This is a genomic window from Rhodococcus sp. NPDC057014 (assembly GCF_042673295.1).
Lineage (GTDB): Bacteria > Actinomycetota > Actinomycetes > Mycobacteriales > Mycobacteriaceae > Rhodococcus_F.
The window spans coordinates 1-56,867 of record NZ_JBHUSF010000021.1 but is presented as its reverse complement, the minus strand read 5'-3'; the positions used below and the strand labels follow the sequence as shown (position 1 = coordinate 56,867).

51 protein-coding genes and 2 tRNA genes are annotated in these 56,867 nt (G+C 67.5%); 35 read left to right on the top strand and 18 right to left on the bottom strand.

All coding sequences use genetic code 11. The features are described from left to right. Together ACFTZB_RS07185 and ACFTZB_RS07180 are read right to left on the bottom strand one after the other, a co-directional pair. On the bottom strand, window positions 1-2,481 hold a 2,481-nt coding region (locus ACFTZB_RS07185), incomplete at its 3' end, for a molybdopterin oxidoreductase family protein (protein ID WP_378430752.1). Window positions 2,482-2,719: 238 nt separating this feature from the next. After that, window positions 2,720-4,171, bottom strand: a complete 1,452-nt coding sequence (locus ACFTZB_RS07180; protein WP_206008093.1) for a CCA tRNA nucleotidyltransferase — start codon at window positions 4,169-4,171, stop codon at window positions 2,720-2,722. A 149-nt stretch (window positions 4,172-4,320) separates the two neighbouring features. On the opposite strand from ACFTZB_RS07180, the gene ACFTZB_RS07175 reads away from it, so the two are divergent. The 5 genes from ACFTZB_RS07175 to ACFTZB_RS07155 all read left to right on the top strand — a co-directional run bounded on the left by ACFTZB_RS07175 (window position 4,321) and on the right by ACFTZB_RS07155 (window position 12,783). Next, complete coding sequence (locus tag ACFTZB_RS07175) at window positions 4,321-4,896, top strand: NUDIX hydrolase (protein WP_378430751.1); 576 nt, start codon at window positions 4,321-4,323, stop codon at window positions 4,894-4,896. A gap of 2 nt (window positions 4,897-4,898) precedes the next feature. Next, on the top strand, window positions 4,899-7,295 hold the full coding sequence (locus ACFTZB_RS07170) for a DUF6049 family protein (RefSeq protein WP_378430750.1): 2,397 nt from the start codon (window positions 4,899-4,901) through the stop codon (window positions 7,293-7,295). Window positions 7,296-7,408: 113 nt separating this feature from the next. Then, window positions 7,409-11,317, top strand: coding sequence for a murein biosynthesis integral membrane protein MurJ (gene murJ, locus ACFTZB_RS07165; protein WP_378430755.1), 3,909 nt, complete (start codon window positions 7,409-7,411; stop codon window positions 11,315-11,317). Window positions 11,318-11,364: 47 nt separating this feature from the next. Continuing rightward, window positions 11,365-11,946, top strand: coding sequence for an RNA polymerase sigma factor SigM (sigM, locus tag ACFTZB_RS07160; RefSeq protein ID WP_005263510.1), 582 nt, complete (start codon window positions 11,365-11,367; stop codon window positions 11,944-11,946). A gap of 90 nt (window positions 11,947-12,036) precedes the next feature. Next, window positions 12,037-12,783: a hypothetical protein gene (locus tag ACFTZB_RS07155; protein ID WP_378430749.1), complete on the top strand. Its 747-nt coding sequence runs from the start codon at window positions 12,037-12,039 to the stop codon at window positions 12,781-12,783. Between the two features lie 3 nt (window positions 12,784-12,786). Here the strand turns inward: ACFTZB_RS07155 and ACFTZB_RS07150 are convergent, their stop codons facing one another. After that, on the bottom strand, window positions 12,787-13,356 hold the full coding sequence (locus tag ACFTZB_RS07150) for a helix-turn-helix domain-containing protein (RefSeq protein WP_378430748.1): 570 nt from the start codon (window positions 13,354-13,356) through the stop codon (window positions 12,787-12,789). 89 nt (window positions 13,357-13,445) lie between these two features. Between ACFTZB_RS07150 and ACFTZB_RS07145 the strand changes: the two genes are divergently transcribed. The 5 genes from ACFTZB_RS07145 to ACFTZB_RS07125 all read left to right on the top strand — a co-directional run bounded on the left by ACFTZB_RS07145 (window position 13,446) and on the right by ACFTZB_RS07125 (window position 18,462). Beyond that, the gene (locus ACFTZB_RS07145) at window positions 13,446-14,417 is read left to right on the top strand and encodes an NAD-dependent epimerase/dehydratase family protein (RefSeq protein ID WP_378430747.1); all 972 of its coding nucleotides are present in this window, start codon (window positions 13,446-13,448) and stop codon (window positions 14,415-14,417) included. Window positions 14,418-14,448: 31 nt separating this feature from the next. Beyond that, window positions 14,449-15,636, top strand: a complete 1,188-nt coding sequence (gene nox / locus ACFTZB_RS07140) for a 4,4'-dithiodibutanoate disulfide reductase (protein WP_378430746.1) — start codon at window positions 14,449-14,451, stop codon at window positions 15,634-15,636. Window positions 15,637-15,748: 112 nt separating this feature from the next. After that, entirely contained in the window at window positions 15,749-16,732 is a 984-nt protein-coding gene (trxB, locus tag ACFTZB_RS07135) for a thioredoxin-disulfide reductase (RefSeq protein ID WP_378430745.1), read from the top strand. Between the two features lie 43 nt (window positions 16,733-16,775). Beyond that, window positions 16,776-17,099, top strand: a complete 324-nt coding sequence (gene trxA, locus ACFTZB_RS07130) for a thioredoxin (protein ID WP_005249122.1) — start codon at window positions 16,776-16,778, stop codon at window positions 17,097-17,099. 163 nt (window positions 17,100-17,262) lie between these two features. After that, the gene (locus ACFTZB_RS07125; protein ID WP_378430744.1) at window positions 17,263-18,462 is read left to right on the top strand and encodes an N-acetylmuramoyl-L-alanine amidase; all 1,200 of its coding nucleotides are present in this window, start codon (window positions 17,263-17,265) and stop codon (window positions 18,460-18,462) included. A 15-nt stretch (window positions 18,463-18,477) separates the two neighbouring features. Here the strand turns inward: ACFTZB_RS07125 and ACFTZB_RS07120 are convergent, their stop codons facing one another. From ACFTZB_RS07120 to rpmH, 10 genes are all read right to left on the bottom strand, one after another. Further along, window positions 18,478-19,176 carry a GNAT family N-acetyltransferase gene (locus ACFTZB_RS07120; RefSeq protein ID WP_378430743.1) on the bottom strand — a complete coding sequence of 233 codons (699 nt, stop codon included), beginning with the start codon at window positions 19,174-19,176 and terminating at the stop codon, window positions 18,478-18,480. A gap of 157 nt (window positions 19,177-19,333) precedes the next feature. Further along, the gene (locus tag ACFTZB_RS07115) at window positions 19,334-20,413 is read right to left on the bottom strand and encodes a ParB/RepB/Spo0J family partition protein (protein WP_378430742.1); all 1,080 of its coding nucleotides are present in this window, start codon (window positions 20,411-20,413) and stop codon (window positions 19,334-19,336) included. Beyond that, window positions 20,410-21,423 carry a ParA family protein gene (locus ACFTZB_RS07110; RefSeq protein WP_378430741.1) on the bottom strand — a complete coding sequence of 338 codons (1,014 nt, stop codon included), beginning with the start codon at window positions 21,421-21,423 and terminating at the stop codon, window positions 20,410-20,412. Before ACFTZB_RS07110 ends, ACFTZB_RS07115 begins: the two co-directional genes overlap by 4 nt. A 69-nt stretch (window positions 21,424-21,492) precedes the next feature. Further along, on the bottom strand, window positions 21,493-22,176 hold the full coding sequence (gene rsmG, locus ACFTZB_RS07105; RefSeq protein WP_378430740.1) for a 16S rRNA (guanine(527)-N(7))-methyltransferase RsmG: 684 nt from the start codon (window positions 22,174-22,176) through the stop codon (window positions 21,493-21,495). A 446-nt stretch (window positions 22,177-22,622) separates the two neighbouring features. Next, window positions 22,623-23,027 carry a nuclear transport factor 2 family protein gene (locus ACFTZB_RS07100; protein ID WP_378430754.1) on the bottom strand — a complete coding sequence of 135 codons (405 nt, stop codon included), beginning with the start codon at window positions 23,025-23,027 and terminating at the stop codon, window positions 22,623-22,625. A gap of 479 nt (window positions 23,028-23,506) precedes the next feature. Further along, a complete protein-coding gene (locus ACFTZB_RS07095) occupies window positions 23,507-24,061 on the bottom strand; it encodes a protein jag (protein ID WP_037234922.1) in 555 nt (184 codons plus the stop codon). Window positions 24,062-24,080: 19 nt separating this feature from the next. Then, window positions 24,081-25,163 (bottom strand): membrane protein insertase YidC, encoded by a 1,083-nt coding sequence (gene yidC / locus ACFTZB_RS07090; protein WP_378430739.1) that lies wholly within the window; start codon window positions 25,161-25,163, stop codon window positions 24,081-24,083. Window positions 25,164-25,167: 4 nt separating this feature from the next. Next, a complete protein-coding gene (gene yidD, locus ACFTZB_RS07085) occupies window positions 25,168-25,533 on the bottom strand; it encodes a membrane protein insertion efficiency factor YidD (protein WP_378430738.1) in 366 nt (121 codons plus the stop codon). After that, window positions 25,530-25,907: a ribonuclease P protein component gene (gene rnpA / locus ACFTZB_RS07080; protein ID WP_378430737.1), complete on the bottom strand. Its 378-nt coding sequence runs from the start codon at window positions 25,905-25,907 to the stop codon at window positions 25,530-25,532. The genes yidD and rnpA overlap by 4 nt, the downstream gene beginning before the upstream one ends. A gap of 27 nt (window positions 25,908-25,934) precedes the next feature. Continuing rightward, entirely contained in the window at window positions 25,935-26,078 is a 144-nt protein-coding gene (gene rpmH, locus ACFTZB_RS07075; protein ID WP_005263481.1) for a 50S ribosomal protein L34, read from the bottom strand. A gap of 739 nt (window positions 26,079-26,817) precedes the next feature. Here rpmH and dnaA point away from each other — a divergent pair. From dnaA to ACFTZB_RS06970, 21 genes are all read left to right on the top strand, one after another. Next, window positions 26,818-28,404, top strand: coding sequence for a chromosomal replication initiator protein DnaA (dnaA, locus tag ACFTZB_RS07070; protein ID WP_378430736.1), 1,587 nt, complete (start codon window positions 26,818-26,820; stop codon window positions 28,402-28,404). A gap of 661 nt (window positions 28,405-29,065) precedes the next feature. After that, on the top strand, window positions 29,066-30,250 hold the full coding sequence (dnaN, locus tag ACFTZB_RS07065; RefSeq protein ID WP_378430735.1) for a DNA polymerase III subunit beta: 1,185 nt from the start codon (window positions 29,066-29,068) through the stop codon (window positions 30,248-30,250). A 61-nt stretch (window positions 30,251-30,311) separates the two neighbouring features. Further along, entirely contained in the window at window positions 30,312-31,223 is a 912-nt protein-coding gene (gene gnd, locus ACFTZB_RS07060; protein ID WP_378430734.1) for a phosphogluconate dehydrogenase (NAD(+)-dependent, decarboxylating), read from the top strand. Beyond that, window positions 31,224-32,456, top strand: a complete 1,233-nt coding sequence (recF, locus tag ACFTZB_RS07055; RefSeq protein WP_378430733.1) for a DNA replication/repair protein RecF — start codon at window positions 31,224-31,226, stop codon at window positions 32,454-32,456. Continuing rightward, a complete protein-coding gene (locus tag ACFTZB_RS07050) occupies window positions 32,446-33,009 on the top strand; it encodes a DUF721 family protein (protein ID WP_378430732.1) in 564 nt (187 codons plus the stop codon). The genes recF and ACFTZB_RS07050 overlap by 11 nt, the downstream gene beginning before the upstream one ends. A gap of 125 nt (window positions 33,010-33,134) precedes the next feature. Next, a complete protein-coding gene (locus tag ACFTZB_RS07045; RefSeq protein ID WP_378430731.1) occupies window positions 33,135-34,043 on the top strand; it encodes a metal-dependent hydrolase in 909 nt (302 codons plus the stop codon). Continuing rightward, window positions 34,040-35,158 carry a PDR/VanB family oxidoreductase gene (locus ACFTZB_RS07040; protein WP_378430730.1) on the top strand — a complete coding sequence of 373 codons (1,119 nt, stop codon included), beginning with the start codon at window positions 34,040-34,042 and terminating at the stop codon, window positions 35,156-35,158. The genes ACFTZB_RS07045 and ACFTZB_RS07040 overlap by 4 nt, the downstream gene beginning before the upstream one ends. A gap of 40 nt (window positions 35,159-35,198) precedes the next feature. Then, a complete protein-coding gene (locus ACFTZB_RS07035; protein ID WP_378430729.1) occupies window positions 35,199-36,137 on the top strand; it encodes an alpha/beta fold hydrolase in 939 nt (312 codons plus the stop codon). A gap of 197 nt (window positions 36,138-36,334) precedes the next feature. Further along, window positions 36,335-38,377: a DNA topoisomerase (ATP-hydrolyzing) subunit B gene (gyrB, locus tag ACFTZB_RS07030; protein WP_378430728.1), complete on the top strand. Its 2,043-nt coding sequence runs from the start codon at window positions 36,335-36,337 to the stop codon at window positions 38,375-38,377. A gap of 425 nt (window positions 38,378-38,802) precedes the next feature. Next, window positions 38,803-41,649: an ATP-binding protein gene (locus ACFTZB_RS07025; protein WP_378430727.1), complete on the top strand. Its 2,847-nt coding sequence runs from the start codon at window positions 38,803-38,805 to the stop codon at window positions 41,647-41,649. Further along, a complete protein-coding gene (locus ACFTZB_RS07020) occupies window positions 41,646-42,062 on the top strand; it encodes a roadblock/LC7 domain-containing protein (RefSeq protein ID WP_005249096.1) in 417 nt (138 codons plus the stop codon). The genes ACFTZB_RS07025 and ACFTZB_RS07020 overlap by 4 nt, the downstream gene beginning before the upstream one ends. A 7-nt stretch (window positions 42,063-42,069) precedes the next feature. Beyond that, window positions 42,070-42,444 (top strand): DUF742 domain-containing protein, encoded by a 375-nt coding sequence (locus tag ACFTZB_RS07015; protein WP_005249095.1) that lies wholly within the window; start codon window positions 42,070-42,072, stop codon window positions 42,442-42,444. A 13-nt stretch (window positions 42,445-42,457) separates the two neighbouring features. Further along, window positions 42,458-43,009 (top strand): ATP/GTP-binding protein, encoded by a 552-nt coding sequence (locus ACFTZB_RS07010; RefSeq protein ID WP_005249094.1) that lies wholly within the window; start codon window positions 42,458-42,460, stop codon window positions 43,007-43,009. An 11-nt stretch (window positions 43,010-43,020) separates the two neighbouring features. Beyond that, window positions 43,021-43,863 (top strand): MHYT domain-containing protein, encoded by an 843-nt coding sequence (locus ACFTZB_RS07005; protein ID WP_378430726.1) that lies wholly within the window; start codon window positions 43,021-43,023, stop codon window positions 43,861-43,863. A gap of 151 nt (window positions 43,864-44,014) precedes the next feature. Then, the gene (gyrA, locus tag ACFTZB_RS07000) at window positions 44,015-46,537 is read left to right on the top strand and encodes a DNA gyrase subunit A (protein WP_378430725.1); all 2,523 of its coding nucleotides are present in this window, start codon (window positions 44,015-44,017) and stop codon (window positions 46,535-46,537) included. Next, window positions 46,537-47,934, top strand: a complete 1,398-nt coding sequence (locus ACFTZB_RS06995) for a DUF3566 domain-containing protein (protein WP_378430724.1) — start codon at window positions 46,537-46,539, stop codon at window positions 47,932-47,934. Before gyrA ends, ACFTZB_RS06995 begins: the two co-directional genes overlap by 1 nt. Window positions 47,935-48,065: 131 nt before the next feature. After that, a tRNA-Ile gene (locus ACFTZB_RS06990) sits at window positions 48,066-48,139 on the top strand. Window positions 48,140-48,259: 120 nt separating this feature from the next. Next, window positions 48,260-48,332 (top strand) — tRNA-Ala (locus ACFTZB_RS06985). A 94-nt stretch (window positions 48,333-48,426) separates the two neighbouring features. Continuing rightward, a complete protein-coding gene (locus tag ACFTZB_RS06980; protein ID WP_378430723.1) occupies window positions 48,427-49,260 on the top strand; it encodes a siderophore-interacting protein in 834 nt (277 codons plus the stop codon). Window positions 49,261-49,279: 19 nt separating this feature from the next. After that, window positions 49,280-49,870, top strand: a complete 591-nt coding sequence (locus ACFTZB_RS06975; RefSeq protein WP_378430722.1) for a chorismate mutase — start codon at window positions 49,280-49,282, stop codon at window positions 49,868-49,870. Between the two features lie 50 nt (window positions 49,871-49,920). Then, window positions 49,921-50,892, top strand: a complete 972-nt coding sequence (locus ACFTZB_RS06970) for a helix-turn-helix domain-containing protein (protein ID WP_378430721.1) — start codon at window positions 49,921-49,923, stop codon at window positions 50,890-50,892. On the opposite strand, the gene ACFTZB_RS06965 is transcribed toward ACFTZB_RS06970, so the two are convergent. Together ACFTZB_RS06965 and ACFTZB_RS06960 are read right to left on the bottom strand one after the other, a co-directional pair. Continuing rightward, entirely contained in the window at window positions 50,882-51,346 is a 465-nt protein-coding gene (locus ACFTZB_RS06965; RefSeq protein WP_378430720.1) for a hypothetical protein, read from the bottom strand. The two genes, ACFTZB_RS06970 and ACFTZB_RS06965, sit on opposite strands and share 11 nt — an antisense overlap. 138 nt (window positions 51,347-51,484) lie before the next feature. Next, complete coding sequence (locus ACFTZB_RS06960) at window positions 51,485-52,024, bottom strand: hypothetical protein (protein ID WP_378430719.1); 540 nt, start codon at window positions 52,022-52,024, stop codon at window positions 51,485-51,487. Between the two features lie 100 nt (window positions 52,025-52,124). On the opposite strand from ACFTZB_RS06960, the gene ACFTZB_RS06955 reads away from it, so the two are divergent. Continuing rightward, window positions 52,125-52,652: a peptidylprolyl isomerase gene (locus ACFTZB_RS06955; protein ID WP_029539740.1), complete on the top strand. Its 528-nt coding sequence runs from the start codon at window positions 52,125-52,127 to the stop codon at window positions 52,650-52,652. Window positions 52,653-52,665: 13 nt separating this feature from the next. Then, entirely contained in the window at window positions 52,666-53,583 is a 918-nt protein-coding gene (locus tag ACFTZB_RS06950) for a rhomboid family intramembrane serine protease (protein ID WP_378430718.1), read from the top strand. On the opposite strand, the gene ACFTZB_RS06945 is transcribed toward ACFTZB_RS06950, so the two are convergent. Continuing rightward, a complete protein-coding gene (locus ACFTZB_RS06945; protein WP_378430717.1) occupies window positions 53,577-54,035 on the bottom strand; it encodes a PH domain-containing protein in 459 nt (152 codons plus the stop codon). The genes ACFTZB_RS06950 and ACFTZB_RS06945 overlap by 7 nt on opposite strands. Before the next feature lie 67 nt (window positions 54,036-54,102). Next, window positions 54,103-54,366, bottom strand: a complete 264-nt coding sequence (gene crgA, locus ACFTZB_RS06940; protein WP_005249082.1) for a cell division protein CrgA — start codon at window positions 54,364-54,366, stop codon at window positions 54,103-54,105. Window positions 54,367-54,485: 119 nt separating this feature from the next. Here crgA and ACFTZB_RS06935 point away from each other — a divergent pair, with 119 nt between their 5' ends. Beyond that, window positions 54,486-55,187 (top strand): DUF881 domain-containing protein, encoded by a 702-nt coding sequence (locus ACFTZB_RS06935; protein WP_378430716.1) that lies wholly within the window; start codon window positions 54,486-54,488, stop codon window positions 55,185-55,187. Window positions 55,188-55,241: 54 nt separating this feature from the next. Continuing rightward, complete coding sequence (locus ACFTZB_RS06930; RefSeq protein ID WP_072942778.1) at window positions 55,242-55,895, top strand: aminodeoxychorismate/anthranilate synthase component II; 654 nt, start codon at window positions 55,242-55,244, stop codon at window positions 55,893-55,895. Between the two features lie 60 nt (window positions 55,896-55,955). Here ACFTZB_RS06930 and ACFTZB_RS06925 read toward each other — a convergent pair. Continuing rightward, the coding region (locus tag ACFTZB_RS06925; RefSeq protein WP_378430715.1) for a PASTA domain-containing protein at window positions 55,956-56,867 on the bottom strand (912 nt) is incomplete at its 5' end.

Here is a 56,867-nt window from a genome sequence, read left to right as displayed (position 1 = left end):
CGGCGCCGCGGTGCCGTCCGGCACCGCGGAACGGGAGAACAATCCCGCCATCAGGCCGTCCAGCCACACTCTCTTCGACCCGGAGATCGGCGCGGTGCGCGGAAGGACCGGAACGCCCTGCAGTTCGGTGGACTGCAGACCCGCGAGCAGTCCCGCCAGGTACGTGCGCTCGTGTTCGTCGAACGTGGGGGATGCCGAATCGTCCAGTCCGAGAATGCGGCTCATCTCGGCGGCGGGCGAGCCGCTCGCGAGGGTGATTGTCCCGGTCGATTCCGGAACCTCGGGCTCGGACACCGGAGCCACCCGGGTCAGGGACACGGCGCACGCCTTGAACTCCGGCTGGAAGGACGTGGGGTCGACGGCGTCGTTGGTGACGGCGTTGATGCTGAGGTATTCGCCGAACGAGTCGTTCCAGTGGAACGGGGCGAAGCAGCCTCCGGGCAGCACGCGGTCGCTGACGACGGCGGGAAGCACCGCGCGGCCACGCCGCGACGCGACCTCCACCTTGTCGCCCTCGGAAATCGACAGCTTCTGCGCATCGGCCGGGTTGATCTCGACGAATGGGCCGGAGTTCAATTTGTTGAGCTTGGCGACCTTGCCGGTCTTCGTCATGGTGTGCCACTGGTGCTGCAGGCGCCCCGTGTTGAGGACCAGGGGGTAGTCGTCGTCCGGCATCTCCGCGGGCAGCATGTGCGGGCGCGGGAAGAAGGCGGCCTTGCCGCTCGCGGTGGCGAACGCGAGGCGGGGGAGTGAACCGTCGGGAGCGGACAGCAGGTTCTGGCTGACGCCGTCGTTGACGTAGCGGATCGGGTTGCGGTCGGTGCGGTTGCCGGGCGGGCTCGGCCACTGCACCGGCGTCTCCCGCAGCCGGTCGTAGCTGACGCCACGAAGGTCGTAGCCGGTCTTGGGATTCCAGGTGCGCTTGATCTCCTCGAACACGTCCTCCGAGGATTCGTAGGTGAACGCGTCCGCATATCCCATCTCGCAGGCGACGCGGGCGATGATCTGCCAGTCGGGCAGCGCCTGGCCGACCGGGTCGACGGCCTGCTGCAGCAGGGTGAGGTTGCGCTCGGAGTTGATCATCACCGAATCCGACTCCGCCCACAGCGCACCGGGCAGCAGGATGTCGGCGTACCCGTTGGTCTCCGTGTCGAGGAAGACGTCCTGGGTGATCACGAGATCGGCGGCCTCGAGGCCCTCGATCACGGTTCGCCGGTTCGCCACGGTGGCAACGGGATTGGTGCAGATGATCCAGCAGGCCTTGATGTCGCCCGCCACCATGCGCTCGAACATGTCGACGGTGCCGGTGCCGACCTCGGTGCGGATGCTGCCCTCCGGCAGCTGCCACAGGTCCTCGATGAACGCCCGGTCGTCGGCGGCGAGCACCGACCGCTGGCCCGGCAGACCGGGACCCATGTACCCCATCTCGCGACCGCCCATGGCGTTCGGCTGACCGGTGAGGGAGAACGGACCGCTGCCCGGACGGCAGATCGCGCCGGTCGCCAGATGCAGGTTGCAGATCGCGTTCGTGTTCCACGTGCCGTGGGTGCTCTGGTTGAGGCCCATCGTCCAGCAGCTCATCCAGTTCTCGGCCTCACCGATCCACTGGGCGGCCTGCCGGATGTCGGCCTCGGGGATGCCGGTGATCTCCGCGACCTTCTCGGGGGTGTACTCCTCGAGGAACTCCGGCATCACCTCCCAGCCCTCGGTGAACTCGGCGATGAACTCGGGATCGGTGTGCCCGTTCTGCACGAGCAGGTGCAGCAGGCCGTTGAGCAGCGCGAGGTCGGTGCCCGGCGCGATCTGCAGGAACAGGCCGGCCTTGTCGGCGGTGGCGTTGCGGCGCGGGTCGACGACGATCAGTTTGGCGCCGGCCTTGATCCGGTCCATCATCCGCAGGAACAGGATGGGGTGACAGTCCGCCATATTGGCGCCGATCACGAAGAACACGTCGGCCTTGTCGAAATCCTGATACGAGCCTGGCGGGCCGTCGGCGCCGAGGGACTGCTTGTAGCCGGTGCCGGCACTGGCCATGCACAGCCGCGAGTTCGACTCGATCTGGTTGGTCCCGACGAAACCCTTCGCCAGTTTGGTGATCAGGTATTGCGCCTCGATGGACATCTGACCGGAGACATAGAAGGACAGGGCGTCGGGACCGTGCTCGTCGAGTTGTTCCTTCAGTCGGCGGGCGGTCTCGCTGATGGCGGCGTCGACGTCCACCGCGGTGGGCGCCTCCCCGCGCTCGTCCCGGACGTACCCGGTTTCCATGCGGCCACCGGCCACGAGCATCTCCGCGCTCGTCGCGCCCTTCGTGCAGAGCCGCCCGAAGTTGGTGGGATGGTCCTTGTCTCCGGACGCCTTGAGCACCCGGCGGGTATTCGTCTCGGGATCGATCCCGATCTCCAGCACCATGCCGCAGCCGACACCGCAGTACGAGCAGGCGGTCTTCACTGTGGAAGTCCCGGCTTTCTGCTGCTGCATCGACTCGCTCCTCACCTGCACGGTCGCCGCGTGTCCACCTGGCGCACGACCTGTATCAATGGTGCCGAGCGGCGTGTTTCGTCGGGATTAACCCCGGTGAGCGTTCGATGACGTCTCTCGCACCCGGCCGCGGGCGCGGTGGTGATGTCGGCATCGCGGCAACGACCAGGTCATGTGACCGGCGTCACTCGAATCGGGTGTGCAGGGTCGCTGAGCAGGGGAGGAACCGACGCAGCGGTCAGGCCTTCTGCTCGGCCCACCACGACAGCAGTTCGGCCTCCGCCTCGTCGCGGCTGAGAGGGCCGCGGTCGAGCCGGAGTTCCTTGAGGTACTTCCACGCCTTCCCGACCTCCGGCCCCGCGGGAATTCCGAGCAGTTCCATGATCGCGTTGCCGTCGAGGTCGGGGCGCACCCGGGCGAGGTCTTCCTGCTCGGCGATCCGCGCGATCCGCTCCTCGATGTCGTCGTACGTCGCCTGCAGCGCGGCCGCCCGCCGCTTGTTGCGGGTGGTGCAATCTGCGCGGACCAGCTTGTGCAGGCGCGGCAGCAGCGGACCGGCGTCCGTCACGTACCGGCGCACCGCGGAATCGGTCCACTGCCCCTTGCCGTAACCGTGGAACCGCAGGTGGAGGAACACGAGCTGCGAGACGTCGTCGACCATCTGCTTCGAGTACTTCAGGGCCCGCATCCGCTTGCGGACCATCTTCGCGCCGACCACCTCGTGGTGGTGGAAACTCACACCACCACCCGGCTCGTTGCGCTTCGTGTCCGGTTTGCCGATGTCGTGGAGCAGAGCCGCCCAGCGCAGCACCAGGTCGGGGTCGCCGTCCTCGAGGTCGACGGCCTGCTTCAGCACGGTCAGCGAGTGCCAGTACACGTCCTTGTGCTGGTGGTGCTCGTCGATCTCGAGCTTCATCTGCGGCACCTCGGGCAGCACGAAATCGGCCAGACCGGTCTCGCACATCACGTTCATGCCGTCGATGGGGAACTCGCCGAGGATCAGCTTGTCCAGTTCGGCCCGCACGCGTTCGGCGGTGATCCGCTCGATCTGCGGGGCCATGTCCGCGATCGCCCGATGCACACGCTCGTGCAGCGTGAACCCGAGCTGGGACACGAAGCGCGCGGCCCGCAGCATGCGCAGCGGGTCGTCGTTGAACGAGTTCTCCGGCGCCGACGGCGTGTCCATCACCCCGGCCAGCAGCGCGTCCATGCCGTTCAGCGGGTCGACGAAGTCCTGCGAGCCGTCCGCACCGATCCGGACGGCCATCGCGTTGACCGTGAAATCGCGCCGCACCAGGTCGTCCTCGAGCTTCGTCCCGAACTGGACGACGGGATTGCGCGACACCCGGTCGTAGGCGTCCGCCCGGTACGTCGTGATCTCGATCTGCTGACCCGCCTTCGCGGCGCTGATCGTCCCGAATTCGATGCCCGTGTCCCACTGGTTGTCGACCCAGCCGGACAGCAGTTTCTGCACCTGCTCCGGGCGGGCGTCGGTGGTGAAGTCGAGGTCGGTGCCGAGGCGACCCAGTATCGCGTCGCGGACACTGCCCCCCACCAGGTACAACTCGTGACCGGCGGAAGCGAACTTCTCACCGAGCGGCGTCAGGACTTCGGACAGCTCGCGCAGCGTCACCGCGGCGCCGGCAAGCAGTCGCGTACGGCGCTCGTCGTCGAGAGAAGGGGCAGTCACGTCCAGGAAGCTTACCGAGGTGCGCAAATAGCGGGATACGCATACACGCTGTCACCTCGCAGTTCGGTTCACCACAGGTGTGTCACGAAGCGTCTCGGTTCGGGTGCGGCGTTCCGGTGGAAACGGTTAAGCCAACTACTATCGATGGGGTGTCTGCTGCCGAACGTGCGAACAGGAGTCGCCGCAACTCGCGGCGGCGCGGCGCCGTCGGCAAACCCGCGAAACCCCACATGAGGACGGTGCGGGAAACGTCGGCGGGCGGGCTCGTCGTCAACGGACTCGGCGGACCGCGGGAGAATCTGTGCGCCGCGCTGATCGGGCGCACCGACCGTCGCGGGCGGCTCCTGTGGTCGCTGCCCAAGGGGCACATCGAGCAGGGTGAGACCGCCGAACAGACTGCGATGCGTGAGGTCCAGGAAGAGACCGGCATCCAGGGCACCGTCCTGGCGTCGCTCGGCAGCATCGACTACTGGTTCGTCACCGAGGGCCGCCGGGTCCACAAGACCGTCCACCATTATCTGCTGAGATTCCTCGGCGGGGAACTGTCGGACGAAGACGTGGAAGTCACCGAGGTAGCGTGGGTGCCGCTCGCCGAGCTGGGATCACGCCTGGCCTACGCAGACGAACGGAAACTCGCAGAAATCGCCGGTGACTTGATCTCCAAGATGACTACCACTCCGCCCGCACCCGACCTGAAGCTCCAGAAGGGGCCAGACGCCGGATGAGGATGGCTTTGCGTCGGGTCGGTGCCGTGACGTTGACCGCACTCGCGGTCGTTCTGGCTCCCACCAGCACCGTGGTGGCGTCGGCCCAGGAACCCGTGCCGCCGGAGAGCGCCGGGACCCAGCTCGTCGACGAGGACCCCGAGTTCCTCGAACTGCACATCGACAACGTCACCCCGTCCACGGTGACCACCACCAGCGACCCGATCGTCACCGTCACGGGCTCGGTGAAGAACATCGGCGACCGCACGGTCCGCGACGTCAGCGTGCGGCTGCAACGCGCGCCGGCCGTCGCGAGCAGTGAAGGTCTCCGCACGTCCCTCACCCTCGATCAGTCCCGCTACGACACGGTCGGCATGTTCGACACGGTCGCGGGCCGCCTCGACGAGGGCCAGAGCAAGCAGTTCACGCTTTCGCTGCCACTGCGTTCCGACACCGACCTCTCCCTCGACATCACCGAACCCGGCGTGTACCCGCTGATGGTGAACGTGAACGGCACCCCCGAGTACGGCGGGGCCGCGCGCCTCGACGACGCCCGGTTCCTGCTGCCCGTGTTCGGGGTCCCGGGCAGTCCGGCGGTACCCCCGGACATCTCCAGTCCCGTCGCCGTCACCATGATGTGGCCCCTCGCCGACCGCCCCCGACTCGCGGCGGGTGTCGCCGGCTCCGTCACCGAACCGGTGCGTCTCGTCGACGACGACCTCGCGACCTCACTGGACGACGGCGGCCGGCTCGACGAACTTCTGGGGGCGGCGGAGTTCGCCACCCGGGAGAGCGTCGACCGCGACCACACGCTGCGGGACAGTCTGTGCCTGGCGGTGGACCCGGACCTGCTGATCACCGTCGAGAACATGACGCGCGGCTATCTGGTGGTGGACGACCCGTCCGATCCCACCGGTTCCGCGCACGAGGGTGCGGGCAAGGATGCCGCGTCGGCGTGGCTCGAGCGCGCCCGAACGCTGGCCGCGACGATGTGCACCACGTCGGTGCCGTTCGCGCAGGCCGACCTGTCCGCGATCACCGAGGTCGGGAACGCCGACCTCACCGCGACCGCCGTCGACGCCCCCGCCGACATCGTCGACAACGTGCTCGGTGTCACGTCGCTGCGCAACTTCGTGTGGAGCGACGCCGGCGTGCTCGACGATGCGACGGCGCAGATGCTCCGCGGAGACGACGCGACCACCGCGCTCGTGGCCGCGAATTCCGTCGACACGACCACCCCCCGCGACAGCGCCCACGTCATCGAGGCGACACCACCGCCCGCAGCCCCCGTCCCGGCGAACGGCGAGACCACCACACCGGCGGCCTCCGAGACCCCCGCGGCCACGGGGAGCGTCGACGCGCTGCTGTTCGATCCGTCCGTCGGCACGGCGCTCGCCGCGATGGGGACGACTCCGCAGACTCCGTCCTACACACCCCAGCGCGCCCGGTACGACCTCTCGGACGATTCCCAGACCGCCCGGCTGCAGGACGCGCTCGGCGCGGTGTCGTGGTCGGCCCTCGAACCCGAGGCCGCACGGGCCGCCGGCGTTCCCCGGTCGCTGATGGTGGTGCCGCCGCAGCTGTGGACGGCAGGCGCCGACGACGCGAAGACACTGCTGTCGACGGTGTCGACTCTGATGCGCTCGGGCCTGGCAACACCCCGGCCGCTGCCCGCGATGCTGGGACGTCAGCCCGGGTCACCCGAGGTCGCGAGCCTGGACTACCCGGATCAGGCCGCCGAGGACGGCGTCCCCGCCCACATCCGCGACGCCGCCGCCACGCAGATGCCCCGGATCGAGGCGCTGAACGCGGCGCTGGTCGACGACCCGCAGGCCCCGCTCACCCCGGAGCGGTTCACGGCACCGCTCCGCGAGGACCTGGTGCGGTCGATGAGCCTCGCGCATCGCCGCGACGACGAACGCCCGTCCGCGGAAGACGCGTCCGACACGCGCGCCGACGAGGTCGCCGAAACCATGGACGACATGTTCGGGGCCGTCACCGTCGTGTCGCCGGGCGGTGTCTACACGCTGGCGTCGGAACAGAGCCCGCTGCTGCTGGTCGCCAGAAACGACCTCCCGGTCGGGATCACCGTCCGCCTGCAGGTCGATGCGCCGTCCGGGATGACGATCACCGACATCGGCCCCACCACGCTGCCTCCGCGGGGCAGTCGCACCCTCACCGTTCCCACCGAGGCCAACGACTCCCGCAAGCTCGTCGTCAAATTCTCTCTGACCACCGCCGATGGACAGCAACTGGGAGAGCCGACCAGCGTGACGGTACGGTCCAACGCGTACGGGCAGGCGTTGGCGATACTGACAGCATGCGCGGGTGCTCTGCTGCTGTTCCTCGCCGGCCGCCGGCTGTGGCATCGATTCCGCGGCCAGCCGGATCCAGCTGACGAAGGGTACGAACGTTCATGACCGGGAACTTGCCCAGTAGGGGCCAGAGGCTTCCCGATCGCTCCCATCCCCGGGTCGCGCCGTGGGAGCGGGACCACTGGGCGCGGGAGATCCGGCCGGACGAGGCGCCGACGGTGCAGTTCGCGGCCATCCGGGTCGACCCGCCGCCGCCCCCGGTCCGCGACTCCGGGCCGTCGACGGCGCCGCAGAAGCAGAGCAACTCCCGCCTGCTGGCGTCCACCGGGTCGATCGCGGTGGCGACGCTCGTCAGCCGCATCACCGGTTTCGCCAAGCAGCTTCTCGTCTTGACGCTGCTGGGCGGGTCGGTGGCCAGCTCGTTCACCGTCGCCAGCCAGATCCCGAACATGATCTCCGAGCTGGTGCTGGGCGCGGTGCTCACCGCGATCGTGGTGCCCGTCCTGGTGCGCGCCGAACGGGAGGACCCGGACCAGGGTGCCGCGTTCGTGCGCCGCCTGTTCACCGCCACGTGTGTGCTGCTGGGAACGGCGGCGCTGCTGGCGACCGCCGCGGCACCCGTGCTCACCACCCACGTCTTTCTGTCGGCCGACGGCAAGGTGAACACGTCCCTCACCACAGCTCTGTCGTATCTGCTGCTGCCCGCGATCCTGTTCTACGGGCTGTCGGCGCTGCTCACCGCGATTCTCAACACCCGGCAGGTGTTCAAACCCGGGGCCTGGGCTCCGGTGCTGAACAACGTCGTGATGCTCACCGTGCTGGTGATCTACTACGCCACCCCGGGGGAGATCACCCTCGACCCGGTCCGGATGAGCGACCCGAAACTGCTGGTCCTCGGCGTCGGCGTCACGCTCGGTGTCGTCGTGCAGGCGATGAGCCTGGTGCCGGCGATCCGTCGCGAGGGCATCTCGCTGAAACCGCTGTGGGGTCTCGACGACCGGCTCAAGCAGTTCGGCGGCATGGCCGTCGCCATCATCCTGTACGTGCTGATCAGCCAGGCCGGCATGATCGTCGCCACCCGCATCTCGTCCCACGCGGACGCGTCGGGCCCCGCGATCTACAACAACGCGTGGCTGCTGCTGCAGTTGCCGTACGGCGTGCTCGGCGTGACGGTGCTGACGGCGATCATGCCGCGGCTCAGCCGCAACGCCGCCGCCGACGACACCCCCGCCGTGGTCGACGACCTGTCCGTCGCCACCCGGCTGACGATGATCTCCCTGATCCCGATCATCACGTTCCTCACGTTCGCCGGACCGGAGATCGGTCAGGCGCTGTACGGATACGGCAACTTCGGGTCCGGCGACGCCGAACGTCTCGGCGAGGCCGTCAGCTGGTCCGCGTTCACCCTCATCCCGTATTCGCTCGTCCTGATCCAGCTCCGTGTGTTCTACGCGCGCGAACAGGCGTGGACTCCCACGTGGATCGTCCTCGGCATCACCGCGGTGAAGATCGCGCTGTCCGCGCTCACCCCGATGATCGCCTCGAGCGACGACCAGGTGGTGATCCTGCTCGGCGTGGCCAACGGCCTCGGCTACATCACCGGCGCCCTCGTCGGCGGGTACCTGCTGCACCGCAGTCTCGGCAATCTCCAGATGGCGAACGTCGGCAAGACCGTGTGGGTGGTGGTCCTCGCCTCCCTCGCGGGCGCCCTCGCCATGCTCGGCGCCGACCGGCTGCTGCAACTCGACCGGCTCACCGACCTGTTCGGCGGACCGGGTTCCATGGTCCGCGTCGCCATCAGCGGCATGCTGATGCTCGTCGTCACGTTCGTGATCCTCTGGTTCGCGAAGATCCCCGAAATCGTCTCGATCACCGTCGCCGTCACCCGCAAAGTCCGCGCACTGCGCGGTCGCGGCGCCGCACCGGAACCGGAGGTCGACCCGCTCGCAGACGCCGAAACAGAACTGATTCCCGTGGTCCGTGCCACACCGCGCGACGTCGGGGGACAGCCGCGTGGTATCGAACGACCCGGTGGACTCCCGTACCCTGGACACGAGCGGGTCGGATCGCCGCCCGGTACTGGTCGGAGTTGGGCATTCGAAAATGAAGGAGTGAGGGTGAGCGACGACGACGTGGCCGGCAGCAAGAGAGCCGGGGGTTCTACGGTGCAAGCGTCCGAACGCGATTCGGCCGCCGCACCCAACGGCGTCGATGCCCCGACCACCCGGATCTCGTCCGAGTCGGCCTCCACCGACTCCGCGAAGTCCGACAAGAAGGCCGGCGCCGACGCACCCCGGAAGAACGACGCGGACGCTTCGCAGCAGAAGGCCGCCGACGCGTCCGCGGCCTCTGCCGGCACTCCGAAACCGGCGCAGAGCAAGGAGACCGGGGCCGACACCGGCAAGAACGCTGCGCCGAAGACGCCCGCCGAAGACTCCGGCGAGCCGTCCGCCGACGAGCGTCGAGACACACGTCACATGGGATCCGCACCCGCACGGGATCTCAGCTACGACACCGGCGTGATCCCGATCACACCCGCACCGGGTCGTGACCCCGGAGCGGGTCCGCGTCGTACTCCCCGTGGCCCCAAGCTCATTCCCGGCGCCTCCGTCGCCGGTGGCCGCTACCGCCTGCTGACCCCGCACGGCGGTTCGCGGGGACTGCAGTTCTGGCAGGCGCTGGACGTCAAGCTCGACCGCGAGGTGGCGCTGACGTTCGTCGACGCCGAGCAGCGCTCCACCTCGGCCGGTCCCGAAGGCCCGCAAGCAATTCTGTCGCGCACCCTGCGACTGGGCCGGATCAATTCGCCCGGTCTCGCCCGTGTCCTCGACGTGGTCCGGGGAAGCTCCGGCGGCATCGTCGTCGCCGAGTGGACGCCGGGCCGGTCGTTGCGGGAGATGGCCGACACCAAGCCGTCTCCGATCGGCGCCGCCAGCGCCATCCGCGCGCTCGCCGCGGCCGCCGAGACCGCGCACCGGGCCGGTGGAGCACTGTCCATCGACCATCCCGACCGTGTCCGGATCAGCATCAACGGCGATGCCGTGCTGGCGTTCCCGGCCACGCTCGCCGACTCCGACTCGAGTTCCGACGTGCGCGGACTGGGCGCCATGCTCTACGCGCTCATCACCGCCCGCTGGCCGCTCGGCGACCCGTCCGCTCCCGCGGATGACCCGTCGGGTTCGCAGCGGCCCGGCAGCGTCGGCGGTATGCGACTGGCCGACCGCGACTCCAGCGGGCAGCCCATCGGACCGCGGGTGATCCGGCCGGAGGTCCCGTTCGAGATCTCCGCGGTGGCCCTGCGTTCGCTCGAGCCGAACGGTGGAATCCGCACGGCGGCCACCGTGCAGCACATCCTCGATCAGGCGTCCGTCGTCAACGACAAGACCGAGTTCATCCCCGCGCTGCGGCTCGGGCAGCGGGGCCCCGGCCCGTCCGGTCACGCTCTCGCCGACCCGGAGGCGCTGGAGGCGGAGAAGAAGAAGTCCAACCGGATGATCGCCGCGCTCGTCGGCCTTGCGGTCGTCACGATCATCGTGCTGGCGCTGCTGGGATTCTGGCTCGCCACGTTCCTCACGGGCAGCAGTTCCGACGCGCCGCTCACCGAACAGGAATTCGGACTCACCACCTCGGCGGAGGCCCCACCGAACCCGGAGTCGCCCGCCGCCGCGCCCGCCCCGGCGGCGAACGTCGCGCCGATCAGCCCCTCGGGGGCGACGGTGTTCTCGCCGCAGGGGACACCCGACTCCGCCGCCAACGCCCGGCTGGCGATCGACGGCAACACGTCCACCGTGTGGAGCACCGACTCGTACTTTCAGCCGTTCCCCGCGCTGAAGAACGGTGTGGGCCTGATGGTCACGCTGGACGAGCCGGCGACCCTGTCGAGTGTGTGGATCAACTCGCCGACCCCGGGCACCAACGTCGAGATCCGCAGCGCCCCGTCCGAGAACCCGACCCTCGACCAGACGCAGGTGCTCGGTTCGAAGGTCCTCGGCAACGGCGTCACCGAGATCCCGGTCAAGTCGGAGGGACCCACCAAGAACGTCCTGATGTGGATCACCGGCCTGAGCAATTCCCGCGGCACGAATCAATCGTCCATCGCGGACATCGGTTTCAACGCCTCCACGTAGTCGGCACCCGGTGCTCGCGGACCGGCGAACTGAGCTAACATCCGCCGGTGCGAATCTTCCGGGGGGATTCCGAGGGTGAGCCCTCGGACGTCGACCTGTTGGCTGCGCACGTCGCCGGCGATCGGCACGCCTTCGAGACGCTGCTCGGACGGCATTACGACCACCTGTGGCACGTCGCCAAGCGCACCAGCTACACCACCGAGGACGCGGCGGACGCCCTGCAGGAGGCGCTGCTGTCGGCGCATCGCAACGCGGGCTCGTTCCGCCGGGATGCCGCGGTCCGGAGTTGGCTGCACACGATCGTCGTCAACGCCTGCCTCGACCGGATCCGGCGCAACAAGGCCCGTCCGGCGGTGTCCCTGTCCGCCGACGAGGACGACGAACCGCGCGACACCCGCGATTACGTCTCCGAGGTGGAGCTCAGCTTGGTGGTCGAGCGCGCTCTGGCGCAGCTCCCGCCGGATCAGCGGACCGCGATCGTGGCCGTGGACCTCGAGGGCCGGTCGACCAGCGAGGCCGCGGCGCTTCTCGGCGTTCCGGAGGGCACCGTGAAGAGCCGCTGCGCCCGCGGCCGGAAGAAGCTGGCCGCCTCTCTCGAATATTTTCGGGTGGAGGGGAACCGATCATGACTCCGCAGCGTCAAAACGTAAGAGGAGCGGGGAAGTGTCCCGACGTCCCGGGCCATGTCCCGGGCCACGACGACTCGGTGAGGAGGTGCCATGGCCGACCGTGAATCCGGGCCGTCCGATGCCGCGCTGCCCGAACCTCCCTACTCCGAGGACCTACTCGCGGATCTGCATGCCGGGGTGCTGCCCGAGACGGTCAGCGATCGTCTGTGGCCGCTCGTTCGCAGCGACCCGCAGGCGATGGCCGTCATCGACGCCCTCGACCGGGTCACCGATCAGCTCGGTGCGCTCGGCCGCGATCATTCCGTCTCGACGCCGATTCCCGCCGGCATCGCCGACCGCATCAACCGCGCGCTCGCCGCGGAACGTGACACCCCGGCCGAGGCCGCCGTCGTGCCGCTCGCCCGGCGGCGGAAGTGGGCTGCCGCGGCCGCGGGAACGTTCGCTGCGGCGGCGGCGGTCGTGGTGGCCGTCGCGGTCGTCGTTCCGGACGGCCGGGAGTCGAGTCCGCCGGCTGCGCTGCCCGGTTCCGAGACCTCGCAGGCACCGGCGGTCCTCGATCTGGGCTCGGACCTCGATTCCGGGCTCCTCCTCACCGTGATCGGATCGCGGCAGCTCGGACCGCTCGAGAATCCTGATCGGCTGGCAGAATGCCTGCGCGCCAACGGCATCGATCCGGCCCGTGCGCTTCTCGGTTCCGGTGAGGTTCGCCTCGACGGCGTTCCCGGGGTTCTGCTGCTGGTGGCCGCGCCGCGTCCGCCGCAGATCACCGCCCTGGTGGTGGGCCGCGAATGCGGCGCGGGCGATCCGGCGACCATCGCGATCACCGACATCGGTTGATCCTCAGTTCTTTTCGGGTTCCGAACGGGCGACCGGCACGAGTAGCTCGAGGATCTTCGCCCGCAGTGCCGGAGTATCGTCCTCCACGGCGATCAGGCTCGTGAACAGGGCCGCGCCCGCGGCGAGCACCAGCACGGCCGTCGCGGTGTTCGACTCCTCGGAGTCCGCGCTCCCGAACAGTTGAGTACTCGGACCGCTGAATCCCCGCCAGAGCGCGGTCCGGAGATCGTCGTGGTCCCGTATCGCGGCCAGCAGGCCCGGCGTGGCCGCCCGCACCTCGGGCCGTGAGAACAGTTCGGCGCTGCCGGTCACCACCCAGCGGATCCAGCCTTCGCGATCGGTGCCCTCGAACGGTGTCAGGTCGGGTGTCGCACCGAGGATCGCGTCGAGAACCAGGTGCGCCTTCGACGGCCACCGCCTGGTGATGGATGCCCTGCTCACCCCGGACCGCGTCGCGATGGCTCGCATGCTCAGTTGTTCCCAGCCCGACTCCACGAGCATCGCGCGGGTGACCGCGAGGACGTCGGTGTCGATCCGCGGGTCGCGGGGGCGGCCGGTTCCGGTTGCATTCATTGGTTCGAATTGTGGGACAGAAGTGCCGTCCGCGCTATATCGTACCTATTACGAGTCCAGTGGTACCGTAATTCGAACGAGGCGGATACATGAAGATCGCGGTCACCGGCGGCACGGGCTACGTCGGCGCCCACACCACACTGGCGCTGCTCGCCGACGGGCACACGATTCGACTGCTGGTCCTCCCCACCGAAACTCCCGACGCCCTGCTCGCGGCGGCCGGGGCCGACTCCGCGCGGATCGAACCGGTGGTCGGCGACATCCGCGACGCCGAGACGGTGGCGCACCTCCTCGACGGCTGCGACGCCCTCCTCCACGCCGCCGGGGTGGTGGGCACCGACGACCGCCGCGAACAGTTGATGTGGGAGATCAACACGCAGGCCACCGCCGCGATCCTCACCCGCGCGGCCTTCCTCGGACTCGATCCGATCGTCCACGTCGCGAGTTTCAGCGCCCTGTTTCCGTCGCCCGACGCCGTCATCGGACCGGACAGTCCGACCGCGTCCGGGCGCAGCGCGTACGGCCGCACCAAGGCCGCCGCCGACCGCATCGCCCGCGCGCTCCAGGACGCGGGCGCCCCGGTCGTCATCACCTACCCGACCAGCGTCGTCGGCCCCGGCCTCGGAACCACGACGGGGGTCACCGAACAGGGCTGGGGCGCGATCGTCGGCGGCGGGGTGGCGCCGCGATTCGACGGCGGCATGCAGATGATCGACGTGCGGGACGTGGCCGCCGTCCACGCCGCCGCGATGCACCCCGGCCGTGGTCCACGCCGGTATGTCTGCGGCGGCGAACTCGTCCAGTTCAATCAGCTCATCGACGTCCTCGAACACTCCTCGGGTCGTCGAATCCGGCGCATCCCTGTGTCGGGCAGCGCCTTTCGCACGATCGGGCGGATCGCCGACGTCATCGGCCGACTCACGCCGCTCAGCCCCGGGCTCGGATACGAAGCCGCCTGGCTCCTCACCTCGGCCACCCCCACCGACGACTCGAGAACCCGCGACGAACTCGGGCTCACCTGGCGCCCGGCCCGCGCGGCGCTGGCCGCGACCTTCGCCTGAGCACCCATCACTTCCCCGAAGGCAGACCACCATGACCGTTCCACCACCGCGACCCGATATCTGGGAGCCGGCCCGCCTGGGCCCCCTGACGTTGCGCAACCGCATCCTGAAGGCAGCCACGTTCGAGGGCGTCATGCCACGCGGCCGCGTCACCGACGGGCTCGTCGACTTCCACACCGAGGTCGCTCGCGGCGGCGCCGCACTGACGACCGTCGCGTACTGCGCCGTCTCACCCGGCGGACGCGTCCACGCGAACACCCTGGTGCTCGACCGCGACCGCGTCCCCGATCTGCGCCGGCTCACCGACGCCGTCCACGCCGAAGGGGGATTGGCCGCGGCCCAGATCGGTCATGCCGGTCTGGTCGCGAACACGCTGTCCAACCGCACCAGGACGCTGGCACCGTCCGCTCGGCTCAGCCCGCCCGCGATGGGGCTCGTGCGAGGTGCCACCCGGGACGAACTCGACGAGGTCACCCGCGACTTCGAGAACACGGCACGCAACGCCGTGGACGCCGGATTCGACGCGATCGAGGTCCACCTCGGCCACAACTATCTGCTCAGCTCGTTCATGAGCCCCAATCTCAACCGGCGCACGGACGAGTACGGGGGCAGCCTGGAGCGACGGGCGGCGTTCCCACGCCGCGTGCTCGAGCGGGTGCGTCACGCCGTCGGCGACTCGGTGGCCGTCACCGCCAAATTCAACATGACGGACGGTGTCCCGAAAGGGCTGTGGCTCGACGACAGTCTCCGCATCGCCCAGCTCCTCGAAGCCGACGGGCACCTCGACGCGATGCAGCTCACCGGCGGCAGCTCGCTGCTCAACGGGATGTACTTCTTCCGCGGCGAAGTGCCGATGGCGGAATTCGTTGCCTCACAGCCGAAGCTGGTGGGCTGGGGGCTGAAGGTGTACGGGCCGAGGATCTTTCCGACCTACCCGTTCGAGGAGGCCTTCTTCCTGCCGATGGCCCGGCAGTTCCGCGACGCCCTGTCGATGCCGCTCGTCCTCCTCGGCGGAATCAACCGGCTCGACACCATCGAGAACGCGCTCGGGGAAGGATTCGAGTTCGTCGCGATGGCCCGCGCCCTGCTCCGCGACCCGGACCTCGTGAACAAGTTCCGCGACCGGCACGTCGCCGAGGGACTGTGCATCCACTGCAACAAGTGCATGCCGACGATCTACACGGGCACGCGCTGCGTCATCCGGGAGACGCTGCGCTGATCACGTGGCCTGCGAGGGGAGCGACCGGTATCACCTGCAGTCCGGGAACAACACCCTTTAGTCTTGTGTTGATCCATACGACTGAGCACCCCCTCACTACTGGAAGGCCCGCATGACCACTCCATCGACGGTTCATGAACTCATCATCGTTGGTTCGGGACCTGCCGGATACACCGCTGCCGTCTACGCGGCGCGCGCGGAACTCGAGCCGTTGCAGTTCGAGGGGACCCAGTTCGGTGGCGCCCTCATGACCACCACCGAGGTCGAGAACTTCCCCGGATTCCGCGAGGGAATCATGGGACCCGACCTGATGGACCAGATGCGCGAGCAGGCCAAGCGCTTCGGCACCGACATCCGCACCGAGGACGTCGAGGAACTCGACCTCACCGGCCCGATCAAGAAGGTCGTCGTGAACGGCGAGACCTACCAGGCGCACGCGGTCGTGCTGGCGATGGGTGCCGCAGCCCGCTACCTGGGGATTCCCGGTGAAGAGAAGCTGCTGGGCCGCGGCGTCAGCGCCTGCGCCACGTGCGACGGATTCTTCTTCAAAGATCAGGACATCGTGGTGGTCGGCGGCGGCGACTCCGCCATGGAGGAAGCCACCTTCCTCACCCGCTTCGCCCGCAGCGTCACCGTGGTGCACCGCCGCGAGGAGTTCCGCGCGTCCCGAATCATGCTCGAGCGCGCCAAGGCGAACGCGAAGATCCGGTTCGTGACCAACGCAGCGCCCGTCGAGGTGCTGGGGGAGAACAGCGTCACCGGCCTCGTGATCCGCGACACCGTCACCGGTGAGACGTCCACGCTGGACGTCACCGGCATGTTCGTCGCCATCGGCCACGATCCGCGCAGCGAACTGGTCAAGGGTCAGGTCGACCTCGACGAGGCCGGCTACGTGGTCGTCAAGAACCCGACCACCGCCACGTCCGTCGACGGAGTCTTCGCCGCAGGCGACCTCGTCGACCACATCTACCAGCAGGCGATCACCGCCGCCGGCACCGGATGTTCCGCGGCGATGGATGCCGAGCGCTGGCTGGCCGAGCGCGGCGACATCACGGCGAACACCGTCGCCGCCGCCGGCTCACCGGTCGACGCCTGAGCCGTCCACACACACCTACCCACCTCGAGTAAGGGAAATCCCCGTGTCGAATACCGTCACCATCACCGATGATTCGTTCCAGCAGGACGTCATTTCCAGCGACAAGCCCGTCCTCGTCGACTTCTGGGCCACCTGGTGCGGCCCCTGCAAGATGATCGCCCCCGTCCTGGAGGAGATCGCCGGTGAGCACAGCGACAAGCTGACCATCGCGAAGCTCGACATCGACGCCAACCCGGGCGCTGCCCGCGACTTCCAGGTCATGTCGATCCCGACGCTGATCCTGTTCAAGGACGGCAAGCCGATCAACACGATCGTCGGCACCAAGGGCAAGGCTGCGCTGCTGAAAGAGCTCGCCGACGTTCTCTGATCGACACCCGAACACCCAGCGCGATTCCCGATTTTGTGGGAATCTCTGAGACAATCGATCGATGTGCTCCAGTCGCATCAGCTAGACCGACCGGGCACATCGATCGTTTTGTTTGTACCGAGAATCGTATTTCTCGTTGATTCGGACTGAGAGGCCCTGAAACATGCACCGACTCCGTCACGGCGACCATGGTCCGGCCGTCGCTGAGATTCGGGGCACGCTGGCCGGTCTCGGTTTCCTGCACAACGGTGTCCCCGGCACTCGGCGTGACAACACCAACGGAACTCACTGGATCGCCCCCGACGCCGTCTTCGATCATCACCTCGACAGCGCCGTACGGGCCTTCCAGCAGCAGCGTGGGCTCCTCGTCGACGGAATCGTGGGTCCGGCCACCTACCGGTCCATGAAAGAGGCGTCGTACCGCCTGGGCGCGCGCACGCTGATCTATCAGCTGTCCGCACCGCTCTACGGCGACGACGTCGCCACCCTGCAGACCCGCCTGCAGGACCTCGGTTTCTACGTCGGCCGCGTCGACGGCTTCTTCGGCCCGCAGACCCACGACTCCCTGTCCTCGTTCCAGCGTGAGATCGGTATCGCCGCCGACGGCATCTGCGGTCCCGCCACCCTGCGGTCGCTCGAATTGCTCGGCACCCGCGTCACCGGTGGGTCCCCGCACGCGATGAGCGAAGAGGAAATGGTCCGCAGCTCCGGACCGCAGCTGAGCGGCAAGCGGATCGTCATCGATCCGGGCCTCGGCGGCAACACCTACGGGACCATCGTTCGTTCCCCGTACGGCACGATCTCGGAGTCCGACATCCTGTGGGACCTCGCCAGCCGCCTCGAAGGGCGCATGGCCGCCACGGGAATGGAGACGTTCCTGTCCCGCCCGCACCACGAGAACCCCACGGACATCGAACGCGCATCCACGTCGAACGCCTTCGATGCCGACCTGATGATCTCGCTGCGCTGCGACGGGAACACCAGCCCGTCCGCGAACGGTGTCGCGAGCTTCCACTTCGGCAACTCGCACGGTTCGACGTCGATGATCGGTCAGGTTCTCACCGGATTCATCCAGCGGGAGATCGTGGCACGCACGCCGCTGCAGGACTGCCGCACCCACGGCCGCACCTGGGATCTGCTGCGCCTGACGAACATGCCGACCGTGCAGATCGACCTCGGGTACCTCACCAACGACCTGGACGCCGCGGTGCTCTCCAACCCGCGGGCGCGCGACGCCATCGCCGAGGCGATCCTCATCTCCGTGAAGCGTCTGTACCTGCTCGGTCAGGACGATCAGCCGACCGGAACGTTCACGTTCGCGGAATTGCTCGCCGAAGAGTTGTCTTCCTCCGAACGTTCCTGACCTTCCGACGAGCGCTCAGTGCGCTCCGACGGGCGTGCGCTCTCCGATATCGACCATGCTCACCGATGCGGTGTGGATGAGACGCTCCAGCGCGGCCTCCACGTCTTCCTTCCACCCGTGATCCCGGTTCAGTTCGAGCCGCAGTCGCGGGAACCGGTGGTGGGGCGCGACGATCTCGAAACCGTTGTCCTCGAGGAAGGTCGCCGGAATCATGCACTCCTCGGGGGAGCACTCGCGAGCCGCGGTGGCCGAGGCCAGTCCCATCGTGTCGATCGGCCCGGTGCCCTCCGTGTCGCGGATGCCGAAAGCCTCGAGGGCGCGAACACCGCGGCGCACCAGATCGGCCACGACCGCTTGGATCAACGTGGTTCCGAGGTTCTGTTCCTCGCCGGCCGGCTCGAGCCGGAGACTCGTGAGGAGGACGGCATCGGCACCGACCGGAGCGGTCGGGAGTAACTGCGCGCGGGGCACGGTCCGTGGGGGAGCGTAGAGAGCGCTGCCGACCGGCTTCCCGTCCATGACGGCAACCTGCCCGCACGATCCCCATTCGAGCATGACCATCGACAGCCAGGCTTCCTTTTCGAATTCCTGGTCGCAGAATCCGCGTGAACTGTGGATCGCTGCCGGATCCATCTCCCAGAAGACACAGCGACGGGCATGGGCGGAGAGTTTGTCCAAGCCGTCGAGAGTGAGCGATGTGACGTGAGTCGACACTGGCTAGCTCAGCCTCCAAATGTCACTACCGCAGATCATTCGACATCCTCTGGTATTCAATGTGTTTCGCCCCCGATAGTTCTGCTGGAATCGGTCCGCCGGCGGCCGCTGTCACAGTGACGGATCATCCGCGGGTACTTCTACCTCTCTCAGGCGCTCACGAATCGGCCTTCTGTGCCTCCATCATTCCAACGATCCTCTGAAGATCGTCCACCGAACCGAACTCGACCACAATCTTTCCCTTGCGCTTGCCGAGGCTGACCGTGACCCTCGTGTCGAACGAATCGGACAACCGCTCGGCGACGTCCTGCAAGCCCGGCATCTGGATCGGCTTGCGTCGCTGGACGGGCTGCGCCTGGTCGTCGCTGCGGTTGGCGAGCGTCACCGCTTCTTCCGTCGCGCGAACCGACATGCCCTCGGCGACGATGCGGGCCGCCATCACTTCCTGCGCGTCGGCACCCGCCTCCAGCGACAGCAGCGCCCGAGCGTGACCTGCGGACAGCACACCCGCCGCGACGCGTCGTTGCACGGGAATCGGCAACTTCAGCAGTCGGATCATGTTCGTCACCACGGGACGCGAGCGGCCGATCTTCGCCGCCAGTTCCTCGTGGGTCACCTCGAACTCTTCGAGCAACTGCTGGTACGCCGCAGCCTCTTCGAGAGGGTTCAACTGGACACGGTGGATGTTCTCCAGCAGCGCGTCGCGGAGCATGGCGTCGTCGCCGGTCTCACGAACGATGGCCGGGATCGTCTCCAGCTCCGCTTCCTGGCTGGCCCGCCACCGGCGCTCGCCCATGACGAGTTGGAACTTGCCGTCGTCGAGAGGGCGCACCACGATTGGCTGCATCAGACCGAACTCGCGGATCGAGTGGACGAGTTCCGCGAGAGCGTCGTCGTCGAACACCTGACGCGGCTGCTTCGGGTTCCGCTCGATCAGGTCGGGAGCGATTTCCCGGTACACCGCACCGGTGGGGGAGGGGAGGGGTTGGGCACCATTTCCAGCGGTACCGTCGGCGCCGCCTCTCTCTCCATTGTTTCCCGTGGACGCGGGAGCGGCCTCCTTGTCGGTCGCAGAATCCGACGAGTTCGGTGCGGGCGCGGTCAGCACGTTGCGCCGGTCAGTTCCGATCACGACGTCGGCGGCGGCGTTACCCAACCCCGGTCCGGTCGTGGTCGGCCCGGTAGGAATGAGCGCAGCCAGTCCACGGCCAAGTCCACCCTTACGCGTCTGACTCATCGCTGCTCCTGCTTCGTGACGTGCGCGGTGCGTGCTGCGAGTTCACGTCCCGCATCGAGGTAACTCATAGCGCCCCGAGAACCGGGGTCGTAATCGAGCACGGTCATCCCGTACCCGGGGGCTTCGGACACCTTGACGCTGCGCGGAATGACAGCGCGGAGGACCGCGTCCCCGAAGTGGGTGCGAACCTCCTCGGCCACCTGGTCCGCCAACTTCGTGCGGCCGTCGTACATCGTGAGAAGGACCGTCGACACGTGAAGGTCGGGGTTGAGATGCGCCTGCACCAGTTCGATATTCCGCAGCAGCTGTCCCACGCCCTCGAGTGCGTAGTACTCGCACTGGATCGGGATCAGCACCTCCTTGGCGGCGACCATCGCGTTCACCGTGAGCAGTCCGAGCGACGGCGGGCAGTCGATGAGGATGAAGTCGGCATCCACCTCGCCGAGCGCCTTCTCGGACAGCGCACCCTTCAGCCGTCCCTCGCGGGCCACCATGGAGACGAGTTCGATCTCCGCGCCGGCGAGGTCGATCGTCGCCGGGATGCAGAACAACCGGTCGTTGTGCGGACTCTTCTGGATCGCCTCCGCGGCCGTCACCTCACCGAGCAGAAGCTCGTAACTGGACGGCACACCGGAGTGGTGGGCGACGCCCAACGCGGTGCTCGCGTTGCCCTGCGGGTCGAGATCGATCACCAGAACGGTCAGCCCCTGAACCGCGAGAGCGGAGGCGAGGTTGACGGCACTCGTCGTCTTGCCGACGCCGCCCTTCTGGTTGGCGATGGTGAGGATCCGCCGTTCGGGTGGTTTCGGCAGGCCCACCGAGTGTGGGTGCAGCACCTGGCTCGCGCGGTGCGCGGCCGCACCGATCGGAGTCTCCTCGACGGAGATTCCGTTGTAGGGGGCCGTGAATCCGTCGTCTCCGTTCCCGGAGTTCGTCGCCTGGTCGGATTGATGGTCGGTTTCACGTGAAACTGTTTCACGTGAAACGGCGGATTCAGGCCCACCCGACATTGACTACTCCTTCGATTGGGAATCGCTCGTTACTCGACATACTCACTCCCTGGTCCACCGTGCTCATCGTCATCGACGCTGACGGCGTTTCGGCAAACGTTCTGCCCGAACGACAACGGTGGGGACAGGAAGCAGGCCCACTCCGCATTCCACGATATCCAGCTTGCCAGCACCCAACCGAGTCAGGGAAGCGCGATCACGGGAAATCTCTTCGGCGGCGCTCGAACCTTTCAATGCGAGCATTCTCCCATGCTCGTGGATCAGCGGCAGCGACCACTTGGCCAACTTCTCCAGCGGTGCCACCGCACGGGAAGTGACGACGTCCGCGCCGCCAGCTTCCTTCACCACGCCGGACTCCTCGGCACGCCCTCGGACGACGAGCACGTCCAGACCGTTCGACTCGACGAACTCCGCGAGATACACCGACCGCCGCAGCAACGGCTCCACCAACGTGATGCGGAGATCCGGCCGGGCGATCGCGAGGGGGATGCCGGGCAACCCAGCGCCGCTTCCGACATCGACGACCGACTCGCCCTCCGCGATCAACTCACCGATGACGGCACAGTTGAGTAGGTGACGCTCCCAGAGTCGCGGAACTTCCCTCGGTCCGATCAACCCCCGCTCGACACCGTCGGTCGCCAACGACTTGTAGTAGCGCTCCGCAATATCGAATCGTTCACCGAACACCTGGCGTGCCGCCGCTTGTTCGTCCCATTCGGCCGGCTCTCCAGCATTCGGTTCCACGTGAAACATCCTCCCGCGAATAACGCGAAATCAACAAACACAGCCTCTCCATTATCCGCCCTCGGCCACGACTATGTCCCTCAACTCGAACGCGCAACGCCGGACAGTGTCGAGCAGCACCCCCTTCCGGTGGGGGAGGGGAGGGATGCTGCGCCGCCTTCGGCTGTTGATGAACGACACCGCGTCGGGGTCGCCCACGGATGTTTCACGTGGAACATCGGTGCGGTGTTTCACGTGGGACACACTCTGGGGGGACCGGGGCGCCCGCGTCTCACGAAGGTCAGTCGAGCCTGGTGCACCCTTCATCGAACTTTCGATTTCGCACCCATGACTCCGATTTCGTAATCATCACAGTGACGAAACTCCTGGGTGTGGTTGGGTGGGTGAAACTACAACCTAAATTCGGTCAGAAAGGGCCCAAACAACGACTGTCGCCGACCCATATCGATCGTCCGTCAGACACTAGTATCCGGAAAAGAATGATGCTCGTGAGCGACGAGCCAACGACCGTCTTCCTTCCGCAATCCGACGGTGAGCCGAAGACGGTTCTCCGGATTGTCGGCGAGCTCCGCTTCCGTTCCGCACCGGAGGAGCGCATGGGCGAACGCGACATCCTCGCCCGCGGTCACATCCAATGACACCAACTCGAACCTGGCACCACTCGACTGCCATTCGAAGAATGGTGGCCACGTCTCGCGATACTCCTCGATTCCGCGTGCGCCCTCGTAGGGCAGTGGCACGTCGAACATCACGATGTCATCGGAGTGGTCCGCGAGAACCCCCGTCATGTCACCACCGTGCACAGCCTCGGTCCACCGCTCGATCAGATTCCGGATCTGTCGTTCGTCCTCGCTCATCAGTCACTCCGTCCAGTCGACGCCACTGCTCGGCCCCTTCGATGATGTGGACTTCGCGAAGCGTCGAAACTCATCGCCCGACACACGTGAGTCTCGAGCGGGGACTCGAGCACCTACCGAGCCGCTCGACTTCGGGACCGCGAAAGAGATGTGGCCCAACGCGGGTAGGCCGGCGGTAACTCCAATCCGCCGATGCGCAGTCGCGGCGCAAGCTTCGACGGAGAACATCCCGTCGTCCCTCCCGGCCGACTCGAGTCCGATCAGCAGGCACGGGAACTTACTCGAGTTCCGACACCGCGCCCAGGCGCCCCACTGCGCGACGTGGGCAGCCGACACCGGCCTCTCGGTGGGGGAGGGGAGGGGTCTGTGTTTCACGTGAAACGAAACACAGCCAGAGTGACGGGACGCGACAAGGGAACAGAAAAGAGGCGGGGCTCCCGGAAGTGAATCCGGAAGCCCCGCCTCGGTGGTGCGTGTGTGGATCAGTCCTTGATGACGACCACGCGGCGCGACGGTTCGGCGCCCTCGCTCTCGCTCGATACGCCGTCGACCTTCGCGACTGCGTCGTGAACGATCTTGCGCTCGAACGGCGTCATCGGAGCGAGCTCCTCGCGTTCACCGCTTTCGAGTACGCGACGTGCCGCCGAGGAACCCAGCTCGGTCAGTTCGGCGCGCCGGCCGGCACGCCATCCGGCGATGTCCAGCATCAGTCGACTGCGTTCGCCCGTGGCCTGCTGCACGGCGAGGCGCGTGAGTTCCTGCAGTGCGTCCAGCACCTCGCCCTTGCGCCCGACCAACTTGGTGAGATCGTCCCCACCGTCGATGCTGACAACAGCGCGGTCGCCCTCGACGTCCAGGTCGATGTCGCCGTCGAAGTCGAGGACGTCGAGCAGCTGCTCCAGGTAGTCGCCGGCGATTTCCCCTTCCTCGATCAGGTAGTCGTCAGAATCGGAATCCACCTCGGTGTCCGGGTTCTGCGTCGGTGCAGTCACGTCTGTCTCATCTCCGTCCACTGCGATGTCAGGCTCACTAGCCATGCTCGTTCTCTTTTCTGAATTAGCGCCGCTTGCGCTTGGGGGACTTTCCGCGGTTGGACTGGGGGCGGGCACCGGGCTTCGGCTTCGACGCCGAACCGTCCCCGCTCGGCTGATCGGAGACGTCGCCTGCGATGATCTCCGGATCCGAGGAAGAACCGTCCGTTGCGGTCGCGGACTTCTTCTTCTTGGTGAGATCGGGACGTGCACCGGGCTTCGGAGCATTGTCCGCCCGGCGTGCGATGGCAGCCTGCTTCTTCTCTTCCTCTTCTTGGTCGATGCGACGGAAGACGATGTGCTGCTGCCCGTACGTCCAAATGTTGTTACTCACCCAGTACAGAAGGATCGCGATGGGGAGGAACGGACCACCGACGAGCACACCGAGCGGGAAAACCCACAGCGCGAGCTTGTTCATGATCGCCGACTGCGGGTTCGCGGCGGCCTCGGGGCTCTGGCGCCCGACGGAGGCACGCGAGTTGAAGTGAGTCGCGATGCTGGCGATGACCATCAGCGGAACCGCGACAACCGCGATGTTCAGCACCGTGGGGATCGGGCCGTACGCAGCGAACGCGTCGAGCTGCTCCTTCGGCATGGTGATCCACGCCGAGATGGGGGCGCCGAACAGACGGGCACTCAGGAAGGACTGCACGTCCTCGACGCTGAAGAAGTAGTTCGGCGTGTTCGCGTTGGCCTCGACCGACATGCCGAGCTGCCCGAATCCGGTGCCGGTGCGGTTGAACGAGCGAAGCACGTGAAACAGACCGATGAAGACCGGCGCCTGCGCGAGAACCGGGAGGCAGCCCATGATCGGGTTGAACCCGTGCTCCTTCTGGAGCTTCTGCATCTCGACGGCCTGCCGCTGGCGGTCACCGGAATACTTCTTCTGCAGAGCCTTGATCTGCGGCTGAAGTTCCTGCATCTGGCGCGTCGTGCGGACCTGCTTGACGAACGGCTTGTACAGAACGGCACGCAGCGTGAACACGAGGAACACCACGGACAGTGCCCAGGTGACACCGCTGTCCGGTCCGAGGAAGGGAATGGCACCGAAAATCTTGTGCCAGACCCACAGGATCCCGGACACCGGATAGTAAATGAAGTCGAGCACGGCTCTATGTACTCCTCTGTTCGTCCACGTTCGCCGGACAGCAACGACGGCTACCCGCATGACGGTCGTGACGGGCAGGGACCGGGTCCCACCCTCCAGGGTGCCAGGGGGCACACTTCGCCAACCGAACCACCGTCAAGAAAAGGCCTTTGATCGCCCCGTGGGTGCGCAGGGATTCCACTGCGTACTCGCTACAGGTCGGCATGAACCGGCAGGTCGGCAACCGCAGGGGCGACACATACGTCCGGTAGAGCTCGATGAAGAAAATGAGAGTGCGCGCCGGTAACGCACGGACCGATTTCCACGCGGAAGAGGCCGAGGAGCTGTCCTCGGCCGTGTCGGTGCGCGACTCGTGGAGGGCGCTTTTCATGTGGAGTTACTCACGGGCGCAAGAAGGTCCAATCGAAGGAGACCTGCACGGAGTTGCTTCTCCAGGTCCCGGCTACTTGCAGTCGCAGCTCCCGGGAGAGCGCGAATCACCACATCGGATCCTGATGGAACACCATCCACGAGGTCGATGCAGATATGACGAAGCCGGCGTGCGACTCGATGTCGAATCACCGCCGGCCCGACAGCCTTACTCACAACCAGTCCGAATCGCGGACCGCCGCTACTCACCAGCTCATCTGCCTGTGCACGGTCGAACGCGTGCACAACCAGATCGCGTCTTCCCATCCGACGACCACGTCGCACAGTCAACGAAAAATCTGAATGACGACGCAATCGGTGCGGCTCAGGCAACACCCCGAGCTCCCGAACCCAGTGTCGGGATCAGGCGGTGAGGGATTCGCGGCCCTTACGGCGACGCGCCGAAACGATTGCACGACCCGCACGGGTCCGCATACGAAGACGGAAGCCGTGAACGCGCGCGCGGCGTCGGTTGTTCGGCTGGAACGTCCGCTTGCCCTTGGCCACGGTCAACACTCCTCGAAGTTCATCGACGCCTCCCGGCGTCATGGATCTAACATTGGCGAAAACTCAGGTGTTCATCCACAGGGTGGGGATGAAACGCCTCCGACACTGGACTCGAGCCAGCACGAAACCGCCACCTCACCACAGGGTGACTGTTCGAGAGTACTTACCACTCCCGGTCAGGTCAAACTCGCTCACCTGCGATTCCCCCGCGAATCGGCTGACCGACACGCCGAGGATCGACAAATGCTTGCACCCCAACTTCCGATGTGCCAAACCACTGTGAGGTTGCCGACACTGTTGCTAGCGTCTATGCATGGTCTCGCCGATGAACCCTGATCGAGTGCCCAGCTCTCGACTTCACCGTTCTCATCTGCACATTCACCACAATTCATCCACAGGGCACAGTTGGTGTCCCGCTTCGGATCGTCACGAGGGTTCCTGACACCCTTCACTTCTCGGGTCCCCACACCCGCTCATCCAGGTTTCGCATGCATAAGCGCAGGTCAGCGCGCTCAATCTGGACCACTCACCGTCACACGCCGCCCAAACGGGAGGCGTCTGCGGTTTGTCCACATCTGTGGATAATTGTGTGGAAACACAGTTCAGATGGCATATTCGTAGGTCCGTACGGGGTCCATCCTCAGGTCGGGGAAGCTCCCATTTCCGCCTCGACGACGGCACCGACACTGGACTCGGCACCGCAGGCGCCGAGTCCGCGAACACACTGGGGAGGAACCTCGTGAACGACGATCCGAATGCGCTCGCACGGATCTGGATCGACGTCGTCGCCGACCTCACATCCGATTCGCCCGGTGGCGATCTGCCGCCGTTGACGAGGGGACAGAAGGCGTGGTTGGCGCTCGTCAAACCGCTGACACTCGCACAGGGCTTCGCGCTGCTGTCCGTTCCGTCGCCCTTCGCGCAGGAAGCGATCGAACGGGATCTTCGTGAGCCGATCCTCCACGCGCTCGGCCGGCATCTCGGTGAGCAGGTGGAGGGTCTCGGTGTGCGCATCGCCGCCCCGGTCGACGACGAACCCGAGTCCGAGGCCCCGAGCAGGGAGCGCAGGCCCGACCCGGAACCTGTGCACACCCCTCGCCACCTCGAGCCGTCCGTCACCAGTTCGGGCACGTTCCGCAGGCGCCGCTTCGGCTCCGGGGAAGACCAGCCGTATTCCGACACCACGGACTTCGAGGAGGTGGACGACGACAGCGAGGCCCTCGCCAGCGTCCACGAATCCTGGCCGTCGTATTTCACGAAGCCGCCCGCAGGCCCGGCACCTGCGGCGACGGGAGGAAACAGCCTCAACGCGAAGTACACGTTCGACACGTTCGTGATCGGCTCGTCCAACCGGTTCGCCCACGCCGCGGCAGTCGCCATCGCCGAGGCGCCGGCGCGCGCGTACAACCCGTTGTTCATCTGGGGTGCGTCCGGCCTCGGCAAGACACACCTGTTGCACGCCGCCGGCCACTACGCCCAGCGGCTGTTCCCGGGGATGCGCGTCAAGTACGTCTCCACCGAGGAATTCACCAACGACTTCATCAACAGCCTCCGCGACGACCGCAAGGTGGCGTTCAAACGCCGCTACCGCGAGACCGACGTGCTGCTGGTCGACGACATCCAGTTCATCGAGGGCAAGGAAGGTATCCAGGAGGAGTTCTTCCACACCTTCAACACCCTGCACAACGCGAACAAGCAGATCGTCGTCTCCTCCGACCGGCCGCCGAAGCAGCTGGCGACACTCGAGGAACGCCTGCGCACCCGGTTCGAATGGGGCCTGATCACCGACGTTCAGCCGCCCGAACTCGAGACCCGCATCGCCATCCTCAGCAAGAAGGCCCGAATGGACCGGCTCGAGGTGCCCGACGACGTCCTCGAGTTGATCGCCTCCCGGATCGAACGCAACATCCGGGAACTCGAGGGTGCCCTCATCCGTGTGACGGCGTTCGCGTCCCTGAACAGGCAACCCCTGGACCTCACGCTCGCCGAGGTGGTGCTGCGTGACCTGATGCCGGACTCGTCGAGTCTCGAGATCAATGCGGCGACGATCATGGCGGTCACCGCGGAGTACTTCAACATGTCGATCGACGACCTCTGCGGGCCCGGCAAGGCGCGTCCGCTGGCGTCCGCCCGCCAGATCTCCATGTACCTGTGCCGTGAGCTGACCGATCTGTCCCTGCCGAAGATCGGGCAGACGTTCGGCCGCGACCACACCACCGTCATGTACGCGGACAAGAAGATTCGCAAGGAGATGACGGAGCGGCGGAAGGTCTACGACCAGGTCCAGGAGCTCACCGCCCGGATCAAGCAGCGTTCCAAGAGGTAGTCGCTCACCTCTGCTTCTCCTGTGCCCCCGGTAGCTCGCCTACCGGGGGCACAGCCCGTTCTGTGGGAGGGCGAGGTCCGGCTCCGCCGCCGCGGGCAACTCGAGGGGCTCCTCGAGCGGGTCCTCGAGGGTGGGCTCGAGCGGGTCCTCGAGGTGTCGCTCGAGGGTCTACTCGAGGCTCGTCCGAAACCCCGCCGGGGCGACACACCGGGGCGACACGCCGACGCTGTGACCTGGGATAAAGCATGCACACCTGTGGATAAATGTGGGGATGGGGTGGAATCTCTGTGGACAGAACGTGCAGAACTTTGAACAACCTCGAGTAGTCCACACGGGTGCCGGATCGGTCCTCGAGTTTGTCCTCGAGAATTCCCCATACGAGTACGCGGAGGGACCAGCGTCTACAGCTGTTCGTCCACAGATTCCACAGGACCTAATAGTACTTCTCATTAATTCTTCTCAAAACTTCTTTGAAAACAGGGTTGGGGATCGCGTCCGTTCACAGGCCTCCGCCGGAGACTCGAGGACGGACGCGTTCCGCTTTCAAGTTCGTCCTCGAGGGCATACGGTTATGCATCGCCGCTCTGTGAAAGACTGCAGTGCTGTGGTCACGGCCCGACCGTGGCGAACAACCGTGCCTACCGAGAGGAACAACCCGGCGATGGAGCTTGGAAGCCTGAAGTTTCGCGTCTCCCGGGAAGAATTCGCTGATTCAGTGGCATGGGTCGCTCGCAGTCTGCCGTCGCGGCCTCCTGTCCCCGTCCTCGGCGGAGTTCTCCTGGACGCGACCGAGCAAGGGTTGACGGTTTCCGGATTCGATTACGAGGTGTCGGCCCAGGTCAGGGTCGGGGCCGAGGTCGGTAGCGCCGGTCAGGTCCTGGTCTCGGGCAAGCTTCTCGCCGACATCACGAAGTCGCTTCCCAACAAGCCCGTCGACGTGACGCTCGAGGGCACCCGTGTGCTGATCACCTGCGGAAGCGCCAAGTTCTCCCTGCCGACCATGCCGGTCGAGGACTATCCACAGCTTCCCCAGTTGCCGCAGCAGACCGGCTCGATTCCCGCGGATCTGTTCTCCGAGGCGATCAGCCAGGTGGCTGTCGCGGCGGGCAAGGACGACACGCTGCCGATGCTCACCGGCATCCGGGTCGAGATCGAACGCAACGCGATCGTGCTCGCCGCCACCGACCGGTTCCGTCTCGCGGTCCGTGAACTCGAGTGGTCGCCGGCGAACCCCGACACCACCGCGGCCGTCCTCATCCCGGCGAAGACTCTCTCCGAGTCGGCGAAAACGCTTGCGGGAGACGCCACTTCACCGGTCGAGCTGGCTCTCGGCTCGGGTTCCGCGGTCGGCAACGACGGCCTTCTCGGTATCGTCAACGACGGCCGTCGCACCACCACCCGACTGCTGGACGCCGAGTTCCCGAAGTTCCGGCAGCTGCTGCCGTCCGAACACACCGCGCTGGCGACCGTGGAGATCGCTCCGCTCGTCGAGGCCATCAAGCGTGTCGCCCTCGTCGCCGAGCGCGGTGCGCAGGTCCGCCTGCAGTTCTCCACCGAGGGGCTGCTGCTCTCCGCCGGTGGCGACGATGCCGGGCGCGCCGAGGAAGGTTTGAACGCGGTCTTCCAGGGCGAGCCGCTCACCATTGCCTTCAACCCCGGTTACCTGATCGACGGGCTGTCCTCGCTGCACAGCGAGCAGGTGCTGTTCGGCTTCACGACCCCCAGCCGCCCCGCGGTGCTGCGTCCGGCCACCGAGGAGGAGATCGAGCCCGACGATTCCGGCAACTTCGCCGCACCGGCGAGCGCGTACACGTACCTGCTGATGCCGGTCCGTCTGCCGGGCTGACGCTTCGCGGAAGCGAAACCAGTACTGCCGTTAGACATCTCACGAGTGGACGGAGATCACGATGCAGATCGGGTTGGTCGGGCTCGGAAAAATGGGATTCAACATGCGCGAACGGTTGCGCGCGCACGGGCACGAGGTGGTCGGCTACGACCCCCGCCCCGAGGTCACGGATGTGGTGTCGCTGGCGGAACTCGCGCAGCGACTCGAGTCTCCGCGCGTCGTGTGGGTGATGGTTCCGGCGGGAAAGATCACCCAGGACACGGTGACCGGGCTGGCGTCGGTGCTCGAGAGCGGCGACCTGGTGATCGACGGCGGCAACTCGAGATACACCGACGACAAGATTCACGGTGAGCTGCTCGGTTCCCATGGCATCGGCTACCTCGACTGCGGTGTGTCCGGTGGGGTCTGGGGACTCGAGAACGGCTACGGACTGATGGTCGGCGGGTCGGCCGCGGACGTCGAGCGGGCGCTGCCGATCTTCGACGCACTGCGCCCCGAGGGGGAGCGTGCGGACGGGTTCGTCCACGCAGGCCCGATCGGCGCCGGCCACTACGCGAAGATGATCCACAACGGCATCGAGTACGGACTGATGCAGGCGTACGCCGAGGGCTACGAACTGCTCGAGGCCGAAGACCTCGTCACCGACGTCCACGGTGTGCTGCGCGCGTGGACCAACGGCACCGTCGTCCGGTCGTGGCTGCTGGAACTGCTCGTCAAGGCCCTGGGTGAGGATCCCGATTTCGCCGAGATCTCCGGTTACACAGACGATTCCGGTGAGGGACGCTGGACCGTGCTGGAGGCGATCGACCACGCCGTGCCCGCGCCGGTGATCTCGGCCGCGCTGTTCGCGCGGTTCGCGTCCCGTCAGGACGATTCCCCCGCGATGAAGGCCGTCTCGGCGCTGCGCAACCAGTTCGGTGGTCACGCCGTGAAGAAGGCGGCAGGCGAGGCAGAAGCCGGTTCTGGAACGTAGGTGTTCGTTCGCGCACTCTCGCTCAGAGATTTCCGTTCCTGGGACGCCCTCGGTCTGAACCTGCGTCCGGGCTGCACCGTCTTCGTCGGACCCAACGGACACGGCAAGACGAATGTGCTCGAGGCGCTCGGCTACCTGTCGACGCTTTCGTCGCATCGCGTCGGTTCGGACGCCCCGCTGATCAGGACGGGAACGGCTCAGGCGTTCGCGGGGGCCACCGTCGTCAACACCGGCCGGGAACTGACCGTCGATCTCGAGTTGAACGAGGGAAAATCCAACCGGGCCCGGATCAACCAGTCGCCCACCCGCCGGCCGCGGGAGATTCTCGGGATTCTGCAGACGGTGCTGTTCGCGCCGGAGGATCTGTCGCTGGTCCGCGGGGATCCGGGGGACCGACGCCGTTACCTCGACGAACTCCTCACGTCCCGGATACCCCGCATGGCGGCGGTCCGAGCCGATTACGAACGGGTGCTGCGGCAGCGGTCGGCGTTGCTCAAGACCGCGGGCGGCGCGCTGCGTCGGTCTTCGCGCGGCAGCGGTCAGTCGAGCGAGGACGGCCCGAGCGCCCTTGCCACACTGGAAGTCTGGGACGGACACCTCGCTGCGCACGGCGCCCAGCTGCTCGCCGGGCGGCTGCACCTCGTCCACGATCTCGCACCGCACCTGGCCGAGTCGTACCAGTCGCTGGCGCCCGAATCGCGGCCGGCGAGCATCCGCTACCGTTCGAGTCTGGGCTCGTCGCTGCCGCCGGAATTCACCGAACCGGCGCGAGCGCCCGAGTCCGGCGACATCGCGTTCCTCGAGGAGCGGTTCCTCCAGGAGCTGTCCGTGATGCGCTCGAAGGAGATCGAGCGGGGTGTGTGCCTCGTCGGACCGCATCGTGACGATCTGGAACTGCAACTCGGTGACACCCCGGCGAAGGGATTCGCGAGTCACGGCGAGTCGTGGTCGTTCGCGCTGTCGCTGCGACTCGCGGGATTCGCCCTCCTGCGCTCGGACGGCAGCGATCCGGTCCTCATGCTCGACGACGTGTTCGCCGAACTCGACCGCAAGCGTCGCCGCGCCCTCGCCAAGGTTGCGCTGGACGCCGAACAGGTGTTGATCACGGCTGCCGTGCCGGAAGATGTACCGGAAGAACTCGACGCCGTCCGGTTCGGCGTCGAGGCCCGCGACACCGATCGAGGACGAATCTCACACATCCTGGAAGAGACGGAGGACCGCCGTGACGGATGACGCCGAACCCGCCGCGCCCGCGGCAGCCCCCGAACCGGAGGTGAAGGGAATCGATCTCGCCCGGCGTGCCCTCGAGGAGGCGCGGGCCGCGGCGAAGGCGAGTGGAAAATCCGTCGGGCAGGGACGCCGGTCCGGAACCGGCGTGCGGGCCCTGCGCGCCCGGCGACGGCGCGGCTGGTCCGGTCCGGGGCCCGACGACCGCGATCCCCAGCCGTTCGGTGCGCTGACCAGCGCGCTCGCGAAACAACGCGGCTGGTCTCCCAAGGTGTCCGAGGGAACCGTCCTCGGACGGTGGGTACAGGTGGTCGGCGAGGACATCGCCGCACACGCCGAACCGACCGGGCTGCGGGACGGGATTCTCAGCGTCTCCGCGGAGTCGACGGCCTGGGCGACCCAGCTCCGGATGATGCAGTCGCAGATTCTCGCGAAGATCGCCGCGGCCGTCGGTGACGGCGTCGTGAAGTCGCTGCGGATCACCGGTCCGACCGCTCCGAGCTGGCGAAAAGGGGAACGGCACATCCGGGGGCGTGGTCCCCGCGACACCTACGGATAGGCCGGAGCGGCCGTTCGGTCCCTAGTTTTGTCTATTACCCGGTGTTACAGTTACTCCAAGTCATCGAGTGAACTGTGCCACAAGCCTCCGTCGTGGCGCAGCCGCCGGCACGAAGGAGTAGTGAGATGTCCGCCCCGACTGCACCCCGGAACGCGATCCCCGAACCGGACCACATCCTGCTGCAGGCCAGGAACGTGGAGTTCGACTGGTCGAACCTCCCGATGCACTGGATCCCGGGCGATCCGTTCACCACGCACGTCCTCAACGTCCTGCACCTTCTCCTGCCCGCGGGCGAGGAGTGGTTCGTCGAGACGTTCAAAGAGGCCCTGCCGCTGATCGACGACGAACAGCTCCGCGACGACGTCGTCGGGTTCATCGGCCAGGAGGCGATGCATGCCGACGCCCACACCGGCGTGCTGGTGCACCTGAAGGAGAAGGGTCTCGATCCGACACCCTTCACCGAGCAGATGGAGTGGACCTTCTCCAAGATCCTCGGACCGCGACCGCTGACCGGTCTGCGCGAGAAGAACTACCTGATCGAGCGGCTGGCGGTCATCGCCGCCATCGAGCACATCACCGCGTTCCTCGGCGACTGGGTGCTGAACGCCGAGGGCCTCGACCGCGCGGGGCTGCATCCGACGATGCTCGACCTGCTGCGCTGGCACGGCGCCGAGGAGGTGGAACACCGGTCGGTGGCGTACGACGTGATGCGGTACTTCGACAAGCGGGAGTCGCGGCGGATCCGCACCCAGCTGATCGTGACCCCGGTCATCGTGTGGCTGTGGGTGCGCGGCACCCGATTCCTCATGCGGAACGATCCGGAGCTCGCGCAGTGGTCGGCGCACCGCCGCAAGCCGCACCTGACCGATTTCTTCGCGGCGGGCAAGCGTGGCACCCTCCCGACGGCCCGGGAACTCGGCAAGCGGATGTCCACGTATTTCACGCGTGCGTACCACCCGAGCAACGAGGGTTCGACGGCGCAGGCCGTGAAATACCTGGCGTCCTCGCCGGCGGCTCAGGCGGCCGAGCGATGAAGCTGTCCCAGGTTCGGGAGGTGTTCACCGGGCAGGGGCTGCCCCGTCACGACGCCCCGCCGGACATCAAGGGGCGCCCGCGTCCCGACCGCGCCATGCGGCTCACCGAGGCGGTGGCCGCCAAGTATCTGCGTGTTCTCACCGCGTACGAGTACGACCCCGGCGTCGCCGGGCACAACCCCGATGTGGCGATGAAAATGGTTGTCTCCCAACGGGACGTCGTCGCACTGGACGACAACGTCGTGCAGTTGCGGTTCGAGGCGGAGGACGGTGCCGAACTGCCTGCGTGGCAGCCGGGTTCGCACCTCGACTTCCACCTGCCGTCCGGGTTGCGACGCCAGTACTCGCTGTGCGGCGACCCGTCCGACCGGACGGGCTACAGCATCGCCGTCCGCCGGATCCCCGACGGCGGTGGCGGATCCCTCGAGATGCATGCCCTCGAGCCGGGAGCGTCGGTGACGGTTCGTGGTCCGCGCAACGGATTTCCGTTCGTGGGCGAGGGGAGTGCCCTGTTCGTCGCCGGCGGAATCGGCATCACGCCGATCCTGGCGATGGTGCGCGCCGCGCGCGAACTCGGGATGGACTGGCAGTTCGTGTACTCCGGCAGGTCGCGGGAGTCGATGCCGTTCCTCGACGAGATCGAAACATTCGACCGGTCACGGGTTTTCATCCGACCCGACGACGAGTTCGGCCTGCCCACCGCCGCGGAGTTGCTGGAGCGTGCCGCGCCCGGTGGAGCCGTCTACTGCTGCGGGCCGACGCCGATGCTCGAGTCGGTGCGCCGCGCCTTTCCCGGAAGCCCGGCCACCGCATTGCATTTCGAGCGGTTCGGCGCGCCGCCGGTGCTCGGCGGAACCGAATTCGAAGTGCAACTCGTCAGCACCGGTGAAGTGCTCACCGTGCCCGCCGACGAGTCCGCGCTCACGGCGATCAAGAAGACGATGCCCGGAGTGGGGTATTCGTGCCAGCAGGGCTTCTGCGGGACGTGCAGGGTCAAGGTGCTGTCCGGCACGCCGGACCACCGCGAGACGCGGCTCACCGATGCCGAGCAGGAGAACGAGATGCTGATCTGCGTGTCCCGCGCCGACGGCGGCCGCCTCGTCCTCGACCTGTAACCCACCCGACCCCGAACCGAACGACGACCAGAGGACACCCATGACTTCATCCACGTCCGGTACCGCCCGGCGGATCACCAACGGTTCCGTCGACCTCGCCGTGTTCGAGGACGGCAACCCCGCCGGCGAGACGATGGTGCTCGTCCACGGCTGGCCCGACACCCACGAACTGTGGAGCCGGGTGGTGCCGTTCCTGACGGAACGGTTCCGGGTGGTCAGCTACGACAGCCGCGGCGCCGGCGAGAGCACCGTGCCCACCCGGGTCGAGGACTACCGGCTGCCCGCTCTGGCGGGCGACCTGTTCGCGGTGATCGACGCCGTCAGTCCGGGCAGGCCGGTGCACGTACTCGCCCACGACTGGGGATCGGTGGAGGCGTGGGAGGCGGTCTGCGAACCGGGCGCCCGCACGCGGATCGCGTCGTTCACGTCCGTCTCCGGGCCGAACCTCGACCACCTCGGGAAGTGGATGCGCCGCCGCATCGCCGACCGTCGGTTCGGTGGACCGCTCGCGCAGGCCGTCGCGTCCGGCTACACCGTCCTGTTCCAGATTCCGGGCCTGGCGACGCTGCCGCTGCGGCTGTGGTTCTCCCGGCACTGGCCGGCGTTCCTGAAGTTCTTCGACCGCCTCGACCCCGCCCTGGTGCGTCCGGCGCCGACGCTGGCGGACGACATGGTCAACGGTCTCAAGCTGTACCGGGCGAACATCCGGACCAGCCTGCTGCGGCCGCGTGACCGGTACACCGACGTCCCGGTCCAGCTGATCCTGAACCAGAACGACAAGGCGGTGCGGCCCGTCGGCTACGAGGACACCGAGAAATGGGCACCCGACCTGCGCCGTCGAGGGGTCGACGCCGGTCACTGGTCGCCCATCTCCCACGCCGAGGACATCGCGCAACTCGCCGCGGAGTTCGTGCTGGACATCGAGGACCGGCAATGGGGGAAAGCCCAGGACGGGCCGTCCGAGAGTGCGTCGGCCTAGGTTTTCACTCCCGAAGCGCCCTGAAAATTCGTCTACGGGGCGCTCAGGGGTGTCATAGCCCGCTCCTGGGCCAGACGTACCAGTAAGATGGCCGAGGTAACTAGCGGCAAGATTCCCGATTCTCGTCTCCCGCGTGCCCGACCAGGGCGGTGGGCGCCTGCGTCGGGCATTGGACGGAGAAGGAGAGCTACCCACCCGTGGCTGCCCAGAAGTCAGACAAAAGCACCTCCAGCAAGGACTACGGCGCTTCTTCCATCACCGTCCTCGAGGGACTCGAAGCCGTCCGTAAGCGACCGGGTATGTACATCGGTTCCACCGGTGAACGCGGTCTCCACCACCTGATCTGGGAAGTCGTCGACAACTCCGTCGACGAGGCCATGGCCGGCTACGCCAGCAAGGTCGAGATCACCCTTCTCGAAGACGGTGGCGTGCAGGTCGTCGACGACGGCCGAGGCATCCCCGTCGGGATGCACGCCTCCGGTGTCCCCACCGTCGAGGTCGTCCTCACCCAGCTGCACGCCGGCGGCAAGTTCGACTCCGACTCCTACGCCGTCTCCGGCGGTCTGCACGGTGTCGGTATCTCCGTCGTCAACGCGCTGTCCACCCGGCTCGACGTCGACATCAAGCGCGACGGCTTCCGCTGGAACCAGACGTACACCGACTCCAAGCCGGGTGAACTCGTCAAGGGCGAGGCCACCAAGGAAACGGGCACCACGGTCCGGTTCTGGGCGGATCCGAACATCTTCGAGACCACGGTCTACAGCTTCGAGACGGTCGCGCGCCGCCTCCAGGAGATGGCCTTCCTCAACAAGGGCCTGACGATCACCCTCACCGACGAGCGCGTCAGCGACGCCGAGGTCACCGAAGAGGTCGTCAGCCAGGTCGCGGACGCCCCGAAGACCGCCGAGGACGAGCACGCCGAAGCCGATGCACCGGCCGTCCACAAGGTCAAGACGCGCGTCTACCACTACCCGGGCGGACTCGAGGACTACGTGCGGCACATCAACCGCACGAAGCAGCCGATCCACAACTCCGTCGTCGGTTTCACCGCGAAGGGCACCGGCCACGAACTCGAGATCGCGATGCAGTGGAACTCCGGCTACTCGGAGTCGGTCCACACGTTCGCGAACACCATCAACACCCACGAGGGCGGCACCCACGAAGAGGGTTTCCGGTCCGCCCTGACGGCGACGGTCAACAAGTACGCGCTCGACAAGAAGTTGCTCAAGGAGAAGGACCCGAAACTCACCGGTGACGACATCCGTGAGGGCCTCGCGGCGATCATCTCCGTCAAGGTAGGTGAACCGCAGTTCGAGGGTCAGACGAAGACGAAGCTCGGCAACACCGAGGTCCGGTCGTTCGTGCAGAAGGCGAGCAACGAGCACCTGTCGCACTGGTTCGAGGCGAACCCGGCCGACGCGAAAACCATCGTGAACAAGGCGGTGTCGTCGGCGCAGGCCCGCGTCGCCGCCCGCAAGGCCCGCGAACTGGTTCGCCGCAAGAGCGCCACCGACCTCGGCGGCCTGCCGGGCAAGCTCGCCGACTGCCGGTCGAACGACCCGAGCAAGTCCGAGATCTACATCGTGGAGGGCGACTCCGCAGGCGGCTCCGCGAAGTCCGGCCGTGACTCGATGTACCAGGCGATCCTGCCGCTGCGAGGCAAGATCATCAACGTCGAGAAGGCACGCATCGACCGTGTGCTGAAGAACACCGAAGTCCAGTCGATCATCACCGCGTTCGGCACCGGCATCCACGACGAGTTCGACATCGCGAAGCTTCGGTACCACAAGATCGTGCTGATGGCCGACGCCGACGTCGACGGCCAGCACATCGCAACGCTGCTGCTCACGCTGCTGTTCCGCTTCATGCGGCCGCTCGTCGAGCACGGCCACGTGTACCTGGCGCAGCCGCCGCTGTACAAGCTCAAGTGGCAGCGCGCCGACCCGGAGTTCGCGTACTCCGACCGCGAGCGCGACGCCCTCGTCAAGGCTGGCCTCGAGTCGGGCAAGAAGATCAACAAGGACGACGGCATCCAGCGCTACAAAGGTCTCGGCGAGATGAACGCCAAGGAACTGTGGGAGACCACGATGGATCCGACCGTGCGTGTCCTGCGTCTCGTGACGCTCGACGACGCGGCCGCGGCCGACGAGTTGTTCAGCGTCCTCATGGGCGAGGACGTCGAGGCCCGGCGGAGCTTCATCACCCGTAACGCCAAGGACGTCCGCTTCCTCGACGTCTAGGTATCGGGCACAAGAGAATACGGATCGCGTGCAGCCACCGGTGGTCGGAAGACCCCGGTGGCTGCACTCGTCTGGACCCGTTGCGGGACCGGACGACGCAGAATTCCGTCCTCGACTGTGAACGGCGATTCTGTGTAGCCTGGTCGGCTGATCCACCCCGTGGCGGCAACGTCTGGGATCAGTGGTGCGCATGTTACTTGGAAGTAAGGATCGGGGAATTTCTGTGGTAAGAACGTTCCCCATGGGGATGTGATGAACTCGTTACATTCGGAAATCGGTAAGTCGGGCAGCGCTGCGCACAGCGCAACTGATCGATCACTTTCCTCTGTCGACGCGTGTCGTCCGATCCGGTACGGCTGCCCACTCACGGGCGGGGTCACGAGCACAGAGCGACAAGCTATGAGTGGTGGGAAAGGAAGCGTGGGATGAGCGACGATTCGCCGCCCCGGGCAAAGTTCTGGGATATCGAGGGCTGGGGCCTGCGGTGGAAGGTCACTGCGGTACTCGCAGTTCCCGTCACCGTCGCCATGGTGCTCGGCGGGCTCCGCGTGCAGGGCGAGCTGAGCAACGCCGTCCACTTCACCGAGGCCGCCGACCAGATCGTCGTCGTCCCGGACATCGTGGCCCTCGAAGCTTCGATGGGTACCGTGACCAGCGGTTACGCCTCGGGCACCCTCACCAAGGAAGACCGCGCGGCCGCGGAATCCCTGATGAACGACGTGTCCGAACAGGCCCGGAACCCCGAACTGGATCCCGCCGTCGCGAGTTCCATCAATCAGACCGTCTCGGACGGCCGCGCCCTCCTCAATCTGATGGACTCGCCGGGCGTCGCCACCGACCTGCTCGCGGAACGCCAGCGCGCGTTCGCCGCGGACTTCATCCGCGAAGTCGACGACATCGTCCGTCCCATCGAGGACAGCGAGGTCGTCGACAAGGGCTACCAGCTGACCAACGCCTGGCAGGCGCAGCGCCGCCTGTTCGAACAGGCCATGGGTCTCGTGATCGTGAAGGACGTCTACGCCGGACCCGACGGACGGGAGAAGGCCCGCACGGGCGACATTCCCACCTCGGCCGTCGTCGCGGCCGCCGGCGCCGAATCGAGCCTCCTCGACGTCCTCGACCGGTACTACCCGAAGGGCGACGAGCGGCTCCAGACGCTGCGCAACAACATCAACGACCGCAACGCCCTCATCGACCAGGGTCTGGCCGACGCGGCACGCGGCGGGGTGCTGCCCATCCTGCAGCTGCGTTCCTCGCTCATCGCCAGCCGCGACGTCTACCAGGACCTGACCAGCGAAGCGGCGAAGGACATCGCGTCCACCGTGCAGATCCGCGCCGCCGAGACCCGGTCCGCCGCGCTGCGTGACACGGCGATCGTCCTCGGAACGCTGCTCGCCGCGCTCGTCCTCGCGCTCCTCGTGTCGCGGTCGCTGATCGGCCCGATCCGCCGCCTGCGGTACGGCGCGCTGAAGGCGGCCCGCCGCGACCTTCCGGACGCGATCGAGCAGATCAAGGCCAGCGACGATCCGCGGGGCCTGTCGTTCGAACCGGTGGCCGTGCACTCCTCCGAGGAGATCGGCCAGCTCGCCCGCGCCGTCGACGACATCCACGGGCAGGCCCTCAAGCTCGCCGGTGAGCAGGCGCAACTGCGTCTGCAGATCAACGACATGTTCGAAACGCTCGCCCGCCGAAGCAAGTCGCTCGTCGACCAGCAGCTCGGCCTGATCGAGAACCTCGAGTTCGAGGAGAAGGATCCGAAGCGGCTCGAGAGCCTGTTCCGGCTCGACCACCTGGCCGCGCGTATGCGCCGGAACGGTGAGAACTTGCTGATTCTGGCCGGCACCCGGGTGCGTCGGTCGCAGGCGGCGCCGATCCCGCTCGGTGACGTGCTGCGCGCCGCGATCTCCGAGGTCGAGGACTACCAGCGCGTCCAGATGGGCGCGACCCCCGAAGGCGCGCTCAGCGGCACCGTCGTCACCGACGTCGTGCATCTGCTCGCCGAACTCGTCGACAACTCGCTGCGCGCCTCGCCGCCGGACACGGTGGTGACGTTCAGCTTCGCTCGCGCCGTGGACGGTGGAGTGCTGCTCGAGATCGCGGACCGCGGCATCGGTATCCCCGCCGACGACATGCGCGCCGTCAACGAACGCCTGGCGTCGGGTGGTGAGGTCGGTCCCGAAACCGCCCGCCACATGGGCCTGTTCGTCGTCAGCCGGCTCGCGAAGCGGCACGGTCTGACCGTGCGCCTGCGGTCGACGTTCGACACCGCCCGCAACCCGGGTGTCACCGTCAGCATCCACATCCCGAACGCGCTGATCGTGTCGCAGGCCGCCCGGCAGGACACGGGACCGCAGCGGAAGATTCCCGCGGCACCGGTCCGGACCGCCATCCCGGCGCCCGCGGCCCCGGCGCCGCGCAAGAACGACCCGCAGCTGCCTGCGACCCGCAACGGACTGCCGACCCGCACCCCGTCCACGTCTCCGCCTGCGGCGAGCCCGGCTGCCGCGGGTGCGGTGACGACGGCGTCGGGCACCAGCCTGCCCCGGCGGCAGCCCGGTGCCAGCGGCATCGCGGCCGGCGCGGGATCGTCGGCCGCTGCCCCGGCCGTGCAGTCCCAGGACACCGTCAACGTCCGCGGATCCGGAGCGATGCCGAAGCTGCCCGTGCGGCTGCCGCAGGCAGCGACCCCGGAATCGCGGCCGGAGACGGCGCCGGCGGAATCGCAGCCGCAGCACGCGCCGCACGCACCCCGCAGCGAGAACCGCATCGAGGCGCGGACCGCGGAACAACCGGCGCCGCCGTCGTCGAACGGCGACGACCAGGCACCGGTCCGGCACCGCTACCGCACCAACTCGGCGAAGACCGCGTCGTTCTTCCAGTCGCGGATCGATCCGCCCCCGGCGGCGTCGACCCCGCGGCCCGGCGGCGGCACCCCGATCTTCTCCGACATGGTGTCCGACTGGCTGACCGATCCGACCGGCGCCGAGGGCGCACCCGGCGTCTGGCATTCCGCCGGTGACGCCGGATGGTCCGCCGCGGAACGGATCAGCGAGACCCCCGTCGAGGTCGACCCGGAGATCGGGCTGCCGAAGCGGCGTCCCGGCGACCGGCTGGTTCCCGGCACGGTCGAAGGCGCGCACAATACGGGGACCCTGCGCCGGGTGCGCGACCCCGAGACAATTCGCGCCAATCTCAGTCGTCACCAGCAGGGCGTCCGAAACGGCAGGGCCACGAGGCTCGCGGAACGTAACAGCATTGAAGGAGACCGATGAACACCGCTCATGGATCCGACGTCACGCGACCTCTCGACTGGTTGGTGTCGAACTTCGCCAGTGACGTCCCCGGTGTCTCGCACGCCGTGCTGGTGTCCGCGGACGGTCTCCTGATGGCGGCCAGCGCCCACCTCCCCATCGACCGGGCGGAGCAACTGGCCGCGGTCACGTCGGGGCTCGCCAGCCTGTCGGCCGGTGTGTCCCGGTTGTTCGAAGGCGGCGGCGTGCTGCAGTCGGTGGTCGAGATGCAGCACGGGTACCTGCTGCTCATGAGCGTCGGCGACGGCTCGCACCTCGCGACACTCACGGACGCCGAGTGCGACATCGGGCAGGTCGGCTACGAGATGGCGATCCTGGTCGACCGCGTCGGCGCATCGGTGCAGGCCACGGCCCGCACCCCGCAGGGTCTCTGACCAGCCCATGCCCATGAACGACCACCACTCGGAGCAGCCGGGCCCGAACATCGTGCGCCCGTACTCGCTGACGTCGGGCCGGACCCGGCCTGCGGTCGAGCTCGCGCTCGAAGCGTTGATTCAGGCACTGCCGCAGTCGGTGGACCGGCAGTGGGAACTCGACGACGTCAACGCGGCCATCGTCGCGTTGTGCCAGCAGTCGCCTTCGGTCGCCGAGATCGCCGCCCGGGTGGGTGTGCCCCTCGGAGTGGCACGCGTCCTCGTCGCAGACCTGGTCGAGGCCGGTCATCTTCAGATCCTGGCCACCCTGAAGGAAGACTCGACCGACTCCGAACGTCGTGAACTCATCGAAAGGGTCCTCAGTGGACTTCGCGAAATCTGATCCCCGCAATCGGGTGACCTCGACCAAGATCGTGATCGCCGGCGGGTTCGGCGTCGGCAAGACCACGCTGGTGGGGGCGGTCTCCGAGATCGTCCCGCTGCGCACCGAGGCGCTCGTGACCAACGCCAGCGACGGCGTCGACAACCTGGCTGCGACACCGCAGAAGGGCACGACCACCGTCGCCATGGACTTCGGTCGCATCAGCCTGGCCGACGACCTGGTGCTGTACCTGTTCGGCACGCCCGGTCAGCACCGGTTCTGGTTCATGTGGGACGACCTGATCCGCGGTGCGATCGGTGCGATCGTCCTGATCGACACCCGCCGGCTGGACGAGAGTTTCGCGGCGGTCGACTTCTTCGAGGCCCGGCAGTTGCCGTTCCTCGTCGCGATCAACGAGTTCGACGACGCCCCCCGCTACCCGATCGAGGACATTCGGGCGGCCCTCGCGATCTCCGAGGACGTGCCGATCATCCCGATCGACGCGCGTGACCGGGAATCGGCGAAACGCGCGCTGGTCGCGATCACCGAATACGCACTGACCAAGCTCCACACGGCCGCGTACTGAGGATTCGAAACATGTCGGACGAGTTGCAGCACTTCTCCATGGGCACGTGGATCGTCGCCCTCGCCGCGGTCACGTCGTTCATCGGCGTCTTCGTCGGTATCGCCAGCGCCCGCAAGGCGGTGACCGCGCCGAACCCGAGGCAGCGGTACCTGTGGCTGGCGTGGGGCGCGCTGTCCATCGGCGGTATCGGCGCCTGGCTGCCGCACTACATCGCGATGGTCGGATTCGAGGTGTACGGCAGCGTGGTGCGTTACGACGTCCTGTGGATCGTGATCTCGTTCGTGGTGCCCGTCGCGGCCGCCGCAGTGGCGTTGCTGATCATCAGCCCGCCGCCGACGAAACACCGGCTGCCGAGCGCAACGGTGGAGATCGGCCGCCTCGCAGGCGGTGCGGTGCTCCTCGGCATCGGATTCACCGGCATGGACCTCGCGATCGTCGCCTCCCTCGAGATCCAGGGTGCGGTGAACTCCGACATCCTGCTGACCTCGGCGTCCGCGGTGATCGGCCTCGTCGTCGGCGCCGGAATCATGTGGTCCGTCTCGGCCCTCGAGTCGCGCACGCTGCGACTGGTGGCGTCGGTGATCGTGGCGGCCGGGCTGGTGGCCGTGCACTACACCGGTGTGTTCGGGCTGAGCGTCGCCGTCGACCAGTCCGTGGCGCGTCCGGACGGGCTCGAGGTGTTCTCGATCCTGTTCCCCGTCTTCGTGCTGGGCATGCTGGTGGTCACCATCCCGATCACCGCGCTGCTGATGGCGCCCGACCGTGTCGCCGCCGAGCTCGAACTCGAGGCCGACATGCTCGCCGCCGAATCCCTCGCCGCCGAAAAGCAGGGCAGGGAGCTCGAACTCCAGTAGATCGGGCGACTCCTGCGGCACCGATTCCCGGGCGCACCCGAGTCCTTCACCCTCATAGCTGACCTGCACCTATAGACTCGGGTGGTTGCGCGACGTCGTGCTGGACCGCGAGTCCGCGAGGAGACGTCAAGCCGAGTAGAAGAAGGAGCTCATGACCGACACAACGTTGCCGCCGGAGGGACCGGGGCACGACCGCATCGAGCCCGTCGACATTCAGCAGGAGATGCAGAGCAGCTACATCGATTACGCGATGAGCGTGATCGTGGGTCGTGCGCTGCCCGACGTGCGGGACGGCCTCAAGCCGGTGCACCGCCGCGTTCTGTACGCGATGTACGACAACGGGTACCGGCCCGATCGCGGTTATGTGAAGTCTGCGCGACCGGTCGCCGAGACGATGGGTAACTACCACCCGCACGGCGACGCCTCGATCTACGACACGCTCGTCCGCATGGCCCAGCCGTGGTCGCTGCGGTACCCGCTCGTCGACGGCCAGGGCAACTTCGGTTCCCGCGGCAACGACGGCGCGGCCGCGATGCGGTACACCGAGTGCCGGCTGACTCCGCTGGCGATGGAAATGCTCCGGGAGATCGACCACGAGACGGTCGATTTCACCCCGAACTACGACGGTCGTACACAGGAACCGTCAGTTCTCCCCAGCCGTATCCCCAACCTGTTGATCAATGGTTCCGGCGGCATCGCCGTCGGTATGGCCACCAACATCCCGCCGCACAACCTGCGCGAGGTCGCCGAGGCCATCTACTGGGCCCTGGAGAACTGGGAAGCGGACGAGGAGTCCACCCTCACGGCGGTCATGGAACGCGTCAAGGGTCCCGACTTCCCGACGCACGGCCTGATCGTCGGCGGCCAGGGCATCCATGACGCCTACACCACCGGTCGCGGTTCGGTCCGCATGCGCGGTGTGGTGGAGATCGAGGAGGACGCCAAGGGGCGCACCACGATCGTCATCACCGAACTGCCCTACCAGGTGAACCCCGACAACCTGATCACGTCGATCGCCGAGCAGGTGCGCGACGCGAAGATCGCCGGCATCTCCGACATCCACGACGAGTCCTCGGACCGCGCGGGTATGCGCATCGTCGTCACCGTCAAGCGTGACGCGGTCGCGAAGGTCGTGCTCAACAACCTGTACAAGCACACCCAGCTGCAGACCAGCTTCGGCTGCAACATGCTGTCCATCGTCGACGGCGTGCCGCGCACCCTGCGCCTCGACCAGATGATCCGGCTGTACGTCGCCCACCAGGTCGAGGTCATCCGCAGGCGCACCGAGTACCTGCTCCGCAAGGCCGAGGAACGCGCTCACATCCTGCGCGGACTGGTGAAGGCCCTCGACGCCCTCGACGAGGTCATCGCGCTGATCCGGGCGTCACAGACCGTGGACATCGCGCGCGCAGGCCTGATCGAGCTGCTCACCGTCGACGAGATCCAGGCCGACGCGATCCTCGCGATGCAGCTGCGCCGCCTCGCCGCCCTCGAGCGTCAGAAGATCATCGACGAACTCGCCGAGATCGAGCGGGAGATCGCCGACCTCAAGGACATCCTCGAGAAGCCCGAGCGTCAGCGCAGGATCGTCCGGGACGAGCTGAAGGAGATCGTCGACAAGCACGGCGACGACCGCCGCACCCGCATCATCGCGGCCGACGGCGACGTGGCCGACGAGGATCTGATCGCCCGCGAGGACGTCGTCGTCACGATCACCGAGACCGGGTACGCCAAGCGCACCAAGACCGACCTGTACCGCTCGCAGAAGCGCGGCGGCAAGGGTGTGCAGGGCGCCGGGTTGAAGCAGGACGACATCGTCTCGCACTTCTTCGTCAGCTCCACCCACGACTGGCTGCTGTTCTTCACCACGAAGGGCCGGGTGTACCGGGCCAAGGCGTACGAGCTGCCGGAGGCGAGCCGCACCGCCCGCGGACAGCACGTCGCCAACCTGCTCGCGTTCCAGCCCGACGAGCGCATCCAGAGCGTCATCCAGATCAAGACGTACGAGGACGCGCCCTACCTGGTTCTCGCCACCCGCAACGGTCTGGTGAAGAAGTCCAAGCTCACCGATTTCGACTCCAACCGCAGCGGCGGCATCGTCGCGATCAACCTGCGCGGCGAGGACGAACTGGTCGGCGCGGTCCTCTGCTCCTCCGACGACGACCTGCTGCTCGTCTCCGCGCAGGGGCAGTCGATCCGCTTCTCCGCCACCGACGAGGCGCTGCGCCCGATGGGACGCGCCACGTCCGGGGTCCAGGGCATGCGATTCAACGGTGACGACGAACTGCTGTCGCTCAACGTGGTGCGCGAGGGGACCTACCTGCTGGTGGCGACGTCGGGCGGCTACTCGAAGCGCACCGGCATGGAGGACTACCCGGTCCAGGGACGCGGCGGAAAGGGTGTACTCACGATTCAATACGACAAGAAACGTGGCACCCTGGTCGGAGCGCTCATCGTGAACGACGACGACGAGCTCTACGCGATCACGTCGGGCGGTGGGGTCATCCGCACCGCCGCCAAGCAGGTCCGCAAGGCGGGTCGGCAGACCAAGGGTGTTCGTTTGATGAACCTCGGGGAAGGCGACACCCTGCTCGCGATCGCACGCAATGCCGACGAACCCGACGAGACCGACGACAACGCCGAGAGCAGCGGCAAAGGAGCTAAGGAGTCCTAGTGAGCACTCCCAACCAGCCAGGCAGTGACCGGCAGAACCCGGGTTCCGCCAATCCGGCGCGACCCGACCAGCAGGCCTCCCGCACTCCCGAGAACGGGTCGGCGCGACCGAACCCGCAGCAGGGTTCCGCGCAGCAGGGGCCGCAGGCGTCAGCCGGTCGTGGCCCCGCTCAGGCGGGGCCGGCTGCCCGGCCGGGCGGTGCTCCCGACGCGAGACCGGATCGGCAGGCTCCGGCCGATCCGGCCCGGTCTCCGTCGACTCCCCAGCATCAGGGTCCGCGTACGCAGACCCCGCAGGGCCGGTCCGTGCCACCGCAGCAGGGTCAGGCTCCGAATCAGCAGGCCCCCGGGCATCAGGCACCACCGCAGCAGGCTCCCGGCAACCGGGCTCCCGCGGGTGGTGCGCCCACCGAGTCCATCCGGGGAAATCAGGCGCCGCCGTGGCAGCGGGGGATGCAGCGTGAGCCGCAGACCAACCTGAAGCGGCCCCTGCAGGGCGGGGCGGGAGCCAAGCAGGCCTCGCGTCCGGAGGGGCAGCCGAACCCGGCCAACGGTGCAGGCACCGCCGCCGCGGGCGCTGCAGCCGCGAAGGCCGCCGGCGGCCAGGACGTCCAGAAGCCCCAGACGGCTCCGACCCAGAAGACGCCGGACCAGGGCTCCACGCAGGGGCAGCGTCCCCAGTCCGCGCAGAATGCGGGTGCGCCCACGCAGGCGGTGCCCACGCAGAAGTCGCCGGCGCAGAACCCCTCCCAGGCGAAGGGCCGGCCCGCGCCCACGCAGGAATCGAACCGCACCTCCTCGACGGCGGCCACCGCCGCGGTCGGTGCGGTGTCCGGTGCAGCCGCGGCGGGGGCCGTCACGCAGCGGGAGGCCGCGAAGGCGAAGGCGTCCGCGATCGACGGACCCACCCGGCACATCAACCGGGACGTTCTCCCCAAGGACATGCCGGACCTGTCCGAGGCCAAGCACCCCCTGCCGGGGGCGGCGGCCACGGGTCAGCAGCCGAAGATCGCCGTGGCCCCGCAGCGGGTCGAGGAGGGTGAGGCCCTCCGCGCGACGGTGCAGGTCCGCAAGATCGACCCGTGGTCGACGCTGAAGATCTCGTCCGTCATCTCGGTGTCGCTGTTCTTCGTGTGGATGGTGGCCGTCGGTCTGCTGTACGTCGTCCTGGACGGGATGGGGGTGTGGGACCGGCTGAACAACGCGTTCACCGATATCGTCGCGGAGTCGAGCTCTGACGGGCTCGTGACGGCCGGGCAGGTCTTCGGATACGCCGCCGTCATCGGCCTGGCCAACATGGTGCTCTTCACCGCGCTGGCGACGATCGGCGCGTTCATCTACAACCTGTGTTCGGACCTCGTCGGCGGCGTCGAAGTGACGCTCGCGGACCGGGACTGAACGCGAAAACCGAGAGGGACTGAGCTGGGAAAAGAGCGTCTCGCCGGACCGGTTTTGGTAGTTGCCGGTCCGGTGGGGTAATCTTCCGACTCGGTTCAGGGAACTGTGCGAGATGAGTTTCCGGACTTCAGGGGCCTATAGCTCAGGCGGTTAGAGCGCTTCGCTGATAACGAAGAGGTCGGAGGTTCAAGTCCTCCTAGGCCCACTCCTGGTGCCGGTGAAAGGTCAGTCGCATGAAGGTCCTCCTGTTCGTGGGAGCCGGAGTGCTGGTGGCAATCGGACTGTCCAAGTTGCTCCGCGGCAACGAGGTGTGGCACGAGGTAACGGGGCCTTAGCTCAGTTGGTAGAGCGCTGCCTTTGCAAGGCAGATGTCAGGAGTTCGAATCTCCTAGGCTCCACAAATACACAGAAGTGACAGTGTGCCCCGGATTCGGAAAGAATCCGGGGCACACTGCTGTGCGGGCCCGAATCGGGTGAGGTTACCCTTACTTCATGACCGCACTCGATCCCGGAGCCCGTGACCGTCTCGACCCGCGCAGCCGCGTCGCGTCCCACCACCGGACGGGGGAGGGGACCGCGCGCATCGGTTACCCGATCGGAGTTCGCACGGTCACGGTCCGTGCGCGCGAGTACGTCACGCCCCGCATGGTGCGCCTGACGATCGGTGGTCCCGGCCTCGACGGGTTCCACACCTATCAGGCCGACGATCACGTCAAGATCGTGTTCCCCGACGCGGACGGCACCCGCCGCATCCCGGTCGTGAACGACGCCATGATGCTCGACTGGCCGCGCCCGCTCCCGACGAGCCGGAAGTACACCGTCCGGCGCTACGACGCCGACGCCCGCGAACTGGACCTGGACTTCGTGCTGCACGACGGCGGGCTCGCGTCGTCCTGGGCGAAAACGGTCGAGATCGGCGACGACGTGACCATCGCCGGACCGCCCGGAGCAAAGGCGTTCGCCCACAACTTCGACCACTACGTCTTCGCGGTCGATTCCACCGCGCTTCCCGCGGTCGCGCGGTGGCTCGACGAGTCCCCGGCCGACGTGTCGGCGCACGTCGTGATCGAGACCGACGACGCCGTCGAGCACGACTACCCGCTGGCCGTGCGCGACAACGTGGACGTGACGTGGCTCGTTCGCGACGGCAGCGAGTCCTCCCTGGCGTCGACCGTGCAGTCGCTCGCGCTGCCCGGCGGCCGCACATTCCTGTTCGCGGCCGGCGAGGCCAGCGACATCAAGCCGTTGCGCGCGTGGAGCAAGGACCGGATGGAGTCGCTGTTCACGGGTTACTGGAAACGCGGAGTCGCGGGCCTGGACGACTGACCGGCCCTACACTCGCACCATGACGACGGTCCGGCCCGCACTCGCCCGCCGAGCGGTCGTGGCCGCGGCGACGCTCGGAATGCTGGCGGCGGGTGGTGCCGTGCCCGCGAGTGCGCAGACCCGCCCGCTGCAACCGATCGCCCTGGCGGTGTCGCTGCGCCTCGCCACGGCGGACACGGTGGCGTCCGCCAAATGGGGCACGCCGTCGCCGATCGACGATCCCGCGCGCGAGGCGCAGGTTCTGGGCGCGGTCGCCACCCAGGCGGCCGACGAGGGCCTGAGTGTGCCGCGGGTGCAGCAGATCTTCCGGGATCAGATCGAGGCCAACAAGGCAGTGCAGCGCGCGCTGTTCTCCTGGTGGAGCGTCGCGCCCGGTGCGGCGCCGACCGTTCGGCCCGACCTGACGGAGGTCCGCCCGGTCATCGACCGCCAGAACACCGACATCCTGCTGCAGTTGCGTGAGCAGGAGGATCTGCTCGCGGGTCCGGGTTGCGTGCCGGCTCTCGTCGACGCCGCGGTCGCGGTGGCGGCCGAACAGCGCCTCGACGCGCTGCATCAGGCGACGCTGGCCCGCGCGCTCGTGTCGATCTGCGGCGCGGTCCGCGAATGACTGGCCGTTTCGACATGGTCCGGCAAGATATCGCCAACTAGACTGGGGGCATGATCTCCACGGTCGCGACCCTGCTCCTCGACCGGGTGTCGATGTTCGAATTCGGTGTGGTCTGCGAGGTGTTCGGAATCGACCGCACCGAACACGGGGTTCCGGCATTCGATTTCCGGATCTGCGGGATCCGCCCCGGCGAACCACTCGCATCGGTCACCCCGGGACTGACGCTCTCCGCCGGCTACGGGCTGGACTCGCTGCGCGACGCGGATCTCGTCGTGGTCCCGCCGCCTGGGGCGCAGTCCGGCTTCCCGGACGAGGCGCTCGACGCCGTGCGCGCGGCCGCGGAGGCCGGTGCCACGGTCCTCAGCCTGTGCTCCGGTGCGTTCCTGCTCGGCGAGGCGGGACTGCTCGACGGGCGAAAGTGCACCACCCACTGGGGGTACGTCGAGGAGCTGGCCGCCCGGTTCCCGACCGCGGTGGTCGACCCGGACGTCCTGTTCGTCGACGAGGGCAACCTCGTCACCAGCGCAGGCACCGCGGCGGGAATCGACGCCTGTCTGCACGTGGTGCGCCGGGAGCTCGGTTCCACGGTGGCCAACACGATCGCCCGCCGGATGGTCGTGCCGCCGCAACGCGACGGCGGGCAGCGGCAGTTCATCGAGCAGCCGGTGGTCGCGTGCACGTCGGACAGCCTGAGCGAGACGATGGCATGGATGAGCGAGAACCTCGAGTTACCGCACACGATCGACGAGCTCGCGGCCCGCTCGTCCATGTCGACGCGGACGTTCGCGCGCAAGTTCGCGGCCGAGACGGGTACCACCCCGGTGAAGTGGCTGACGACGCAGCGCGTGCTCTACGCCCGGCAGCTACTCGAGGGCACCGACCTCGGTCTCGAGGCCATCTCGAGACGCACCGGATTCGGTTCCGGTGCGCTGCTGCGCCACCACTTCAACCGGGTGGTCGGACTCGCGCCCGGCGATTACCGTCGCCGGTTCGGCTGCAACACGGCCGAACTCACGCAATGAACGTTCCGATGGCCGGGTTCGCCTGGCAGATCGGGCTGCTGCCGAAGTTGATCGACCCGAACGCCGTGGCCACGACGTTGCCGACGCCGGTGTTCACCGTCGCGGACAGGAACGGGTAGACGCCGCCGAGATTCACGATCCCCGAGCGTCCGCTGTCGGTGTTGACCCAGGCGACGGTGACCTGCGCGGCGGCCGGGATCGGTGGCGCGGCGGGGTGCGACTCGAAGCGAATGTCGCCGTCGGCGATCGGCGGGACCGCCTCCGGCCCGGACTGGCCGGTGAGCGCCGTCAACGACATCAGACTGCCCTGGTTCGGACACCCGATGGTGAGGGCCGGTCCGCCGAAGGGGTGGGGTGGGTCGGCGCCTGCGGGGCCGGCCGTCAGCAGGGCCGCGGTGGCGGCGACCGGAAACGCGACGACGGCGATGCGGTGGGTGATACGTGTGGCGGTCATGTCTGCTCCTCGGAACGGATCCTCGCGCTGGTGTGCACCTGCCGGCGGGATACCCGTGGTACAAGCCGTGAAACGAAGACATGACCGCACGCCGGCCGACACCGCACGAGCGCGCCCTGCCGGCCGGGGAATGGCGGATCAGTTGGCGGCGAGGGGCTTCGTCGCCGTCGGCGGCGTGGCCTCCTGCGTGTCTGCGCTGTCGACGTCGCGCAGGTTCGGGGGAGCGGACGCCACCCGCGGCTGCTCCCGGCGGCGGCTCTTGAAGAACACCGCGCCCCCGGCGACAGCGACACCGACCAGCACGACGATCGCGACGCGACGGCCCTTCCGCGACTTCTTCTCCTCGACCGGCGCGACAGCCGCCGTCAGGGGACGAATGACGTCCTGGGCGACCTCTTTCACCGGTGCGGTCCGGGCGCGTTCGTAGCCCTTCTTCGCCAGCGACGCCCCCTGCCTGCCGAGGAACACACTCACCTGCCCGGCGCCACGGGCCGCGGCGAGCGCAGCCGAGCGCGCACAGCGCAGGGCCTGATCGACAGCCTCGGATTCCTTGACCCGGGAAGCCGAATCCTCGACGTGGGCCAGCGCGGTCTCGACTCGTTCGGACACCTGCTCCTGCAGGTGCTCGGCGCGTTCGGTCGGAAGCAGATTCGTGAGGGACTCCGTCGCTCGTGTCATGACCCCACTTTGTCACAAGAACCGGCAGCACGAACCGATCCGAAGTACTCGAGTCACGGCGGCGGAACCACACCGAACCGCACAATGGCAACATGGTGGTGTGACTTCACCTCATCAGACCGCAACCGCAACGCTGCACACCAACCGCGGCGACATCAAGATCGCGCTGTTCGGCAACCACGCGCCCAAGACCGTCGAGAACTTCGTCGGCCTGGCCGACGGTTCGAAGGACTACAGCACCGCCAACGCAGGCGGCACCGACTCCGGACCGTTCTACGACGGCGCCATCTTCCACCGCGTCATCGACGGATTCATGATCCAGGGTGGCGACCCGACCGGCACCGGCGCCGGCGGCCCGGGCTACAAGTTCGGCGACGAGTTCCACCCGGAACTGCAGTTCGACCGCGCCTACATCCTGGCCATGGCCAACGCCGGCCCGGGAACCAACGGCTCGCAGTTCTTCATCACCACCGGCCCGACGCCGCACCTTAACCGCCGCCACACCATCTTCGGTGAGGTCGTCGACGAGGAGTCGAAGAAGGTCGTCGACGCCATCTCGACCACGGCCACCGATCGTGCGGACCGCCCGCTCGAGCCGGTCGTGATCAACAGCGTCACCATCGCGTAGGGAACCGCAGCACATGACCAACCCCGGCTGGGGCGGTGCCGCGAACGAGGGCACTCCGCCCCAGCCGCGGTGCGTCCGACACCCCGATCGCCCCACTGCGCTGTCGTGCAATCGGTGCGGTCGCCCCGCGTGCCCCGAATGCCTGCGCGAAGCCGCAGTCGGCTACCAGTGCGTCGACTGTGTCGCCGCCGGGCAGCGTGACGTTCGCCGGGTCCGCAACGTCGCCGGCGCCGTGACCGCACAGCGTGCGGTGCCGCTGGTGACGTACATCCTGATGGCCGCGAACGTCGGCATCTTCCTGATCACCGCGGCGCAGTCCCGCAGCATCATGCAGAACCAGGCGGGATCGGCGCTCTTCGCCGACTGGGCGCTGTTCCCACCCGCCGTCGTGGACGGTCAGCTCGTCCGCGTGATAGGCAGCGGATTCCTGCATTTCGGTCTCATCCACCTGGCCGTCAACATGTTCGCGCTGTGGATCATCGGCCGCGACACCGAACTGGTCCTCGGCCGCGCCCGCTACGCGTTCGTGTACTTCGCGTCGATCCTCGGCGGTTCCGCCGCGGTGATGCTGTTCCAACTGCACGCTGTCACCGCGGGTGCATCGGGTGCAGTCTTCGGGCTGATGGGCGCGCAGGCCGTCATCCTCCTGAGGCTGCGGCGCAGCCCGGCGCCGGTGATCTCGGTGATCGCGATCAACGTGATCATCAGCATCACCATCCCCGGCATCTCACTGTGGGGGCATCTCGGCGGCCTGGTCGCCGGAGCCGCGGCCACCGCGGCGATCCTCTACGGCCCTCAGCTGCTGGGCGCCGGGAACAACCGGGAGAAGGCCGTCACCGTCGGCTGGATCTGCCTCGGTGTCGTCGTGCTGGTGCCGCTGGCCGTCATCGCGGCCCGTACCCTGCAGCTCCGCGCGAGCTTCGGCTACTGACCCCGGCCGACCAGGCGATGCACCGCGAGGGCATCGAACACGTCCTCCGGATTGGTGCCGAGATCCCAGCGGCCGAAGATCAGGAGGCGTTCGGTGCCGTCCTCGGTGCGGACGTCGATCTCGAGCATCGGCACCCGGCGGCCCAGCCGCGGATACCGGACGAGGCGCGCCCGGTCGATCTGCGCACGGGCATACCCGTGGCGGCCCGTCAGCCGGTTCACCACGATCCCGCCGCCCTCCTTGTCGACGGCCAGGCGCGGACGCTGCCGCAGAGCCGACGCGGCGGTCAGCAGCAGCCCCAGGGCGGCGACGCACACGAGGACACGGCCCGCCGGCTCGATCGACACCGACAGTCCCGCGACCCCCAACGCGAGCCCGCCCACGGCGAGAGCGATCACCGCACCGAGCGGCGTCGACCACTCCAGCGGTGCCTCGTCAGCAGACATCGGCACTCGACCTGCGGCTATCCACAGGGGTTGTCCACAATGGGGATGAATGACATGCGTGTAATTGTGATCGTCAACGCCAGCGCATCGTCATGATCAGCCCGACCACCATGAAGCCGAATCCGATCAGGAAGTTGTAGGCACCGAGGTTGTTCATCCACTCGAGCTGGTCTGCGGCCAGGTAGTAGACGAGCAGCCACACGAGGCCGACCAGCATGAACCCGAGCATCACCGAGACGTACAGGGTGCTCGAGGGGCCGGCCTTCACCTTCACCGGGGTGCGGCTCGCAGGGTTGATCGTGTAATCGGTCTTCTTTCGGACCTTCGACTTCGGCATGACGTCCTCGTTCGTGCGGCTCTGCGGGAATGTGGGCAGGTAGATTCGGAAATACCTGCGTGTGTACACGCTAACGTAGCCGCGTTTCGCGCGGCGAGGACGAGGGGACGGAAACACCGGTGACCAGGTCGATCTTCTGGCGGATCGCGGTGCTGGTGGTGTGTCTGGTGGCCGGCCTGCTGGTGGCCACCACCCGCCAGGTGTCGCACGGCAACGAGATCCGGGCCGGTGACTCCACCCGGTTGTCCGACCTCGTGCGGAACGCGCAGTCCGAGACCGACCAGGTGGCCGAGACCCGCGACGAGCTGGCGGCGCAAGTGGAATCGCTGCAGCAGGACGCGGCGGCGTCCGACAGCGGTGTCGCGCAGGCCCTCGCCGACAGCAAGGCGCTCGCCACCGATGCCGGGCTCACACCGATGACCGGGCCCGGCGTCACCGTCACGCTCACCGACGCCCCCCGCGACGCGGACGGCAAATACCCCGTCGACGCGTCGCCGGACGATCTGGTCGTCCACCAGCAGGACGTCCAGAGCGTGCTGAACGCGCTGTGGGTGGGTGGCGCCGAGGCCGTCGGCATGCAGGACCAGCGGATCGTCAACACGTCCGCGCCGCGCTGCATCGGCAACACCCTGCTGCTGCACGGCCGCACATACAGCCCGCCGTACGTGATGTCGGCGATCGGGGATCCGGCGCGGCTGGAGGCGGCACTCGCCAACGAACCCGGCATCCGGTTGTTCAAGCAGTACGCGACACGGTTCGGCCTCGGCTACTCGGAAGCCGCGTCCGGCCAATTGTCCGTGCCCGGGTACGCGGGCCACTGACGGGAACGGTCCCCGGCCGTGCGCGGCTCGGGGCGGGCAGAATACCCTGCTCCCATGAGGATTCTCGTCGTCGACAACTACGACAGCTTCGTGTTCAACCTGGTCCAGTACCTCGGACAGCTGGGAACCCGGGCCGTGGTCTGGCGCAACGACGATCCGAACCTCACCGGGCCCGACGCGATCGCGGCCGCGGCGGCCGAGTTCGACGGCATCCTCCTGAGCCCCGGCCCCGGCACACCGCAGCGCGCAGGAGCGACGATGGACCTGGTCACGGCATGCGCCGCGGCCGGCACGCCGCTACTCGGGGTGTGCCTCGGACACCAGGCGATCGGCGCCGCGTTCGGCGCGACCGTCGACAGGGCGCCCGAACTCCTGCACGGCAAGACCAGCATCGTCCACCACACCGGCGAGGGTGTTCTCGCCGGTCTGCCCGACCCGTTCACCGCCACGCGCTACCACTCGCTGACCGTCCTGGAAGACACCATCCCGGACGAACTCGAGGTCACAGCGCACACCGACAGCGGCATCGTCATGGCGATGCGGCACCGGGAACTACCGATCCACGGCGTCCAGTTCCACCCGGAGTCCGTGCTCACCGAGGGCGGGCACCGGATGCTCGCCAACTGGCTCACCGTCTGCGGCGACGCCCCGAAGGAATCCCTCGTCGCCACCCTCGAAGCCGAGGTCGCGCAGGCATTAGGGGCGTAGCCCCCGTGAGTGGTTGACGAGTCCAGAGACTCCTCAACCACGCACGGGCGGCGGAGCCGCCTACCGCGGGATGCCGAGCGCTCCGACACCGACGGAGACGACAGCGTTCTTCGTGATCTCCGATCCCGGCGGCTGTTCCTGGCTGATGATCTTGCCGACCATCTCCGGGTCCAGTGTGGACGTCTGCGTCTGGTTCAGCGAGGCCGACGACCCGCTCCAGCCGGCGCTGCGGAGTTCGGCGAGCGCCTGCGACACCGTCTTGCCCGTCAGGTCGGGCATCTCGATGTTGTTGCCGTTCGACACCCGGATCTGGATGGTGTCGCCCTTGGCGGCGGTGGAGCCGCCGACGGGATCGGTGGAGACGACCTGCCCCTTGGGCACACCGGAATCGATGTTCTGGATCTGCACCTTGAAGCCGGCGCCCTCGATGTTCGCCTGCGCGACCTCGACCTTCTGACCGGTGACGTCGGGGATGCGGATCTGCTCGGGTCCGGTGCCCAGCGTGACGGCGACCTCGGAGTCGAGGGAGATGCTCGCCCCCGAGGACGGGTTCTGCTGTATCACCTTGTCGATGTCGGACGCGTCGGACGGGGCGCGGGCCACCGCGGTGTCGAGCCGCAGACCGACCGCGTTCAGTTCCTGCTGGGCTTCCTGCTGGGTCAGGCCCGCGAGCCGCGGGACCTTCACCTGTTCGGGGCCCGACGACACCTCGAGGGTGATCGTGCTGCCCTCGTCCACCTGCACGCCGCCGACGGGCCGGGTGGTGATGACGTTGCCGGTCGCGACGACGGCGTCGGGTTTCTGCTGGCGGGCGACGCGGAAGCCGAGGTTCTGCAGCGTCGTCTCGGCGTCGTCCGCGGCCTGGTTCGTGACGTCCGGCATGGTCACCTGATCGGCCTTCGAACCGGGACCCACGGACCACAGGAACGCGCCGACGATGCCGACGACGATGAGGGCGCCCAGCGCCATCAG

Coding starts and splice junctions, on each gene's coding strand:
- ACFTZB_RS07005 (WP_378430726.1), top strand. CDS start 43,021: ATGTCGGACGAGTTGCAGCACTTCTCCATGGGCACGTGGATCGTCGCC.
- ACFTZB_RS06960 (WP_378430719.1), bottom strand. CDS start 52,024: ATGACACGAGCGACGGAGTCCCTCACGAATCTGCTTCCGACCGAACGC.
- ACFTZB_RS06950 (WP_378430718.1), top strand. CDS start 52,666: ATGACCAACCCCGGCTGGGGCGGTGCCGCGAACGAGGGCACTCCGCCC.
- ACFTZB_RS06980 (WP_378430723.1), top strand. CDS start 48,427: ATGACCGCACTCGATCCCGGAGCCCGTGACCGTCTCGACCCGCGCAGC.
- crgA (WP_005249082.1), bottom strand. CDS start 54,366: ATGCCGAAGTCGAAGGTCCGAAAGAAGACCGATTACACGATCAACCCT.
- rsmG (WP_378430740.1), bottom strand. CDS start 22,176: ATGTTTCACGTGGAACCGAATGCTGGAGAGCCGGCCGAATGGGACGAA.
- dnaN (WP_378430735.1), top strand. CDS start 29,066: ATGGAGCTTGGAAGCCTGAAGTTTCGCGTCTCCCGGGAAGAATTCGCT.
- ACFTZB_RS07125 (WP_378430744.1), top strand. CDS start 17,263: ATGCACCGACTCCGTCACGGCGACCATGGTCCGGCCGTCGCTGAGATT.
- ACFTZB_RS06965 (WP_378430720.1), bottom strand. CDS start 51,346: ATGACCGCCACACGTATCACCCACCGCATCGCCGTCGTCGCGTTTCCG.
- gnd (WP_378430734.1), top strand. CDS start 30,312: ATGCAGATCGGGTTGGTCGGGCTCGGAAAAATGGGATTCAACATGCGC.
- ACFTZB_RS07015 (WP_005249095.1), top strand. CDS start 42,070: ATGCCCATGAACGACCACCACTCGGAGCAGCCGGGCCCGAACATCGTG.
- ACFTZB_RS07020 (WP_005249096.1), top strand. CDS start 41,646: ATGAACACCGCTCATGGATCCGACGTCACGCGACCTCTCGACTGGTTG.
- ACFTZB_RS06975 (WP_378430722.1), top strand. CDS start 49,280: ATGACGACGGTCCGGCCCGCACTCGCCCGCCGAGCGGTCGTGGCCGCG.
- ACFTZB_RS07035 (WP_378430729.1), top strand. CDS start 35,199: ATGACTTCATCCACGTCCGGTACCGCCCGGCGGATCACCAACGGTTCC.
- ACFTZB_RS07150 (WP_378430748.1), bottom strand. CDS start 13,356: ATGAATGCAACCGGAACCGGCCGCCCCCGCGACCCGCGGATCGACACC.
- yidD (WP_378430738.1), bottom strand. CDS start 25,533: ATGAAAAGCGCCCTCCACGAGTCGCGCACCGACACGGCCGAGGACAGC.
- ACFTZB_RS07155 (WP_378430749.1), top strand. CDS start 12,037: ATGGCCGACCGTGAATCCGGGCCGTCCGATGCCGCGCTGCCCGAACCT.
- ACFTZB_RS07115 (WP_378430742.1), bottom strand. CDS start 20,413: ATGAGTCAGACGCGTAAGGGTGGACTTGGCCGTGGACTGGCTGCGCTC.
- ACFTZB_RS06930 (WP_072942778.1), top strand. CDS start 55,242: ATGAGGATTCTCGTCGTCGACAACTACGACAGCTTCGTGTTCAACCTG.
- ACFTZB_RS07145 (WP_378430747.1), top strand. CDS start 13,446: ATGAAGATCGCGGTCACCGGCGGCACGGGCTACGTCGGCGCCCACACC.
- ACFTZB_RS07045 (WP_378430731.1), top strand. CDS start 33,135: ATGTCCGCCCCGACTGCACCCCGGAACGCGATCCCCGAACCGGACCAC.
- ACFTZB_RS07025 (WP_378430727.1), top strand. CDS start 38,803: ATGAGCGACGATTCGCCGCCCCGGGCAAAGTTCTGGGATATCGAGGGC.
- ACFTZB_RS07040 (WP_378430730.1), top strand. CDS start 34,040: ATGAAGCTGTCCCAGGTTCGGGAGGTGTTCACCGGGCAGGGGCTGCCC.
- gyrA (WP_378430725.1), top strand. CDS start 44,015: ATGACCGACACAACGTTGCCGCCGGAGGGACCGGGGCACGACCGCATC.
- ACFTZB_RS07110 (WP_378430741.1), bottom strand. CDS start 21,423: ATGTCGGGTGGGCCTGAATCCGCCGTTTCACGTGAAACAGTTTCACGT.
- trxB (WP_378430745.1), top strand. CDS start 15,749: ATGACCACTCCATCGACGGTTCATGAACTCATCATCGTTGGTTCGGGA.
- nox (WP_378430746.1), top strand. CDS start 14,449: ATGACCGTTCCACCACCGCGACCCGATATCTGGGAGCCGGCCCGCCTG.
- ACFTZB_RS07170 (WP_378430750.1), top strand. CDS start 4,899: ATGGCTTTGCGTCGGGTCGGTGCCGTGACGTTGACCGCACTCGCGGTC.
- ACFTZB_RS06970 (WP_378430721.1), top strand. CDS start 49,921: ATGATCTCCACGGTCGCGACCCTGCTCCTCGACCGGGTGTCGATGTTC.
- ACFTZB_RS07095 (WP_037234922.1), bottom strand. CDS start 24,061: ATGGCTAGTGAGCCTGACATCGCAGTGGACGGAGATGAGACAGACGTG.